This is a genomic window from Oxynema mangrovii CENA135 (genome assembly GCF_016632315.1).
Classification (GTDB): Bacteria; Cyanobacteriota; Cyanobacteriia; order Cyanobacteriales; family Laspinemataceae; genus Oxynema; species Oxynema aestuarii.
Genome location: NZ_JAEOXH010000001.1, coordinates 2,177,828 through 2,235,498 on the forward strand (window position 1 = coordinate 2,177,828; position 57,671 = coordinate 2,235,498).

General features: G+C 52.7%; 45 protein-coding genes and 1 tRNA gene (2 of these 46 running past the window's edge). 25 read left to right on the forward strand and 21 right to left on the reverse strand.

What is annotated here, in order from left to right:
- From clpX to tig, 3 genes are all read right to left on the reverse strand, one after another.
- Positions 1-583, reverse strand: the beginning of a protein-coding gene (gene clpX / locus JJD41_RS08605) for an ATP-dependent protease ATP-binding subunit ClpX (RefSeq protein WP_168570184.1). 758 nt of this gene lie to the left of the window's left edge; the window shows 583 of its 1,341 coding nt (coding positions 1-583); the start codon lies at positions 581-583; its stop codon lies off the left edge, out of view.
- A gap of 14 nt (positions 584-597) precedes the next feature.
- Complete coding sequence (gene clpP, locus JJD41_RS08610) at positions 598-1,281, reverse strand: ATP-dependent Clp endopeptidase proteolytic subunit ClpP (protein WP_200665561.1); 684 nt, start codon at positions 1,279-1,281, stop codon at positions 598-600.
- Between the two features lie 257 nt (positions 1,282-1,538).
- Positions 1,539-2,945, reverse strand: coding sequence for a trigger factor (gene tig / locus JJD41_RS08615; RefSeq protein ID WP_200667171.1), 1,407 nt, complete (start codon positions 2,943-2,945; stop codon positions 1,539-1,541).
- Positions 2,946-3,799: 854 nt separating this feature from the next.
- Between tig and JJD41_RS08620 the strand changes: the two genes are divergently transcribed.
- The 4 genes from JJD41_RS08620 to JJD41_RS08635 all read left to right on the forward strand — a co-directional run bounded on the left by JJD41_RS08620 (position 3,800) and on the right by JJD41_RS08635 (position 8,445).
- Complete coding sequence (locus JJD41_RS08620) at positions 3,800-4,843, forward strand: aspartate-semialdehyde dehydrogenase (protein WP_200665562.1); 1,044 nt, start codon at positions 3,800-3,802, stop codon at positions 4,841-4,843.
- A 199-nt stretch (positions 4,844-5,042) separates the two neighbouring features.
- Positions 5,043-5,927, forward strand: a complete 885-nt coding sequence (gene dapA, locus JJD41_RS08625; protein ID WP_200665563.1) for a 4-hydroxy-tetrahydrodipicolinate synthase — start codon at positions 5,043-5,045, stop codon at positions 5,925-5,927.
- 164 nt (positions 5,928-6,091) lie between these two features.
- Complete coding sequence (locus JJD41_RS08630) at positions 6,092-7,873, forward strand: ribonuclease J (protein WP_200665564.1); 1,782 nt, start codon at positions 6,092-6,094, stop codon at positions 7,871-7,873.
- A 131-nt stretch (positions 7,874-8,004) separates the two neighbouring features.
- Entirely contained in the window at positions 8,005-8,445 is a 441-nt protein-coding gene (locus tag JJD41_RS08635) for a GIY-YIG nuclease family protein (RefSeq protein ID WP_200665565.1), read from the forward strand.
- A 198-nt stretch (positions 8,446-8,643) separates the two neighbouring features.
- Here JJD41_RS08635 and JJD41_RS08640 read toward each other — a convergent pair whose 3' ends face one another.
- From JJD41_RS08640 to JJD41_RS08650, 3 genes are all read right to left on the reverse strand, one after another.
- A complete protein-coding gene (locus JJD41_RS08640; protein ID WP_200665566.1) occupies positions 8,644-10,020 on the reverse strand; it encodes an ATP-binding protein in 1,377 nt (458 codons plus the stop codon).
- 63 nt (positions 10,021-10,083) lie between these two features.
- Positions 10,084-11,013 (reverse strand): succinate--CoA ligase subunit alpha, encoded by a 930-nt coding sequence (locus JJD41_RS08645; RefSeq protein ID WP_200665567.1) that lies wholly within the window; start codon positions 11,011-11,013, stop codon positions 10,084-10,086.
- 53 nt (positions 11,014-11,066) lie between these two features.
- Positions 11,067-12,281 carry a succinate--CoA ligase subunit beta gene (locus JJD41_RS08650; protein ID WP_200665568.1) on the reverse strand — a complete coding sequence of 405 codons (1,215 nt, stop codon included), beginning with the start codon at positions 12,279-12,281 and terminating at the stop codon, positions 11,067-11,069.
- Between the two features lie 614 nt (positions 12,282-12,895).
- Between JJD41_RS08650 and JJD41_RS08655 the strand changes: the two genes are divergently transcribed.
- Positions 12,896-14,746 carry a hypothetical protein gene (locus JJD41_RS08655; RefSeq protein ID WP_200665569.1) on the forward strand — a complete coding sequence of 617 codons (1,851 nt, stop codon included), beginning with the start codon at positions 12,896-12,898 and terminating at the stop codon, positions 14,744-14,746.
- A 17-nt stretch (positions 14,747-14,763) separates the two neighbouring features.
- On the opposite strand, the gene JJD41_RS08660 is transcribed toward JJD41_RS08655, so the two are convergent.
- Entirely contained in the window at positions 14,764-15,543 is a 780-nt protein-coding gene (locus JJD41_RS08660; RefSeq protein WP_200665570.1) for an ABC transporter permease, read from the reverse strand.
- A 178-nt stretch (positions 15,544-15,721) separates the two neighbouring features.
- On the opposite strand from JJD41_RS08660, the gene JJD41_RS08665 reads away from it, so the two are divergent.
- Complete coding sequence (locus JJD41_RS08665) at positions 15,722-16,900, forward strand: DegT/DnrJ/EryC1/StrS family aminotransferase (protein ID WP_200665571.1); 1,179 nt, start codon at positions 15,722-15,724, stop codon at positions 16,898-16,900.
- A gap of 61 nt (positions 16,901-16,961) precedes the next feature.
- Here JJD41_RS08665 and JJD41_RS08670 read toward each other — a convergent pair whose 3' ends face one another.
- Positions 16,962-18,200, reverse strand: coding sequence for an RNA-guided endonuclease InsQ/TnpB family protein (locus JJD41_RS08670; RefSeq protein WP_200665572.1), 1,239 nt, complete (start codon positions 18,198-18,200; stop codon positions 16,962-16,964).
- 275 nt (positions 18,201-18,475) lie between these two features.
- Between JJD41_RS08670 and JJD41_RS08675 the strand changes: the two genes are divergently transcribed.
- Both JJD41_RS08675 and JJD41_RS08680 read left to right on the forward strand, forming a co-directional pair.
- Positions 18,476-20,185, forward strand: a complete 1,710-nt coding sequence (locus JJD41_RS08675; RefSeq protein ID WP_200665573.1) for an ABC1 kinase family protein — start codon at positions 18,476-18,478, stop codon at positions 20,183-20,185.
- 100 nt (positions 20,186-20,285) lie between these two features.
- Entirely contained in the window at positions 20,286-20,657 is a 372-nt protein-coding gene (locus JJD41_RS08680) for a hypothetical protein (protein WP_168570201.1), read from the forward strand.
- Positions 20,658-20,733: 76 nt separating this feature from the next.
- On the opposite strand, the gene JJD41_RS08685 is transcribed toward JJD41_RS08680, so the two are convergent.
- Together JJD41_RS08685 and JJD41_RS08690 are read right to left on the reverse strand one after the other, a co-directional pair.
- Positions 20,734-21,435: a hypothetical protein gene (locus tag JJD41_RS08685; RefSeq protein ID WP_200665574.1), complete on the reverse strand. Its 702-nt coding sequence runs from the start codon at positions 21,433-21,435 to the stop codon at positions 20,734-20,736.
- Positions 21,435-22,115, reverse strand: a complete 681-nt coding sequence (locus JJD41_RS08690) for a ParA family protein (protein WP_234488554.1) — start codon at positions 22,113-22,115, stop codon at positions 21,435-21,437. Before JJD41_RS08690 ends, JJD41_RS08685 begins: the two co-directional genes overlap by 1 nt.
- A gap of 132 nt (positions 22,116-22,247) precedes the next feature.
- Here JJD41_RS08690 and JJD41_RS08695 point away from each other — a divergent pair, with 132 nt between their 5' ends.
- Positions 22,248-23,165 (forward strand): alpha/beta fold hydrolase, encoded by a 918-nt coding sequence (locus JJD41_RS08695; RefSeq protein WP_200665575.1) that lies wholly within the window; start codon positions 22,248-22,250, stop codon positions 23,163-23,165.
- A 16-nt stretch (positions 23,166-23,181) separates the two neighbouring features.
- Here JJD41_RS08695 and JJD41_RS08700 read toward each other — a convergent pair whose 3' ends face one another.
- Positions 23,182-23,649 (reverse strand): hypothetical protein, encoded by a 468-nt coding sequence (locus tag JJD41_RS08700; protein WP_200665576.1) that lies wholly within the window; start codon positions 23,647-23,649, stop codon positions 23,182-23,184.
- Between the two features lie 65 nt (positions 23,650-23,714).
- Here JJD41_RS08700 and JJD41_RS08705 point away from each other — a divergent pair, with 65 nt between their 5' ends.
- From JJD41_RS08705 to JJD41_RS08725, 5 genes are all read left to right on the forward strand, one after another.
- Complete coding sequence (locus tag JJD41_RS08705; protein WP_200665577.1) at positions 23,715-25,658, forward strand: CapA family protein; 1,944 nt, start codon at positions 23,715-23,717, stop codon at positions 25,656-25,658.
- Between the two features lie 70 nt (positions 25,659-25,728).
- Positions 25,729-26,598 (forward strand): aldose epimerase family protein, encoded by an 870-nt coding sequence (locus tag JJD41_RS08710; protein ID WP_200665578.1) that lies wholly within the window; start codon positions 25,729-25,731, stop codon positions 26,596-26,598.
- A gap of 68 nt (positions 26,599-26,666) precedes the next feature.
- Positions 26,667-26,738, forward strand: a tRNA-Lys gene (locus tag JJD41_RS08715).
- 854 nt (positions 26,739-27,592) lie between these two features.
- On the forward strand, positions 27,593-28,675 hold the full coding sequence (fba, locus tag JJD41_RS08720; RefSeq protein ID WP_168570206.1) for a class II fructose-bisphosphate aldolase: 1,083 nt from the start codon (positions 27,593-27,595) through the stop codon (positions 28,673-28,675).
- Between the two features lie 725 nt (positions 28,676-29,400).
- The gene (locus JJD41_RS08725) at positions 29,401-30,237 is read left to right on the forward strand and encodes a cistern family PEP-CTERM protein (protein WP_200665579.1); all 837 of its coding nucleotides are present in this window, start codon (positions 29,401-29,403) and stop codon (positions 30,235-30,237) included.
- A gap of 217 nt (positions 30,238-30,454) precedes the next feature.
- On the opposite strand, the gene JJD41_RS08730 is transcribed toward JJD41_RS08725, so the two are convergent.
- Entirely contained in the window at positions 30,455-30,898 is a 444-nt protein-coding gene (locus tag JJD41_RS08730) for a hypothetical protein (protein ID WP_200665580.1), read from the reverse strand.
- Positions 30,899-31,154: 256 nt separating this feature from the next.
- Between JJD41_RS08730 and JJD41_RS08735 the strand changes: the two genes are divergently transcribed.
- From JJD41_RS08735 to JJD41_RS08785, 11 genes are all read left to right on the forward strand, one after another.
- Positions 31,155-31,967 carry a TlyA family RNA methyltransferase gene (locus tag JJD41_RS08735; protein WP_200667175.1) on the forward strand — a complete coding sequence of 271 codons (813 nt, stop codon included), beginning with the start codon at positions 31,155-31,157 and terminating at the stop codon, positions 31,965-31,967.
- Between the two features lie 87 nt (positions 31,968-32,054).
- Complete coding sequence (gene gatA, locus JJD41_RS08740) at positions 32,055-33,515, forward strand: Asp-tRNA(Asn)/Glu-tRNA(Gln) amidotransferase subunit GatA (protein ID WP_200665581.1); 1,461 nt, start codon at positions 32,055-32,057, stop codon at positions 33,513-33,515.
- A gap of 138 nt (positions 33,516-33,653) precedes the next feature.
- The gene (locus JJD41_RS08745) at positions 33,654-34,553 is read left to right on the forward strand and encodes an alpha/beta hydrolase (protein ID WP_200665582.1); all 900 of its coding nucleotides are present in this window, start codon (positions 33,654-33,656) and stop codon (positions 34,551-34,553) included.
- 162 nt (positions 34,554-34,715) lie between these two features.
- Entirely contained in the window at positions 34,716-37,370 is a 2,655-nt protein-coding gene (locus JJD41_RS08750; RefSeq protein WP_200665583.1) for a DNA polymerase III subunit alpha, read from the forward strand.
- Between the two features lie 162 nt (positions 37,371-37,532).
- Complete coding sequence (locus JJD41_RS08755; RefSeq protein ID WP_200665584.1) at positions 37,533-38,465, forward strand: hypothetical protein; 933 nt, start codon at positions 37,533-37,535, stop codon at positions 38,463-38,465.
- Positions 38,466-38,678: 213 nt separating this feature from the next.
- Positions 38,679-39,866 (forward strand): CHAT domain-containing protein, encoded by a 1,188-nt coding sequence (locus JJD41_RS08760; protein WP_200665585.1) that lies wholly within the window; start codon positions 38,679-38,681, stop codon positions 39,864-39,866.
- Positions 39,863-40,915 carry a hypothetical protein gene (locus JJD41_RS08765; RefSeq protein WP_200665586.1) on the forward strand — a complete coding sequence of 351 codons (1,053 nt, stop codon included), beginning with the start codon at positions 39,863-39,865 and terminating at the stop codon, positions 40,913-40,915. The genes JJD41_RS08760 and JJD41_RS08765 overlap by 4 nt, the downstream gene beginning before the upstream one ends.
- 30 nt (positions 40,916-40,945) lie before the next feature.
- The gene (locus JJD41_RS08770; RefSeq protein WP_234488555.1) at positions 40,946-41,995 is read left to right on the forward strand and encodes an AAA family ATPase; all 1,050 of its coding nucleotides are present in this window, start codon (positions 40,946-40,948) and stop codon (positions 41,993-41,995) included.
- A 1-nt stretch (position 41,996) separates the two neighbouring features.
- Complete coding sequence (locus JJD41_RS08775) at positions 41,997-43,067, forward strand: VWA containing CoxE family protein (protein ID WP_200665587.1); 1,071 nt, start codon at positions 41,997-41,999, stop codon at positions 43,065-43,067.
- A gap of 27 nt (positions 43,068-43,094) precedes the next feature.
- A complete protein-coding gene (locus JJD41_RS08780; protein ID WP_200665588.1) occupies positions 43,095-44,729 on the forward strand; it encodes a formylglycine-generating enzyme family protein in 1,635 nt (544 codons plus the stop codon).
- A gap of 498 nt (positions 44,730-45,227) precedes the next feature.
- Positions 45,228-46,580 (forward strand): helix-hairpin-helix domain-containing protein, encoded by a 1,353-nt coding sequence (locus JJD41_RS08785; RefSeq protein ID WP_200665589.1) that lies wholly within the window; start codon positions 45,228-45,230, stop codon positions 46,578-46,580.
- Positions 46,581-46,611: 31 nt separating this feature from the next.
- Here JJD41_RS08785 and JJD41_RS08790 read toward each other — a convergent pair whose 3' ends face one another.
- The 9 genes from JJD41_RS08790 to JJD41_RS08830 form a co-directional block, all read right to left on the reverse strand.
- The gene (locus tag JJD41_RS08790) at positions 46,612-48,519 is read right to left on the reverse strand and encodes a serine/threonine-protein kinase (protein ID WP_200665590.1); all 1,908 of its coding nucleotides are present in this window, start codon (positions 48,517-48,519) and stop codon (positions 46,612-46,614) included.
- A 22-nt stretch (positions 48,520-48,541) separates the two neighbouring features.
- Positions 48,542-48,676 carry a hypothetical protein gene (locus JJD41_RS25280; protein WP_255547257.1) on the reverse strand — a complete coding sequence of 45 codons (135 nt, stop codon included), beginning with the start codon at positions 48,674-48,676 and terminating at the stop codon, positions 48,542-48,544.
- Positions 48,677-48,727: 51 nt separating this feature from the next.
- Positions 48,728-50,578 carry a serine/threonine-protein kinase gene (locus tag JJD41_RS08800; protein WP_200665592.1) on the reverse strand — a complete coding sequence of 617 codons (1,851 nt, stop codon included), beginning with the start codon at positions 50,576-50,578 and terminating at the stop codon, positions 48,728-48,730.
- 104 nt (positions 50,579-50,682) lie between these two features.
- Positions 50,683-51,849: a serine/threonine-protein kinase gene (locus JJD41_RS08805; protein ID WP_200665593.1), complete on the reverse strand. Its 1,167-nt coding sequence runs from the start codon at positions 51,847-51,849 to the stop codon at positions 50,683-50,685.
- 105 nt (positions 51,850-51,954) lie between these two features.
- Complete coding sequence (locus JJD41_RS08810) at positions 51,955-54,033, reverse strand: WD40 repeat domain-containing serine/threonine-protein kinase (protein ID WP_200665594.1); 2,079 nt, start codon at positions 54,031-54,033, stop codon at positions 51,955-51,957.
- A gap of 398 nt (positions 54,034-54,431) precedes the next feature.
- Positions 54,432-54,839, reverse strand: a complete 408-nt coding sequence (locus tag JJD41_RS08815; protein WP_168570223.1) for a response regulator — start codon at positions 54,837-54,839, stop codon at positions 54,432-54,434.
- A 426-nt stretch (positions 54,840-55,265) separates the two neighbouring features.
- The gene (locus JJD41_RS08820) at positions 55,266-56,129 is read right to left on the reverse strand and encodes a DUF3153 domain-containing protein (protein WP_370583765.1); all 864 of its coding nucleotides are present in this window, start codon (positions 56,127-56,129) and stop codon (positions 55,266-55,268) included.
- 45 nt (positions 56,130-56,174) lie between these two features.
- Positions 56,175-57,479 carry a TldD/PmbA family protein gene (locus JJD41_RS08825; protein WP_200665595.1) on the reverse strand — a complete coding sequence of 435 codons (1,305 nt, stop codon included), beginning with the start codon at positions 57,477-57,479 and terminating at the stop codon, positions 56,175-56,177.
- Positions 57,480-57,555: 76 nt separating this feature from the next.
- Positions 57,556-57,671: the 3' portion of a hypothetical protein gene (locus JJD41_RS08830; protein WP_234488557.1), read on the reverse strand. Its footprint extends 505 nt past the window's final position; 116 of the gene's 621 nt are visible here — the last part of the coding sequence; its start codon lies off the right edge, out of view; the stop codon is at positions 57,556-57,558.

Genomic DNA, 57,671 nt, shown 5'->3' on the forward strand with positions numbered 1-57,671 from the left:
CGAGGTCGGCCACTTGCAGGAGGCGCAGCAAGATATTTTCCACATCTTCGCCGACGTAACCCGCTTCGGTGAGGGTCGTGGCGTCGGCGACGGCAAAGGGAACGTCGAGGATATCGGCGAGGGTTTGCGCTAACAGGGTTTTGCCGCATCCCGTCGGACCGATCAAGAGAATGTTGGATTTTTGCAGTTCTACCGGATCGTCAGCCGCCACTTTGCCCGACTGTTTTGCCTGAGTAAAGCTCAAGCGCTTGTAGTGGTTGTAAACGGCGACGGAGAGAACTTTTTTGGCTTCATCCTGACCGATGACGTGATCGTCGAGATATTTTTTAATCTCTTTCGGCTTGGGAATTTGATTTAAAGACAAGTTAGCCGAGCGGGCCCGCCGTTTGGGCGGTTGTTCCGTTCGGGGGACTGGTTGGGGTGCTGCGGTGCCCGACTCAAATAGCTCTTCGTCTAAAATTTCGTTACACAGGTCAACGCATTCGTCGCAGATATAGACTCCCGGACCAGCTATTAATTTTCGCACCTGCTCCTGAGACTTGCCGCAAAAGGAACATTTCAGATGGGAGTCGTACTTAGACATAGACAGCCTCTTACTTAGCGTGCGGTAACAGCCTCTCCCGATTTCGGAAGACCCGGCTTATCGATAACGTTGTCAATTAGACCGTACTCTTGTGCTTCTTGCGCGGACATGAAGAAGTCGCGATCGGTATCGAATTCGATCTTGTCAAACGGTTGACCCGTATGACGGGCTAGCAATTCATTTAAAGTCCGCTTGTGATAGAGAATTTCTTTGGCTTGAATTTCAATATCAATCGCTTGCCCCTGAGCCCCACCGAGGGGTTGGTGGATCATGATTCTAGAGCTCGGGAGGGACAAACGTTTTCCCGCCGTGCCTGCCGCGAGTAAGAATGCCCCCATACTAGCGGCTAAACCGTAGCAAATGGTCACGATCTCCGGACGAATTTGCTGCATGGTATCGTAAATCGCCATTCCGGCGGTAACCGAACCCCCGGGAGAGTTGATGTAAAGCTGGATCTCTTTTTCCGGATCTTCGGAATCGAGATAGAGCAGTTGGGCGACAATCGAATCGGCGACACTGTCGTCGATGGGGGTTCCTAAAAAGATAATCCGCTCGCGTAGGAGTCGGGAGTAAATATCAAAGCCCCGCTCGCCCATCCCGGATTGTTCTACCACCATCGGAATCACTCCCGTACTGGTGGAGTAAACCTCCAAGGAACTGAAACTGGCGATCGGACAATGGGACTGGGATACAAGCATAGAATCTGAGTAATTGCCTGTAGTCGAGCGATCGAATCTCAAGCCAAACTCCTATGGCTTACGCCAACATAGTACGTCTGATCTACCCCCATTATGCCCCAGCTCACCCGACAGTGGTGGAAAATTCAGGAAAAATGAAAAAATTGAGCGGCGGCGATACTTCTTCGGGGTTGCTTCGCGATCGCCTCGCCGGGCGCCGTGAGGGTTTCCAAAAGCGAGGGGACGCCTGCGCTATCCGTCGATCCCCTCCGCTTCGATTACGACTCGCTCGCGGTTTCCGATTCGGTTTTCACCGCTTCTTCTTCCCCGGGGGCGGACGTTTCGGGGGTTTCCTCTTCCCCTTCGGGAGTCGAGAGGGTTCCTTCGGGAACCAGTTCGATTTGAGCGCGTTCTAACAGCCAGTCCGTCGCTTTTTCTTTGAGCAGTTCTTCGCCGAGAAAGTCGCGCACGCGCTGGGGGTCGGCATTTTCCGGGATCTGTTCTTTAATCTCTTCGAGGCGGGCGTTGATTTCTTCTGCCGACACCTCGATCGATTCTCGCTGGGCGATTTCTTTTAAACCGAGGGACTGTTTCAGCTTTTCGATCGCCTCCGGACGGGATTGTTCGCGCAGTCGCGGCAGGTTCTCTTGAGTATAAAGCTGTTTGATATCGAGTCCGTAATTGCTTAACTGGATTGCCGTTTGCTGCAGCATCCGATCGATTTCGCGATCGATCGACGTTTCGGGAAGATCCACTTCGACATGGTTGACGAGTTCGGCCAACAAAGCTGCTTCTTTGTTCGATTTCGTCTTATCTTCTGCTTGTTTGGCGTAGCGCGAGGCGATCGATTCGCGCAGTTCGGCGAGGGTTTGAAACTCGCTGACCGCTTGGGCGAAATCGTCATCTAATTCCGGTAATTCTCTTTCTTTGAGATCCTTGAGCTCGACCTGAAATTTCGCTTCTTTTCCGGCTAATTCTTCACTCGCATAATCTTCCGGAAAGTTGACGACAATTTCGCGGGTGTCGCCGATATTCATGCCGACGATTCCTTGAATAAACCCGGGGATAAACCGCTCTTCTAACAGTTCCACTTGAAAGTCTTCTGCTTCGCCGCCGGGAATGGGAACCGATTCTCCCTCGCTGACAAATTCGCCGCGATAATCCACCACCGCAATATCGCCGAGTTGAGAGGGGCGATCTTCTACGGGGATTAAGGTTGCTTGTTCCTTGCGACGCTCTTCTAAAAAGTTATCGACTTGTTCCGGCGGCGATTTGACTTCTTCCGCTTGCAAAGACAATCCGACATAATCTTTGACCTCGACTTGCGGCGGGACGTCAACGGAAGCGGAAAACGTCAGGGGTTGACCGGGTTGGAATTGACCGAGTAGATCTTCAAAAGAACTCAACAGTTGGAAGTTGCCGAGGACTTCGATTTTCTCTTGTTCGATCGCCTTTTCCAACGAGCTTTGAATCAAATCTTCAATGGCGGCTGCTTTGATGCGACCGACGCCCAACCGTTGAACTAATACCTGGCGGGGGACTTTACCTTGGCGAAACCCAGGAATACGAGCGGAGCGACTGAATTCTCGAATCACCTGCTCGTAAGCGTTCTTGGACATTTCTGGGGAAACTTCAATTTCCAAACCAATTTTGCTGGCGGGGAGTTTTTCCTGGGTAACTTTCATCGAATCTCGTTCAGAAAATAGATAGGGTTGACATGGGTGCAAGTGATGTTGCTCCCGATCGCCGTTTCGCCAGACCTTCAAGACCGGGTTGGCCATGGCCGATTTCCCAGCCGGATTGCCGAGCCAGCAGGTTTGCTGCACAAACCCTGGCGACTGGTCCGGTCGTCAAGTCGGGGGCAAATAACGATCTTAGCCCATTGTGAGCCGATCGCCGACAATTCGACTTTCGACATACTCCCCGGCGCCATCGCCGTTGGGGACGCTCTCGCCCTGGCCAACCCCTCGAACAGTTACCCCTGGGAGTCTTCTCCCCAGTGGCGCGCGGCAGACTCCCTCGGCGTCGTTCCCTCCGGCGGGTCCGATTGGGCAAGCAGGTCCACTCCTTGTATGATAAGCTAAGTGACTTAAACGATCTAAAGCCTTCGGTGCAAGGGCGATCGGGTCGTGCCGACACGGGCAATCCCCTCCCTCGCCTCGCTTCCTTAGCGTTCGGGCGAAGTGCTAAGCGACGATCGCCGCTCTCGCCTCAAGCCAGTGCCCGATCTTGAGTTAAGATACACGTAATTCGGTTTTTTAATGGCCGATCGCCTCACTCAGGCGAGGCGATCGTAAAGAAAAACTTCTATTTAAAACCAACGCACTCAAGCCGATTGCCCCCTCCTCTCCTCAGCCCTCCCAACCCACCGCGCGCGTTCTGCCCCAGGGAGTCGCGGTCGAGCTGAAATTAGACTGAAATGGACTGACAGTAACCGATAACTATCCCCGAGGGAAGGGCAAACTACCGAACTCATTACAATCACCTTTATTGATACTCAAACGAACGAATCTCGACGTAAATACAGGAGGAAATTAATTTGTCGAAATCCTATCGAGTGGCTATTTTGGGCGCGACGGGAGCCGTCGGAACCGAGTTAATCGAACTGCTCGACCGTCGGAACTTTCCCCTAGCCGAATTAAAATTATTGGCTTCTCCCCGTTCAGCCGGAAAAACCCTGCCGTTCAAAGGGGAGCAGCTAGAAGTCGAAGCCGTCTCCGAGGAAGCCTTTAAAGGAATCGATCTCGTCTTGGCTTCGGCGGGAGGCTCCACCTCCAAAGCCTGGGCGGCGAAAGCGGTAGCAGCCGGAGCCGTGGTCATCGATAATTCCAGCGCCTTTCGCATGGATCCTGCGGTGCCGCTCGTCGTGCCGGAAGTCAATCCTAAAGCCGCCGCCGCCCACCGAGGCATCATTGCCAATCCCAACTGTACGACGATTTTAATGTCAGTGGCCGTATGGCCTTTGCACCAGGTCCAGCCCGTGCGACGGATCGTCGCGGCGACCTATCAATCGGCGAGTGGGGCGGGGGCACGGGCGATGGAAGAAGTCAAAGCCCAAGCCCGAGCTATTTTAGCCGGGGAAACCCCGACCGCCGAGGCGTTCCCCTATCCCCTGGCCTTTAATTTATTCCCGCATAACTCCGCCCTCGACGAGCGCGGCTACTGCGAGGAAGAAATGAAAATGGTCAACGAAACGCGCAAAATCTTCGACGCTCCCGAGATGCAAATCTCGGCGACCTGCGTCCGCGTTCCGGTGTTGCGCGCTCATTCGGAAAGCCTCAACTTGGAATTTAGCGAGCCGTTCGACCCCGACCGAGCCCGAGACATTCTCGCGCGATCGCCGGGAGTCCGATTGGTCGAAGATTGGCAAGCGAACTACTTCCCGATGCCGATGGAAGCGACGGGACGCGATGAAGTCCTCGTCGGACGCATCCGCAAAGATCTGTCCCATCCCTGCGGGTTAGAACTGTGGTTGAGTGGCGACCAAATTCGCAAGGGAGCGGCGTTAAATGCCGTGCAGATTGCCGAGTTGTTAGTCAAAGAAAGTTGGCTGCAGCCCGCCACGGCTGCAGTGTCGAGCTGAAAACCGGAAACGACCGCTCGGAGCGGATCCCAATGGGGTTGGCCGACGGCGAGACAGCCGCCCGCACGGTGGCGAGGCGCTCGCCGCGACAGGCGCGCGCGATCGCGCCCTCATCAACGGTCGTTACGCCCCCTCGGGGCCGCCAGTCTTTCCCCAAACCGGGAATCCTTTAACCAGAAAGAGTTTAGATTAGGAGAGTGTGGTGAATTTCGGACGAGTTCTCACCGCCATGATTACGCCGTTTAAAGAAGACGGCAGTGTCAATTACGAAGTCAGCGAAAAACTAGCCGCCCATTTGGCCGATCGCGGCACCGATACGATCGTCGTGTGCGGCACCACAGGCGAATCGCCAACCCTGACCTGGAGCGAAGAATACGAACTGTTCCAAGTTGTCAAAAAAGCCGTCGGTGGCAAAGCTAAAGTGATGGCAGGCACCGGATCTAATTCCACCCGCGAGGCGATCGAAGCGACCACCCAGGCCGCCAAATTGGGCCTCGACGGTTCCCTGCAAGTCGTTCCCTACTACAACAAACCGCCCCAAGAAGGACTCTATCGGCATTTTCAGGCGATCGCCCAAAGCTGTCCCGACTTGCCGATAATGCTCTACAACATCCCCGGTCGCACCGGGGTCAACCTCGAAAGCGAAACCGTGGCTCGCTTGGCGGAAATTCCCAATATCGTCGCCGTCAAAGAAGCCAGTGGCAGCGTCGATCGCGCCAGCGAGATCCGGCGACTCACCCCGCCGGAGTTTTGCATCTATTCCGGCGACGATTCCATGACCCTCCCCTTACTCTCCATCGGCGGATCGGGGGTCGTCAGCATCGCGTCCCATCTCGTCGGCGATCGATTGCAACAAATGATTCGCGCCTTTGAAAACGGCCAAACTCAAGAGGCGATCGCCATTCATTTAAAACTCTTTGGACTCTTCAAAGCTCTCTTTGCAACCACCAATCCCATCCCCTTAAAAGCCGCACTGCACCTGCAAGGATGGCCCGTCGGCTCTCCCCGCTTGCCCTTGTGCGAAGCTTCCGAGAGTGTCATTGCCACCCTCAAACCCGTTCTCGAAGACCTCGATCTGCTCTAGGCGATCGCCCAACTTCACTCAACTGCACTATTTTCAAGCGTTATCGGTCAGTTGTCATCGGTCGGGGCGTCCCGTCGCCGCCTGTGCCGGGTTCCCTCACTCGTGGGAACTGACCCTCGGTTGAATTCTAATCCTTGACAAGCTATCTATCTAAAAGCAAACTCATGAGTAAAAACGGATCCTCACCTGCCCTCAAAATCATTCCCCTAGGCGGATTGCATGAAATTGGTAAAAATACCTGCGTCTTTGAAATCAACGACGAAATTCTCCTGTTAGATGCAGGTCTGGCCTTCCCCACCGACGACATGCACGGGGTCAATATCGTCCTGCCAGATATGACCTACCTGCGGGAAAACCGCCACAAAATTAAGGGAATGATCGTCACCCACGGACACGAAGATCACATCGGCGGGATCCCGTTCCACCTCAAACAATTTGACATTCCCGTCATTTACGGCCCTCGCTTTGCCATGAGCTTGCTGCAAGGCAAACTCGAAGAAGCAGGGGTCAGCGATCGCACCGAACTGCGTAGCGTTCTCCCCCGCGAAATCGTCCGCATCGGCAAATCCTTTCTGATCGAATTCATCCGCAACACCCATTCGATCGTCGATAGCTTCACCGTCGCCTTACATACCCCCGTCGGCGTCGTCATTCACACCGGAGACTTCAAGATCGACCATACCCCCGTCGATGGCGAAACCTACGACTTGCAAAAGCTCGCCGAACACGGCGAAAAAGGCGTCCTCTGCCTGATCGCCGACTCCACCAATTCCGAAGTTCCCGGCTTTACCCCTTCGGAACGGTCGGTGTATCCCAACTTGGATCGCATTTTTTCCGAAGCCCCCGGTCGCCTCTTAGTCACGACCTTCGCTTCTTCCGTCCACCGCCTCAATATTCTCCTGCAACTGGCGAAAAAACACGATCGCACCGTCTCCGTCGTCGGTCGCTCCATGCTCAACGCGATCGCCCACGCGCGCAACTTGGGCTACATTCAGTGCGAAGATAACTTATTCCAACCCCTCCACGCCATCCGCCAGCTTCCCGACGAGAAAGTGCTGATCCTAACTACGGGATCCCAAGGCGAACCGATGGCTGCCCTCAGCCGCATTGCCAACGGCGAACATCGTAAAATTAAAATCCGTTCCGGAGATACGGTGGTCTTCTCCGCCAACCCGATTCCCGGCAATACGATCGCCGTCGTCAACACGATCGACAAGTTGATGAAACAAGGCGCCAACGTCATTTACGGTCGCCATCAAGGGATCCACGTCTCCGGTCACGGCTGTCAGGAAGACCAGAAACTGATGATCGCCTTGACCCGTCCCAAGTTCTTCTTACCCGTCCACGGCGAACACCGCATGTTGGTCAAACATTCCCAAACCGCTCAAAGTATGGGAATCCCGGCGGAAAATATGGTCATTATCGATAATGGGGATGTCGTTTCCCTCAGCCAAGAGAGTATTCGGGTCGTCGATCGCGTGCCGTCCGGCATCGAATTGGTCGATTCTTCGCGCACGGGGGTGGTTAAAGATGACGTACTCAAAGAACGCCAACGTCTCGCCGAAGATGGCGTCGTCACGATCGCCACGGCGATCGGCTGGAATGGCAAACTGGAAATGGAACCGTCCCTTCACTTGCGCGGGGTCGTCTCGACCATCGAACCCAATTTGTTGCAAAAATGGGTGGCGGAAACCTTAGAAGATACCCTCAGCGATCGTTGGTCGAATTTCGCCCAAACTAACGATGACGGTCAAGTCGATGTCGATTGGTCCGGTCTCAAAAATCATTTGGAACGGGAATTGCAACGGATGTTACGCCGCGAATTGCGTCAACAACCTTTACTGGTGTTCTTGATGCAAACCCCAAAGCAACCTCCGGTGAAATCAAACAACTCCCCAAAAACCGGACGCCGTCGCACGCGATCGACGGCTAAAGTCGCTTCTTAATCGCGTCGGGGTACGGCATTCATCTGTACCCCCATCCAGTCGATCCATTTACCGTTCGCTCTCTAGCTCGGTGCTGTCGGTCGTCCCGATCGGTGCGATCGCAGTCAATCCACCGCGATCGCCCCTTGATTATGTCCAAAAATCTCACCGATACGAATTCTTTAATTTCTTTATCTTCGACCCAGTTATTCGAGCAAATCAGCGAGCGCGAAATCTATGCTTGGGCTCGCTGTCACTTGCAATCGTTGGAGTTAAAACACTGGCTCGGTGAAGAAGAAATCCCTCTACCGGAATTTCCCGGTTTGTATTTTATCGATTGCATTGTCTACGATTGCGAAGGCAAATCTCAAGAAAACTTAGCCTATATCGGCGTCGCTAATACCAGCATCCGCCAGCGTTGGAAGTCTCATCACCAACTCCCTTTATTTACTCGCCTTCAGTCCATGGGAGTTGAAGTGATTATTCGCAGTTTTCCTGTTTTACCCGGTACGATTCCCCCGGAAATGTTGCAACAGTGGGAACGGGGATTAATTGAAAAATTACACCCGATTTTTAATGACGATTTGGTTTGAAAAGTTAATGTTTCTTAACAAAAACTGCCCCTTAAAAGGGGGGTTGACCGATTGACGGCGCGGCTGCTTTTTGGTATTATTTATATTATAATGGGGGCATTTGCAATTTTTTTAGTTATGCCCATACTCCCATTATGATATAAGCATATCACAAAAATGCTTTCCCCGAAGCAAAATCCTCCTTTTTTTAGCGCGCCGTCAAGAGAGTGCCGTAGAACCGGGGGTACGCCCCAGAGTCAATTCCGATTTAAGAAAATCGATAAAATGGCGAGCCGTGCGCCCCGATCGCCCGTTGCGACGAGTCGCCCACTGGAGTGCTTGAAAGACCAGAGCTTCATCGTCGATCGCGAGCTGTTCGCGATCGGCCAAATGGCGAACGATCTCTAGATACGCTTGCTGGTTCGCAGGCTCGAAAGTCAGGGTCAAGCCGAAGCGATCGCTAAACGAAAGCTTTTCCTGAACCGTATCCCAGGCGTGAACTTCATCCGCCGCACTAGGTCGCGGGCGTTCCTCGAAAAACTCGCGCACGAGATGGCGGCGGTTGGAGGTCGCGTAGACCACCACATTCGGGGGACGGGCAGTAATCGTGCCTTCGAGAACGACCTTAAGCGCCTTAAAAGCATCGTCATCCTCTTCAAACGAGAGGTCGTCCACGAAAATGACAAACTTTTGGGGAAGATCGCGCAACTGTTCCACGATCGCGGGTAAATCCGTCAACTCCGATTTAGCCACTTGAATCAACCGCAAGCCGCGATCGGCGTATGCGTTCGCCAACGCCTTCACCAGAGAAGATTTTCCCGTCCCGCGACTGCCGTAGAGCAACACATTTAACGCGGGCAATCCGGCGAGCAGAAACTCGGTATTCTTGAGTAACAATTCCCGAGGGCGTTCGTAACCGACCAATTCCGAGAGGGTGACCGGATCGGGATGGGCGATGCCGACCAAAGCGCCTGAGTACCAAGTAAAGGCGCGATATCGGGCAAACAGACCCGTTCCCGAGTGACGGTAAAAAGCCGCAACCTCGGGCAGCAGTTGACGCCACGAAGGCGCCTGTTGAAATTGGCGGATCGGGGATTGACCGATCGCCAGATCGGGAGCGTCCGCGTCGGAGACTTCGGAAAAAGCGGGAAGGGTAGAGAGTCCGGAAATTTCGCGAACCCAGTGACTGAGCCGATCTCCCGTACAAGAAGCCAAGTGCTGCAAAACGTCCAAATCGTACTTGACCGCTTCAATTAACGACGGCGAGAGGCGATCGAGATCCACCTGTTGCACCTGACGGCTGAAGGGGTTGTCATCGGCCAAGATTTGGGCGATTAAAAAATCCGACCAACTCTGACGGCGATCGGCCAACAGCTCGAACCATTTACCGTAGGCGTGCAGACAGGAGATCGCCGACCGATTGCCCGTTCCTTCGCCCAGATGGCGGGCGTTCGCGAAGCGACTCCAGAGGAGGAGCGCCTCCAGTAACTCGACAAAGGCTCGACCTTCTTGCCCGGCGAGTACCGAACGGTAAACCAACAAGGAAGCCGCTTCGACGGCGAGGGATTGAATGGTAGCGCTTGTGGGAGAATCCATCATCCGACCTCATTTCGGGGGGGCGATCGCTCGGCGAGTACAAAGGAGGATCGCCGCTTCCGGTTACTTTTTCTTACGACTGGGTTTGAGAGCCTTTTTGACCAAATCCGGAATTTCCGAGGGACTCTGAGCCACGGGGATATTCGCCGCTTTAAACGCCGCAATTTTACTTTGAGCCGTATCCGGATCGGCGCCGACGGGGCTGACCTGGTGAGTGCGACCGACACTGAGTTGAGCCGCCATGATATCTCCCGCGTGACCGAGGCGTTTGCCTTTGGGCGCGTGACGACCTGCCACGTAGGCGATCGTCGGTTTGTCGATCGCCTCGGCGATATAGTGCGCTGCCGTTTCTTCACTGCTGCCGCCAATTTCGCCGACGAGGACGATCGCCTCCGTCGCCTCATCTTCGTCTAAAATTTGCAACCACTGGGCGAAAGACGAACCGACGATCGCGTCGCTGCCGATCCCGATGGCGATCGACTGGCCCAACTTCGCCTGGGTCAACTGCCAGGCGATTTCGTAAGTGAGCGTCCCACTGCGACTGAGCAACCCCACCGAACCGGGGGTATAAAAATCACTTTTGTGGGTTCCGAGTAAGATTTTCCCGGGGACGATAATCCCGGGAGTATTCGGACCGACGATTAAAGTTTCCGTCGCCTCCGCTTGGCGGACCAAGTGAACCATATCCAGGGGGGGCATTCCTTCGGTGACGATAATAATTTGGCGAATGCCCGCCGCCATCGCTTCCAGGGCCGCGTCGAGTACGTCGTAAGGCGGCACGAAAATCACGCTCGTATCGATCGCGCCGAGGTTGCCGACCGCTTGCTCTACCATGTCGAAGATCTCGATCTCTTCGACCTGTTCGCCGCTGCGACCGGGACTGATCCCGGCAATGACATTCGTGCCGTAGTTTTTCATCAAAGCCGCGTAAGTGGCGCCAATCGGTTCGGTAATTCCTTGAATGAGAACTTTGCTTTCCGGTGTAAAATTCATTGCCGCTCCTATACTGGCGATTAATCACTCCATCGGGGGTGTCGCGATCGGGTTTAACCTTTGCGAGCTGCCGAGACCACCTGTTCCACGGCCCGGTCTAAGTTTTCGACGAGGGTCACCTCGACTTCATCCAAGATTTGCTGGGCGCGATCGAACTGTGTACCCATGAGGCGCACGATTAATTTGGGCAGGCGAATCGTACTCGTCGCCGTGGTATTTTGGCGGGAAATGCGTTTGAGGTAATTGGCGATCGCCTCGGCGACGAGATCGCAGGTGCCAATCCCCCCGAGTAAGTTGACTAAAACCGCTTTGACGGTTTTATCTTGACAAACTAACGCCAAGCCTTTTTCGACGCGAGCGGCAATTTGTTCGGGAGTCGCTTCCGAGCGGGACTCTCCGCCCAAATTTAAGAAATTAGCAGGTTTGCCCCCCGCCTCGCAGACTAAATCGAGGGTTGCCATCGTCAACCCGGCTCCATTACACAAAATGCCGATATTGCCGTCGAGGGGAATTAAGTTTAGATCGTCCCAAGGTGGGGAAGGTTGGCGATCTCCGGGGATCCCCGTCGCGAAGCTTCTCGAAGGGGTGCCATTTTCCGGCGTCCGACAGGAACTATAAATCAAGCGAGCCAGATCGTGATGGCGACTCAAGGCGCGATCGTTGGCGGTTACTTTGCCGTCGAGAGCCATCACCTCCCCGCTCGGACTGATTCCGAGGGGGTTGATTTCGACTAAATCCAAATCTTTCTCGACAAAGAGATAGTACATTTTCTCGACGATCTCGCTCACCGACTGAATGAGCGGTCCGGAACAACCCATTTTGAGGGTGAGACGGCGAGCGTAAAAAGGTGAGAATTCGCGATCGACCACGACTTGCTGCATGTCTTCCATCGCCGATTCCGTACTCGTCCCGCCTTGACGGGAGCCTAAGAGGACGGGACGGCGCGCCTCGCGGTCTAAAACCACGGCGAGATAAAGTTCGCGGTCCGTATTGTATTTGGCTTCAGCCAGCAAGACTTCTGGATATTCGCCCGTAATCGGCAGGTGAAAGATAGTGTGAGCGGCGGCGACGGCATCGATAGTATTGGCGACGAACTTGATGCCTCCGACTCTACCGCGTCCCCCGGCACGGACTTGGGACTTGAGTACGACCGGATAGGGAATTTTTAAACCTTTGAGGTCTTGGGGGCGATCGATTCTCTGTCCGGGCAATACGGGAATGCCGATTTCACGAAATAATTCCTTAGCTTGGTACTCCAGTAAGTCCATAGGTGTGGGGAACGTTGAGTTTGACTATCAGTTGAGGACGACGGCTCGCTCGAAGACTCCGAGGGAGTGCCTGGGGGAGCCGCCGGGCGATCGCCTCTGAGGGTTGTCCACCTGCGATCGCCCGCTCGAATCGAGAGGCCATCCCAGGTGGAAATGGCCTAAGTTTAATAATCTTAACTTTTTCAGGGGTTTGGGGAAAAATAAGTCCCCCTCAACTTTTTTCAATTGAGCGTTGGGATACATCGACTCCCCAAACTGGTAAAATCCTACTACCTGAGCGAGTTCAAAAGAGCGAAAACCAAGCTAGCTCCATACAAATTTTTTGTACAACCTGTGCTTTTTATCAATCTTAGGAACTAGGATAGCGCCGATCGCCTAAATCTTAAGAGCTATAAGTTCCCGTGGCGACCCTCTATCGGGTTGTTGCCCGAGCTGTATTGTTTTCATTCAGGGTGGGTCGTTGACTATAGTACGAGATTGCGGGGGAATCTCGCGGCGATCGAGGATTCTTGCGGATTTTGCTAAACTAATCGGATTGCCGGGTTCTCGCACGCACCGCGTCCGCTAGAGGATCCGGATCGAGCGTTCAACCGAGTCGATGGGGAGATGGGCCAATGATTCAAACCCGTACACGTCAGGAAACCTTAAAGCGAGATGGTTTAAAGCAGGAAAACTTAAAAGTTATTGCCCGGTTGTTGCAAGAACGCCTGCATTTAGAACTGCCCCAGCGTTTACCCGTGCGAATTCAATGTGCGCTTCACCACGGACAACTGCTGGTTCTCGCCGAACATCGACCCGGGGTAAGCGCCCAAGTTGGCGAAATCTTTGACGCTCTCACCCAGGCGATCGCCGCCTTGATTCCCGATCTGGCCGAAGATCTCAAACTCTACTTGAGAGTCGCAGGTCACGAGCGCCCCTATGCCTTTGAAGCTTTGCGATCGACCTCGGGGGAACCCGCCGCCGAGACGACTCCGGACGAGGATACGGCGTTGGAGTCGCCCAACGAAGGCCCGTTGGCAGACGGATCCGATGAAAGCGAAGACGAAGAGAAGGCGATCGCCCTCGCCGTCAGCGCCTTTCCACCGAATCCGTTCGACGAACTCGCCCTCGACCCTCAAGATCTCGAGCAGATCGCCGTCAACCCGAAACAGAAACGGGCGAGAAAGCCCGCCCCGCCGTGGCTGTTGCCGTTGTCCGCCACGATCGCCACGGCCCTCGTGGCGGGCGGCAGTGCCTTTTACGCCCTCAGCCGGCCCTGCGCGATCGGACGATGCGAACTCATCGATAAAGCCGAACAGTTGAGCCAAGTGTCCGCCGCCGAACTGCAGGCGGTCGAGTACAAACACCAATTACTCGACATCCACGAAAAACTCGACAAAGCCACGACGATGCTCGGACGGATTCCCTCGTGGTCCGGGGCGAGCGATCGCGCCGCCACCCTGATTAGAAGCAACTGCGTCCAACTCGACGGCATTACCGAAGTCGTCGCCGCCCTCGATCGCGGCTTGGCGACTGCCGAACGCGCCAAAAATCCGCCTCATTCCGTCGAGATCTGGCAGGAAGTCGCCGCCGGGTGGGACGAGGCGATCGCCCAACTCGAAGCAGTTTCCCCGGACAGTCCGGTGTACCCGTTCGCCCGGGAAAAATTGCAAGAATATCGCCAAAACCGCACGGCGATCGACCGCCGCATCGACAACGAACGACAAGCTCAAGCGCAACTTCAATCGGCGCAATCGGCGGGTCAAGTCATTAAAGCCCGTCAAGGGGTCGCCCAGACGACGGAAAGTTGGGAACGAATTATCGCCAGTTGGGATGAAGCGATCGCCCAATTGGAACGGATTCCCGACGGTACCACGGCGGTTCGGCAAGCCCGCCAATTGACTGCTGCCTACCAAGCCGAAGCGACCCGCGCCCGCGATCGCCTCTACGAAGAACAACTCGCCCAAAATGCCTACGATCGCGCCGTGCTCGAAGTCGATCGCGCCGAAGGCTTCCAACAGCAAAATCAATGGACCCTCGCCGTAGAAGCCTGGACGAATGCCAACACTTACCTCGAACAAATTCCCCTGGGAACCTACCCTTACGCGAAAGCGGCCAAATTAGGCAAAACCGTCAAACCCGCCCTCGCCGACGCCCGGGAAATCCTCGCACAGGCGATCGCCCGCCAAGACGCCGATGCGGCCCTCAAGAAAACCTGCTCGGGGTCGGTGAACGTTTGCGCTTACAGCGTCTCCGATCGCGTCTTGCGCGTCCAATTGCAGCCCGATTACCTCAGCGAAGTTCGCAAAACCGCCACCACTGCCGATCGCACGGGCAATCCTAAAGTCCGAGCCGACTTGACCGAACACGTGCAAACCCTGCAAAACGCCCTAGAAACTATTAGCGACAATACCCAGATTCCTTTAGAACTCTACGATCCTTACGGCGCGCTCCTCGGACGCCATACCCCGCGCTCAACCAACTAAAACTGTCTAAAAAGCGCCTAAAACTGTTGCAACTGGGCCTCGGCGTTGAAAAATTTCCCGGCAATTCCCCGGGTCACTAACAACGCCGTCAGCAGGTTGACACAAGCCAACATGAACATAATCAAAATCTGATAAGCTGCCGCATTGAGCGGCTTGACGCCACTGAGCAACTGTCCGGTAATAATCCCCGGTAAAGTCACGATTCCCACGACCATCATCGCGTTGAGGGTCGGGATCAATCCGGCGCGGATCGCTTCGCGACGATAGGAGGCGATCGCCTGTTGGGGCGTCGCGCCCAAAGATAAATGGGTTTCGATTTCAATTTGGGTATTGTTGAGTGTCGTCGCCAGTCGTTCTCCGGCGATCGCCGCCGCATTGGTCGCATTACCCAAAACAATCCCAGTCAAGGGAATAATATAGTGAGGATCGCTCCAGACTTGCGGCTCGCGCAAGACGACCAGATTGACATACGTCATCGTCAGCGCACTGCTGAAACAAATCGAACCCCACACCATCGGCAAGACGTTGGGGAGTTTATTGCCGATCCGATTTTTGGCAACAATCGAGGCGATCGTCAACATGACCGCCAACACCGCCAAAATGGCCCAAGGATTTTTCCACTCGAACACCGCCTCTAAAAAAGTACCGACGACGAGCAACTGAACCACGGTCCGCGCCGCCGCTAAAGCGAGTTGTCCTTGCAAACCCAATTGCTGCCAAATTGACAGGGCGATCGCCACGGCAATCAAGCCTACAGATAATCCTAAATCGAGCAAATCGAGTTCGATGCGTTCCATAGGGGGAAAGGTTAGAAGGGACTAGGGAGCAGGCAACAGGCAACAGGCAAGAGGGGAAAGCCGGGAAAAGAAACATTCCCAAGCCTGTGGTGCGCTCGAGTTGAGCGCGCCCTCGAATACGATGCGGCAATTTCGCGAGACAATCGAAACAGGCAGTCACGCTGGATGGGAGTTAGGAATGAGTAAAATACCCCCGATCGACTTAGCACGAGAATACCAAACGATCCGCCACGAGATCGAAGCCGCCGTCGGAGATGTTTTAGTCTCCGGACAGTATATCGGCGGTCCACAAGTGGCAGCGTTTGAGGCAGAATTTGGGACTTACGTGGGAACGTCGGAATGCGTGGCGTGCAATTCCGGGACGGACGCCCTTTATTTGGCTTTGAGGGCCCTCGATATCGGCCCGGGGGATGAAGTGATTACCTCCCCGTTTACCTTTTTCGCTACGGCGGAAACGATTTCCTTAACCGGGGCCACTCCCGTATTTGTGGATATTGACGAAACGTTTAATCTCGACGCGCAACAGGTGGAAGTGGCGATTTCTGAGAAAACGCGGGCGATCGTTCCGGTGCATCTATTCGGTCAACCTGCGGATATGAGCCGCTTGGGGGCGATCGCCGCGTCCCATCAATTAGCCATTGTCGAGGACTGCGCCCAAGCGACGGGGGCGCGCTGGCAGGGTCGGCCCGTGGGCAGTCTCGGAACGGTGGGCTGTTTTAGTTTCTTTCCGACCAAAAACTTAGGAGCCTTTGGCGATGGCGGTGCGGTGACGACGAACGATCCGGCGATCGCGCGGCGCATTCGGCGCTTAAAAGACCACGGAGCCAGTGCGCGCTACTATCACGAAGAATTGGGGGCTAACAGTCGTTTAGACGCCTTGCAAGCGGCAATTTTACGGGTGAAATTACGCTATCTCGACGGTTGGAATGCCCGACGACAGGCGATCGCCGCCACTTACAGCCAATGCCTCGCGGCGGTGGAGGCGATCGTCGCTCCTTCGGTGCGCGCCGGGGCGCTCTCGGTCTGGAATCAGTACACCATCCGAGTTCCCCAGTCCCGACCTTCCCAAAATACCGACAACGGGGGAGCGATTTCGACGCGCGATCGTCTCCAAGAATCCCTGCAAGAATCCGGGATTGCCACGAGCATTTATTACCCCTTTCCCTTACACCTACAACCCGTTTATCGGCATTTAGGGTATCGAAGCGGCCAACTGCCTCTCGTCGAGCGTATCTGCACGGAAGTCCTATCCCTGCCGATGTTTCCGGAACTCTCCCATGCCGAACAAGATCGAATTATCACTGTAGTGAAAGACGCGCTCTCTCAACGGGGCGAGCCTCAAACCCTGCCCTCGTGACGTTCTCCCGACGCTGACCTATGCGCTTCGCGCAGGCTTCGCCAACGGTACAGCGCGGGCTTCACCGGATCGCTCCAGCGACTACCTGCTTCGTTCGGTCTTGTCTAGGCAATGCCCCCGACAGAACCCGTCCACAGGCGATTTCATCAGCCGTGAGACCCACGACTGAGAGGCCACGATTGCGAATAACTTGAGCGCTGGCAACATCTCTGGGCTTGATGGAACCGCATTCACCGCAATGGTGAATACGGTCTTTTAATTCCTTGCGGACTTGAGCCCCACACTCAGGGCATTCCTGGCTAGTGCCTCTAGGGTTGACCTTGCCGTAGTAGACACCACGTTTCCAGCACACCCACGGCAGCACAATGTTGACGAACTGACCCAAGCCAGCATCAATCATGTGTTTACCAAGGAAGCCCTTAGCGAGTGTCCTGAAGTCCAAGTCTTCAACAAATATTATCCCGGCTCGATCGCAGAGATGGTGAGCCAGCTTGAACTGCCAGTCCAGACGGTAATTCGCAATATTTTCGTGAACTCGACCGATCCGCTCGATTAACTTGAGCCAGTTTTTCGACCCCTTCTGCTTCCCTTTTAGCCTACGTTGCAGCGATTTCAGCTTGCGGTGCAGCTTATTGAAGAAACGAGGACGAGAAACCTGCTCGCCATCAGAGGTGGATAGAAAATACTCCAGTCCAACATCCAGCCCCAGGGCATGGCCTTCTGGCGGGATGTCGGGTACATCAACGTCAGCTTTTAGCGTCAGCATGGCGTACCAGCCTGAATGCTTCCGCACGACCCGAACAGCTTTCAGATCGAAGCCTTCAGGCATGGGGCGATGCAAGTTAATAGGCACCTGCCCGATCTTTGGCAGCTTAATGCTGTTGCCATCAATCGCCTCACCTTTTATCTGCGGAAACAGAAATGACCGCATCCGACCAAATTTCTTGAACCGAGGAAACCCAGTTCGCTTTTGGTGGAATGCGACGAAAGCAGCATCAACCCTCCCAATGACATCCTGAAGCACCTGAGAATGAACCGCTTTGAGTTCAGGATTGGTTTTCTTAGCTTCAGTTAACGCCTTCTTCTGACGGTAGTAATCGGGATAGGGGGTGTCGGCTGGAATGATGTACTCCTTCTGAAGACTGCAAGCATTGACCGAGCACTTCCGACTGTCGATCCAGTCCTTGCGCTCCCCGACCACATAGTTGTAGACCTGGCGGCAAGTCTCCAGCCAATTAAGCATCTGGAGTTCTTGTTCGAGATCTGGGTAAATCCGGTATGAGTAGGTCAATACAAGCATGTAGCTATTACAACTTAGTAGAAACAGCAATGCTCCCTAGAAATTAGCGAAAGAGTATGGCGACTCCGTTCCACTCCATCGCCTCGGCTTTCATCCCGACACCTTCGCGTAGAGTGCGGGGCTTCCCGCCGATTAAGCTAAAGGTCGCCGGGGCGTTGTCGATCGTGTATAGTTTTATCTCATTGAGTTAAGAAAATGATACAATCAAAGACAGAAGAATCCCGATAATAATTGCAAATTAAATCCACTCCTACAATTTAGAGGCGAAAAAAGGCGTGAGTTCTCATCCACTTGCTCGACTCAGACGCTACGATCCCGAAGCGATCGCGAGCTATTACCGCTATCGTCCCTGGAAAGTCATTTGGCGAACCCTCGTTGCCTTCTGGTATTTTGCCAGTTTTGTTTTAGGCTTGAAATGGGATGAATGGGGCGATCGCGTCGAGAACAACAAGGGCAAACGGGCCAGACAACTGCGAGACATCCTCACCCATCTCGGACCGACCTTTATCAAAGTCGGACAAGCCCTTTCCACCCGACCGGATCTCGTTCGCAAAGACTTCTTAGAAGAACTGGTCAAACTCCAAGATAAACTCCCTCCCTTCGATACCCCTCTGGCGCGATCGATTATCGAACGGGAACTCGATCGCGAAATCGAAGACATCTACGCCGAATTCTCCGAAAACCCCGTCGCCGCAGCCAGTTTGGGACAAGTTTACAAAGCCCGACTCCACGGCGGCGAAGCGGTGGCGGTCAAAGTCCAACGCCCCAACCTCAAACCCACCCTCGCCCTCGACCTCTATATCTTGCGTTTGGCGGCCCAGTTACTGCGGCCCTGGCTGCCCCTCAATTTAGGTCACGATCTCGCCACGATCGTAGACGAATTCGGGATCAAACTGTTTGAAGAGATCGACTATCTCAACGAAGCGCGCAACGCCGAAAAATTTGCCGCCAATTTTAGCGAAAATCCCCAAGTCAAAGTCCCGCAAATTTATTGGCGCTATACCAGCAGCCGCGTCTTGACCCTCGAATGGATCGACGGGTTTAAACTGACAGGAATGCAAGAAATCGAAGACGCGGGCATCGATCGCAACGCCGTCATCGAAATTGGCGTCACCAGTGGCTTGCAACAGCTCTTAGAATTCGGTTTTTTCCATGCGGACCCGCACCCGGGTAACTTATTCGCCACCCGGGATGGCAGTATGGCCTACATCGATTTCGGGATGATGGACCAACTCGACGAACAAACGAAAGAAAACCTCGTCAATGCGGTGGTTCATTTAATCAATAAAGACTATCTGGATCTGGCGCAAGATTTTGTCAAATTGGGTTTTTTAACCCCAGAAACCGACATTTGGCCGATCGTTCCGGCCTTAGAAGAAGTGTTGGGGGACATTGTCGGTCAAAGCGTCCGGGAGTTTAATTTTAAAACCGTCACCGATCGCTTCTCCGAATTGATGTACGATTACCCGTTTCGGGTTCCGGCGAAATTCGCCTTAATCATTCGTTCCGTGGTCACCCAGGAAGGGCTGGCCTTGAGCATCGATCCGGAGTTCAAAATTGTCGATATTGCCTATCCTTACGTGGCGCGGCGCTTGTTGCAAGGGGAATCGCCCCAACTGCGACGGCGCTTGTTAGAAGTGCTGTTTAAAAACGGTAAATTCCAATGGCATCGCCTGGAAAACATGATCGCGATCGCCCGTTCCGACGGCAACTTCGACTTGTTACCCACCGCCGGACTCGGCTTGCAATATTTACTCTCGGAAGAAGGGGCCTTCTTGCGGCGCCAACTGTTACTGGCTCTCACCGAAGACGATCGCCTGCATACCGAAGAAGTTCAAAGCTTGTGGAACTTAGTGAAAGACGACCTCAAACCCGCACGCTTGTTCGATGCGGCCCTCGGGGCGATCGCCCACTTGTCCGGGGAAAGTGCGGCAGCTTTACTGCCTTCGGTGGCGACCCTAGCGGCGTTTAAGAGCGAATCTTAGCTCGGCGATCGCCCCCCGACGGCCATAACGCGCTACACTGCTCGATCGTCGGGCCCCGAGGGTTTGACCGTAACTGTTAAAGCTAAAAAAAGGAGTCTTCGTGTCTATTTTTCCCGAACCGCCCTACTTTCTCCTCCTGGCCAGTCTGCTGGCGGGAATCGCTTCCGGGGTGGCGTTCAAAGCTGCTCTGGAACAGTTTGTCAGACAGTGGTCGCGCGATCGCTCTAACTTAACCCTTTCGCGAGATAAAGGCTGGGAACTGCAACTGCCGTTTTTAGGAATGGCGGGGGGAATTTGCGTCTTCCTCGCCTCGGGGTTGCAAATTTTTGGTTTTCCGACCAATTTCTCCTATATTGCTTCTTTACCGCTCACGGTTCTCACCGCTTGGTTGGTCTGGTGGCAACTCGGCAAGTTGTTAGTGGAACTCGAACGCGGCGGCTCTAAAGCCCTCGACCTCGACGGTTTCGTGTAGGGAAAAGGGGAGCGAACGGCGGGCGCGATCGCGGTCGAGGACTTGCCGAGTCGCCCGCCTGCCGCGATTTGCGGCTTTAGTCGAGCCAATTAATATCGTTTTTCGCCAACGGATCCGGCAGCACTTTGTCCGACGGCCCCGGGCGCCGGGGAATCAGGGCGATCGCCCCTTGCGAGGGAGCGGGCGATCGGTCGTTCACTTCGTCGAGTTCGTGCTTTAACTGTTCGTTTTCTTCAGCTAAATGTAGGGCGTCCGCTTTCGTTTGTTCTAAATCTCGATTCAGTCTTTCCGCATGTTTTAAATCGGCTTTGAGTTGTTTGACCAACTCTTTTTGTTCCGCCAGATCGCTTTTGAGTTTGTCCCGTTCTTTTTCTAATTTAGAATAACTTTTCTCGGCAGTTTTAAGGTCGCCTTGCAGCTTTTGAATTAAGTTTTCTTGTTCTTCCAATCCGGCTTTGAATTCGCTTTCCGCTTGTTCCCAACGTTCGCGAGCGAGGCGATCGCCTTGTCGTCCATCCTCTTCTAATTGTTGGGCGCGCTGTTGTTCGTCTTTCAGTTTGCCTTCGAGATCGGCGATCGCGCGATCGTAAACTTTTTCATTTTCCAGAGCTTCTTGTAACGCCGTTTTCAATTCGGTTACGGCAGCTTTCAAGGCTTCGGGATGGTCGCCGATCGCTTCAACCGACGCCGTCGCCTCCGAGGAAGCTGCCGTCTCTCCGGATTGCGGCGATCGCCCGGCTTCTTCTCGAATTAAATCGGTCAAACGCTTCTTAGCCATCAATTCCTCCAGTCTCGCTGTAATTCATTGGCCACCCGGCGGTAATCCGCCTCCGCTTCTTTGGCATTTTTGCCCCGCCACCGACCGATGGGTAATCCTTCGAGGGCCGCTCGTTCGTGAGCTTTATACGATCGCACGAACGCATGACACGCAGGAATGCCCAACTCCAATAACGTATTCTGCGCTTCCAGTGCTTCCTTGAGACTGCGCGAATCGACGCGGGTCAACAGAACCCGATGGGCCACCCCGACAGGCATGACGGCTTCGCGAACCGTATCGATCAGCGCCGCTAAATCCATCGGCGCCGGAGGGGTCGGCAACAGTAAATAATCGGCACAAGCGACGACGGCGGCTAATGCTTCCGAACGTAATGCGGGGGGGGTATCTACTACAATCAGATCGTAGCCTTCAACCTGGCGCAAGCGCCCCAAGAGCTTCGGATCGCTTTCTTGAGCGATATCGAAGTCCAAATCGCGATCGCCGCGCTGCACCCACCAGGTCGCGGATCCTTGAGGGTCGGAATCGACCAGTAACACCCTATACTTAGGGGCTAAAGCCGCCGCTAGGTTGACAGCAGTCGTGGTTTTGCCGACGCCGCCTTTACCGTTGGCGATCGCCACCACTCTCGACGGCTGTGGTTTTGGACGGGCAGAGGGTTGGGCTGTAGATGTTCTGGGCAAGGCTACAAATCCTTCAATGCATGGGAGGCGATCGCTTTAAATATACCGCTTTATCGGGGCGTTTCCCCGGTGGATCTGGCAAGCGATCGTCTCGGCGCCTGCGTTTTGAGATCTAACCATTCACCGAAGATGATGCGATCGCGACCTCCTTCCGTTTCCGCCCAAGAGTACCCCCTCGGCGTCCGCCGGGATTGGATCTGGCGGGGCTATCAAATCCGTTATACCTATCTTCGAGCGCGCCAACGGCGATCGCACAGCCTGCCGATCCTGCTCCTGCACGGGTTCGGTTCGGCCCTGGGTCAGTGGCGCGCCAACTTGCACCCCTTAAGCGAACACCACAGTGTCTACGCCCTCGACTTCCTCGGATTCGGCGCTTCCGAAAAAGCCTCGACCCATTACCGAGTCGGACTGTGGGCCGATTTAGTTTACGATTTTTGGCACAACTTCATCGGACGCGAGGCGATCGTCGTCGGTCACTCCCTCGGATCCTTAGTCGCCTTAACCGCCGTCGCCACTTATCCCGAAATGGCACGAGGGCTAGCCTTGCTGACCTTACCCGACCCGAAACCGCGCCAACCCCCGGCGTGGGCGCGCGCCTTAGAGCGCTTTTTCTCGTCGCCGATCTTGCTGTGGCCCTTGTTTCAACTGGTCCGCCAGCCCGGATTTTTACGCAAAGTTTTGCGAAGTCTCTACACCCGGGACGAATTGGTCGATGGCGAATTGGTCGAGCTGTTTGCAGCGCCAGCGCGCGATCGCGGCGCCTTGGAAGTCTTTTACCGCCTGTCTTTATCGCGCAACGATCCGGACTACAGCCCCGACGTGGCGGAATTACTCTCGCCCTTAACGTTGCCGATCTTGCTAATTTGGGGGGAAGGCGATCGGGTGATTCCTTTCGCGGGAGCCAGTCGGATCCTACCGTTAAACCCCCGGATACAATTGGTGTCGGTTCCCGACACCGGGCACGTCCTTTACGACGAACGACCCGAAGCGGTCAACGACGCTATTTTAGACTGGATCGACGGGGAAATGAGATCGGCGCATTCTCATTGACCTACTCCCCGGCCCGCTAGGGAAGCCATGCCGTAGACGCGAAGGGGCTTACCGTAGGGTAGGCTATACCCACGGGGATTCTAAGGGGGAAAAACGGGCGATCGCACTGCCGTTTGACGCCAATTTTCGGAACAATTGCGTTAAAAGGTGTTGCGTTCGCGCCGTCAACGGAGACAATCGCGCGGATCTCGGCTATCAATAGATCTATATTCCCCGATCTAAGTTTTGTCGTCCGATCGCCGGAACCCCGGCGGCGAAGGGCGAACGCATCTACCCCATTCGCCTCGGAAAACCCGTCGATCGCGGCGACCTCAGAAAAAGCCGCGCGTCCTCTGGGATTGTACTGCGGGTTAGAGTAAACTACCTTTGAACTCGAACGCAGCCGAGGGGCAGCGCGATCGCGCTCGCCGGGCCAACCCATCGACACCCAACGCAACACCCCCGAGAGCGGGGAGCAGGTCGAACCCAGCGCGTTGCCATCCATCAAACGAAAAACCTCATTTAAAATCTAAAATCGGGCTTGAGGAGTACCTAGGAGGAGTCAAGAGAATGATCGGCTACAGCACCACAGCGCAACCGTCGATGCTCAATCTGGCGAGGGAGGGAAATTTTCGGGCGATCGCCTATTTAATCAACAGTTATTTAGCTCCTCAAGGCATTTACGCCCGAGTCCAGCCCGTACATGGCGGCTGTCTGCCCATTCGCTTGGAATTTCAAACCCTCCCCGACCGCCAGGATCTGTACGTGCAACTGCGCGAAAGCCTGATTAAATTTATCTGCCATCACATCTGGCGGCTCAACTCCGAGGCGATCGAAGGGGTTCGGATCGTGGCCACCTGGGCCAATCCCTTAGCCCGAGAACAGCCCAATATTTTATGGAATCAATCGATTCGGATCGTCACCCCCGCCAACCAGCAACGACGGCTTAAATATCTCAAATATTTGCAAGCCGGAGTCAAAAAAGCCGCCGAATGGTTGAATTTCAAGCTCTTGCGGGTCTGCTTGCTCGCCGGAGGGGTGGCGGTGGCGTCCTTCGCGATCGGGTTTGCCCTCAGTTACGCCGACCTCCGCCACCAAGCCTTAGACCATTCTTCCTCCGGCGATCGTTCCGCCAGCAACTCGGGTCGCCCGATGACGGTGAGCGCCGCGTTAGAAACCATTCCGGTCACCCGACACGATGCGGTACTCGACCCGACCGATCCGACGGTGACCCTGATGTTTGGCGGGGACGTGACCCTCAGCGACGGGTTTGAAGATCTGATCGGGAACGATTATGCCTGGGGCTTCGACCAAATGCCCGAATACCGCGATGCGGATGTGGCGATGGTGAATTTAGAAGGAACGTTGACGAAAGCGGACACGATCCGCCCGAAAGCGTTCAATTTTAAAAGCGATCCGGCAATGGTGGAGGTGCTCGAGCACGGCGGCGTCGATCTGGTCAATTTGGCGAACAACCACGCGATGGACTACAACGGGCCCGGATTGCAAGAAACGCTAGAGACCTTGGCGGGGGCGGGCATTCACGCGATCGGTGCGGGGATGAACTTGACCGAAGCGCGACGACCGGAGATCGTGGAAGTTAAGGGTCAGCGTATTGCTTATTTCGGCTACTATACCGGAGATTTTCACGAGGCAGTGGGGGAAACGCCGGGGACGAATCGGGGATTGAAAGAACGGATTGCCGAAGATTTGCAGGCGGTCCGCGATGAGGTGGAATGGATTGTGGTGAATTTCCATTGGGGGGTGGAGTTGGCAAATTATCCCGATGTCTGGCAAACTCAGCTTGCCCGTTACACGATCGACCGAGGGGCCGACGCGATCGTCGGACACCATCCCCACGTGTTGCAAGGGGCGGAGATTTACAAGGATCGTCCGATCGCCTATTCGTTAGGGAATTTTATTTTTGGGGGCAATGCGCGCAGCGATTACGATACGGCGGTGTTGAAGATTGCCCTGCGCGAGGGTCAAATGAAGGTGGAATTTTTGCCCGTGGAGGTTCAGAAGTACCAACCCCGGGTCGTGACTGGGGAACGCGGCGATCGCATTCTCCAACAGATCGAAATGCTCTCGGGCAGTTTCGAGCAACCGATGGTTTCGCCGACGATCCTCGAAGGGCGCCCCGGCACCCCGACGGCGGCGGCGACTCCGGTGCAGGAGTCGGCAGCAGCGAAGTCAGAAGAGGAGGTCGCGGGCGAAGCCTCGGGCGATCGTGCAGCGTCTTTGAAGGAGAATCGCCCGTCGGAAGCCGGACGGGCCGAGGGGGAAAGCTTCGACGTGTCGCCGTTTACGGCGGCAAGTGAGGCTGAGGAACTGGCGACGGCGGGCGATCGCGACTCCGATCGCAAAGCCGCAGGCGCCTCCGGACGCGGCTCTCAAGCTGGGTTGGTCGTCGCTACGGCTTTGGCGGTGGGCGCCCTCGGCGTGACCACCACTGCGATTCGGCAGAAAAAAATCGAACCGCCTGCTTTCGCGAAAACCAACGGCGGAAGTTAGTAGCGTTACCGGACGCAAGGGCTACGGTCTACGGGTTAGGGACATACCGAACGAGGACAAAGGACAAAAAGTGTTTGCGATCGCAGTTGAAGAACAACAATACAAAACCTACATTCTCTCCGACCAAGCCACCCCGTCTCGGCTTGAAGTCGTTCCCGAACGCGGCGGGATGATTACGCGCTGGCAATATTGCGGTCACGACCTGCTCTATTTAGATGCCGGACGCTTTGCCAATCCCAACCTCAGCGTTCGCGGCGGTATTCCCATTTTGTTTCCCATCTGCGGCAATCTTCCCAACGATCTCTATACCTATCGGGGTCGAGAATACAAACTCAAACAACACGGCTTCGCCCGCGATTTGCCCTGGCGGGTGAGCGATCGCAACACCCAAGAAGGGGTCAGCATTACCCTCATTCTCGAAAGTAACGACTTTACCCGCAGCCTGTACCCGTTTGACTTCGAGTTGGCCTTTACCTACACCCTCAAAGGCAACATCCTCGAAATCGACCAGCGCTATACCAATCACTCTCAGGAAAATATGCCCTTTGCTACGGGCTTACATCCTTATTTTTGGACGGCGGACAAAAGCCAGCTCCAATTTAAAATTCCGGCGGTTCAATTCTACGACCAAACCACCCATCGCAAACATCCGTTTACCGGAACGTTCGATTTCGATCGCCCGGAAATCGATGCGGCGTTTACAAAAGTCACCGGACTGGCGGCGACGGTACGCGACCACCAGCGCCAACTGCAAGTCAGGATGTTGTACAAAGCCAGTTACTCGAATTTGGTGTTTTGGACGATCGAGGGTAAAGAGTTCTACTGTCTCGAACCGTGGAGTTCCCCCCGCAACGCCCTCAATACGGGTCAGCACCTCATCCGTTTGGCTCCGGGAGACAAGTGGGAGACCCAAGTTCGTTTGAGTGTCGATTTTTTTTGAAAAAGGTATTGCGTTCTCAAAAAGCTCGTGCTAACCTAGCTAAGGTGCGTCGGAAACGAGAAACGCGCGGGTCGCTAACTCAACGGTAGAGTACTCGGCTTTTAACCGATTAGTTCCGGGTTCGAATCCCGGGCGACCCATTTATTACTGGAAGGTCACTATTTGCCCCCGAGTTCGGGGAGTTTTGATAAAGATCTTCCGTTCTCCTTTAGGGAGTGAGAGGGATAACCTTCCATCGATTTTGTAGTTAGCCAACCTCAAATCCATTCCAGATTTTCAATATTTGACGGACTAATTGAACGTCCCGATCGATCGCGAAAGGCGATCGCCCGATGATTTTTGTTTCCCTCGTTTCGTTGATTTCTCCAGTGGAATGAACGACAACTCGCCGTTACGATCGCCCTCATTTACCCCAGTCGCGATCGCGCCGTCCGTTAGAATTTCGACAACCGATCGGGTATGGAGATCGCTCTCAAAACCGTAAAACCTTGAGATTTCCGATTTTTAGAGATCGTTCGCCATCAAGTGAAATTTGTCGAAAATTTGGGGTCTAGAACTCCGTCGTCCTACGACGGCTTTCTAGTATAATCAAATGAAGTCGAAAATCCGATGTGTAGTCGTGACCTGCAAACTGACTGTTGTCAAAACGCTAGTGTCACCAACTCTATAGGAGTTGCCCCACTACCTCAGTGCCCTCTAAGAAAGAATACGGCATAGGTGGGAGATCGAAAAAAGAATTGAGTAGGGTAGGGCATACCCGAATTTACGCTTGGGGAGTAGTCCATCAGAGTGCTTGCTGTAAAAGGTGTAGTCGGACTAGACATGAAACTGTAAGACCTAGACTGGCATGGCTAGTAGAGGCAAGATTCAGCCCAAGAATCCCCGCGACTTTAGTCCGGGGAGTGTCAGAGCGTCAGACTTAAAATTGTCTGTAACGATTAAGATTGACTGAAAGCGAATCCCTCGCAAAATAAAAAGTTAGGAGGAAAATTCTATGGCTCTCGTTCCAATGCGGCTTCTGCTCGATCACGCAGCAGAAAACGGTTATGGCATCCCCGCTTATAACGTCAACAACATGGAGCAGATCCTCGCGATCATGCGTGCGGCTGACGAAACCAACAGCCCCGTGATCCTGCAAGCGTCTCGCGGCGCTCGCTCCTACGCTGGGGAACACTTCCTGCGTCACTTGGTTCAAGCTGCAGTGGAAAGCTATCCCCACCTGCCGATCGCCTTACACCAAGACCACGGTAATGCTCCCTCCACCTGCTATTCCGCCATCCGTCACGGCTTCACCAGCGTGATGATGGACGGTTCCCTCGAAGCCGACGCCAAAACTCCCGCCAGCTTCGACTACAACGTTGCGGTAACCGCCGAAGTCGTTAAAGTGGCCCATGCCGTCGGCGCCAGTGTCGAAGGCGAACTCGGCTGCTTGGGTTCTCTCGAAACCGGAAAAGGCGATAAAGAAGACGGTCACGGGTTTGAAGGAACGCTCAGCAAAGAGCAGTTGTTAACCGACCCCGACGAAGCCGTTCAATTCGTCGAAGCGACTCAGGTCGATGCCCTCGCCGTCGCGATCGGAACCAGCCACGGCGCTTACAAATTCACCCGCAAACCGACGGGCGAAATCCTCGCCATCAGCCGGATCGAAGAAATTCACAACCGCCTGCCCAACACCCACTTGGTCATGCACGGTTCTTCCTCCGTGCCTCAAGATCTGCTCGAGATGATCAACCAGTACGGCGGTAGCATTCCCGAGACCTACGGCGTGCCGATCGAAGAAATTCAAAAAGGCATCAAGAGCGGCGTTCGCAAGGTCAACATCGACACCGACAACCGCTTGGCGATCACGGCGGCGATTCGCGAAGCGGCGGCTAAAGATCCGTCGAACTTCGACCCCCGCCACTTCATGAAACCGTCGATGAAGTACATGCAAAAAGTGTGCGCCGAGCGTTACGAAGCCTTTGGCTGCTCGGGTAACGGCACCAAAGTCAAGCAAGTTGGCTTGGATGAGTTTGCCGCCAAATATGCGAAAGGCGAATTGACTGCGGTGACTAAAGAGACCGCCGCCGCCAAATAAGCGAATTGTAGTTCGAGGGACGCGAACTGAGCGAATCGTCGAACTCTTCTCTAAAAGTGTTTTGACTTTGGGTAGCTTAACCGCTACCCGATTTTTTTTGCGGGGTGGCAGTGGATCCGATCGCCCCCAGCCGCGATCGGTTTTTAAAAAATTTACAAGTCTTTACTGAGATCGATTGACAAATGCGATCGCCCTGCTCCTTTGGTGTCAGTAAAAATACACAATTGACGGGCGGCAGCTCCGCGTACAACCAGACCGTAATTCTACTCCAATCGTCCTTGAAAGGCGATCGCGTTCGAGTCACATCACAGCACGCCGAACGATACTGCATCATCTCAACTGCACAAATCTATTTCGGTTTGAGGGCGATCGCGCCATTTCCGTAAAACTTCGGAATCGAGTTTCTTGCCCTGTTAAAACTTAATCAATCTTACTCTCTAGATGAAGATTTCAAAAAGCTTTAGCTCGAACGTGGACAGCTTGCCGACAGGATTAATAGAGTAGATTAGAGGACTTCTATAAAACAGTAAGTACATTTTTCATCATTAAGGAGGTGTTCGCCCAATTGCAACGCAATGTTTACATTTACCATTGACGAGTTCGCTGGCCCTGCACGCCAGCCAACACTATCTCAAGGTGACAGCTCGATCTCAATGGAGTGCAACGACAATGACACATTTGTTTGATGTTATCCAGCGTGCCGATAGGGTTGACTCAAAAAAATCATGTTCAGACCTCTAAAACAAGTCGCTCTAGCCATTTCGGCACTTGGATGCTTTAGCATCTACACCGCAAGTGCCGCACCTGCTGCTTCTGCATTTACTTTTTTTGAAGACGGCAGCATCGGTATCGACCAGAGCGACCAATCAAAAAGCTTTACCGTCAATTTTGACGGGAATTGGGAAGGGCAGGATGTTGCAGGTCTGTCTTCGGAGGCTGTCTTTACGTTTCTCGGCTTTTCTAGCGTCGAGAACGACAGTAAGACAATTACGGAGGCCAGATTTGAAATTCTGCTCGACAATACCTCCAGTGACAGTCTGAATTCTCGCAGTTCTGCCTTGGGTTTTGACGTCACCGACTTTCTGGGAGAGTCTTTAGACTTGCTGTTTGCCAGCAGTTCGGGAAGCTCTTCTTTTAATGTGGGTGTTACCCGATCGAGTGGGTTATTCAGTGAGGCTACAAGCGGATCGTTCCCCAATCAATTCGGTGCGGTTGACGTTTGTTTCACTGACGGAAATACCTGTCAGGGGGGGAAAAATGGGGGCGTTTACCGGGATGACGAACCGGAGACTTTCGAGGCGACCCTCGCTTTGTCCGGTGAAGTCGAAAGTTTCGTGATGAGCAATTTCGGTATTCGCTATCAAAGTATTACTGGAGAAGATGGCGATCGCTCCTTCGTCGGGGCGAGTGGAACCGGAACGGGAACGGTGATGCCACCGAGTTCGGACAATCCGAAAAAGGTTCCCGAACCGACGATGACCTTCGCTTTACTCTTATTAGGAGGCAATCTTCTGCGACAAAGTAGAAAAAGACAACCCGAACTTGTGGGTAAGGGTGGCTAGACCGGGCCCGTGCTGGAGAAAGATCGTGTTTCTTCTGGCATTGAGCTGTTAGCCCCCCACAGACGGGGGGTTTTTTGCGTGGGAGGGGAGTGCGATCGCAAAACCGCCGCCTTCGATGAGTTGAGAAGGGGCGGTTTTTGGGTAGAGATCGCCATCAGCGAGAGAAGGGAGCGAAAAAAGAAGGAGAAATGCACTAAAGGACTAAAACTGAAAAGGGCTAATCGGCGATTTTCTCGGACAAGACGGCCCAGGGGGTCGGGGAAAGAGGAGAGCCGAGGTTAGCTTGGGAAAGGTGGAAAGCGAACAGCAGGGGAAATAAGCCGAACGCGAAAGCGGTGAGGACGCTGGTAAAGACGAGTAGCACGGGATTGGGTCGATCGCCGCGTTCGATCGAGACCGGGTTGGGGAGGGGTTCGCGATCGCGAGGATCCGCTAATAGATCGAGAGTGACTTGAGTTTTGCGAACTTTGACGAATTGATGTGCTTTAATTTCGCGCAGGGCGTCGAGAACTTCGCGATCGCCGTAGGGTTTCTCCCGATATTCGGCGGTCCAGGCTTGAAAATCTTGTAAATCCAGGGTTACCCTGCCGTCATGGTGAGGGCGCGATCGAATCCAATGATAGAGTAGGGCGGCACGGGGGCTGAGTTTCGTCTCTAACATGGCTGATTCTCCTCCGTTCGATCGACACGAGGACGGCGATCGCTCGCGGTCTTGCTCCTCCCAGGGGGCCAGCCCGACAATCCTCGATATTTCAGGATGATTGTAACACCAGTTACAATTCCCTCTTATTTTTTGTGCATATTGTCTTTAGCTTCGACCGCTCGATAAGATAGAAGATCGCAAAATCCCCCAGTTTTGCTTTGGGTTGCTTGCAGGAGCGATCGTGGCGGCGGGGACAGTCGTGGGAACCAATGACGTGGCCAAACAAAGACTCGATACATTATTAGTCGAACTCAACCTATGTTCGTCGCGGCAATTGGCCCAGCGATCGATCCGCGCGGGAGAAGTGATGGTCGATCGCCAAATCGTAGACAAACCGGGGACGCCGATCGCCGCCGGAGCCAAGATCGAAGTCAAGGCCCGAGCGCGTTTCGTCTCGCGGGGGGGCGAAAAACTCGCCAAAGCCTTAGAATACTTTGCGATCGACGTCGGCGATCGCGTCTGTCTCGACGGGGGCATCTCCACGGGAGGATTTACCGACTGCCTGCTGCAAGCGGGGGCAAAGTGCGTCTACGGCATCGATGTCGGTTACGGACAACTCGACTGGGGGCTGAGAACCGATCCTCGGGTCGTCGTCAAAGAACGAACCAACCTGCGCTACCTTACCCCCGCCGATCTCTACACAGACGACGCCGAGCGCGCCGATTTTGGGGTAGCCGACCTCAACCACATCTCCTTAACCAAAGTCCTCAGCGCGCTGTGGGATTTGCTCGTAGCGCCCCGCGAGCTGGTTTTACTCGTCAAACCGCAGTTTGAAGTGGGGCGATCGCGCGTCGGTAAAAAAGGGGTCGTGCGCGATCCCGACGCCCAAGCCGACGCCATCTGTCAAGTCGCCGAAGCCGCGCGGGAATTGGGATGGCGCGATCTCGGGCTCACCTGGTCGCCGATTACGGGAGCGGCGGGCAATATCGAATACTTGCTGTGGCTCAGTACCGAGGGGGACGCCCCCGCCCGCGATCGCGCCACCGTCGGCGAGCTCGCCGCCCAAGCCCACCGAGAACTGCAATAAGGCGATCGCCCCCGATCCCTGCGACTCTTGACGGAGAACCGTACAATAAAGTCTGGTTAACCTGGAATTCACACAGAAGGTAGAAGTATGGCATCCATCCGGGAGATACACAAACAACTTATTAAAAAAGAGCGTTCCGCCGTCGAAATTACCAAAGAAACCCTCGAACGGATCGAAGCTTTAGAACCCAAACTGCACAGTTTCCTGACCATCACCGCCGATGGAGCCTTGGAACAAGCTCGCCAGGTGGATGCCAAAATTGCTGCCGGAGAAGACATCGGACTGCTCGAAGGCATTCCGATCGCCGTCAAAGACAACCTCTGCACCGAAGGCATTCGCACCACTTGCGGCTCTAAAATCCTCGAAAACTACATTCCCCCTTACGAATCCACCGTCACCCAAAAACTGCGCGACGCCGGGGCCGTGGTCGTCGGCAAAACCAACCTCGACGAATTCGCGATGGGCAGTTCCACCGAAAACTCCGCCTTCGGACTGACCGCCAACCCTTGGGACCTCGATCGCGTGCCCGGAGGCTCCTCCGGAGGCTCCGCCGCCGCCGTCGCCGCCGAAGAATGCACCGTCGCCCTCGGTTCCGATACCGGGGGTTCCATTCGCCAACCCGCCTCCTTCTGTGGCGTCGTCGGGATGAAACCGACCTACGGACTCGTCTCCCGTTACGGCTTGGTCGCCTACGCCTCTTCCCTCGACCAAATCGGGCCGTTCGGTCGCACCGTCGAAGATGCGGCCACCTTACTCCAACATATCGCCGGATACGATCCCAAAGACGCCACCAGCTTAAAAGTCTCGATTCCGGACTATCTCAAATCGGTCAAACCGAACTTAAAACCGAAGGGACAACGACGGATCGGCATTATTAAAGAAACCTTCGGCGAAGGCTTAGATCCCCAAGTCGAACGGGCCGTGACCGCTTCGATGGAATTGCTGCAAGAATTGGGCGCCGAAATTCAAGTGGTTTCCTGTCCCCGTTTCCGCTACGGCTTGCCGACTTACTACATCCTCGCCCCGTCGGAAGCGTCGGCGAACTTGGCGAGATACGATGGGGTGAAATACGGATTTCGGGCGGAAAATGCCGAAAATCTCGGCGAAATGTACGCCAAAACCCGCGCCCAAGGCTTTGGGGCAGAGGTCAAACGCCGGATCGCGATCGGCACCTACGCCCTGTCTGCGGGTTATTACGATGCTTACTATCTCAAAGCGCAGAAAGTCCGCACCTTAATTAAAGAAGACTTCGATCGCGCCTTCGCGCAAGTGGACGTGTTGGTTTGTCCCACCGCCCCGACTACGGCAATTAAAGCGGGAGAAAAGACCGACGATCCTTTGAGCATGTACCTGTTAGACTTGATGACGATTCCGGTGAACCTGGCGGGACTGCCCGCGATTAGCTTGCCCTGCGGCTTCGACGATAAGGGTTTGCCGATCGGAATGCAGTTGATCGGCAATGTCTTGCGCGAGGATTTGCTGTTTGAAGTGGCGTATGCTTACGAACAAGCAACCGAGTGGCACTTACGCAAACCGACTCAAGTTTGAGGAACCTGTTTGCCCGGAGGGGGATAACGAGACCCCGGGGGACGGGAGAGAGGGTTGAGGGAGTGTCTGTTGCGTGGGCGAACCGGACTCCCGCGTCCCGATTCTCGATCCCCGATCGCCGATCGCAAGGAGTGGGAGATGAAGAGTTTGGCTTGGCTGGCGAGTAGTTGGAAGTGGCCGATCGCGATCGCGCTGATGGGGGCGATCGCCTACGGTGGGATCTGTCTGTATTTGTTCGCCCGACAGAATCGCTTTATTTTCTTTCCGACGAGGGCAATCCATACCTCTCCCGCCGATTACGATGTCGCTTACGAAGACGTTTGGCTCGACGTTCCGGATAACGGCAAAGGCGAACGAATCCACGGTTGGTGGCTTCCCGGTCCCGAGGGAGAACGCCCGGCGGGAGTGCTACTGTATTTACACGGCAATGGGAGTAATGTCGGCGCCAATTTAGAAGCGGCTTTGCGCTTTCGTCAATTTGGGTTTTCGGTATTGCTGGTGGACTATCGCGGTTACGGGCGATCGCAGGGAGATTTCCCCACGGAGACCAGCGTTTACCGCGACGCCGAACGGGCGTGGGATTACTTGACCCGGGAACGGGGGATCGAACCGGGAGAGATCTTTATTTACGGACATTCCCTCGGTGGGGCCGTGGCGATCGATTTAGCGGCTCGAAACCCCGAGGCTGCGGGGGCGATCGTCGAAGCCAGCTTTACCTCGATGCGGGATATGGTCGATTATCAATATCCTTTCTTCCAAGTGTTCCCCGTCGATTTCCTCCTCACCCACGAATTCGACTCCCTGAGCAAGGTTTCCACGCTGAACGTGCCGATTTTGTTCGTTCACGGCGCCCGAGATGCGGTCGTCCCCGCCTCGATGAGCGCGCGACTGTACGATGCGGCCCCCGAACCCAAACGGCTGTTGATGATTCCCGAAGCCGATCACCACAACATCGGCGCGATCGCCCGAGAACGCTATTTTAAGGCGATGGAAGAATTAGTCGCCATCACGAATCAGTTAGAAGCCAAAAATCCCTAGGGCAGGTCTCTTTTAGTTTTGCTCGGCAACAATTTTTCCCGTCCAAAAGCTTATGGGGCGGGCAACACGAGCGCTACAATCCAATCTCAACTCCCGATTTCCTCAATGGAAAATCGAACGTCGAAAATCTAAAATTTGAAGTCTAAAATCCCAACAACTCCTATGTCTTTTGTCGGACTCCACATCCATACCGATTACAGCTTGCTCGACGGTGCCAGTCAAATTCCCCAAATGATCGATCGCGCCGTCGAATTGGGAATGCCCGCGATCGCCCTCACCGACCACGGCGTGATGTACGGGGCGATCGAACTGATTAAAACCTGCCGAACCAAAGGGATCAAACCCATTATCGGCAACGAAATGTATGTCATTAACGAACCTCTCAACACCACCAAACGCCCGCGCAAATATCATCAAGTCGTTCTCGCCAAAAATACCCAAGGCTATAAAAATCTCGTCAAGCTTACAAGTATTTCACACTTAGAAGGCGTTCACGGTAACGGTATTTTTGCCCGCCCTTGTATCAATAAAGAACTTCTCAAACAATATCACGAAGGATTGATCGTCACCAGTGCCTGTTTGGGGGGTGAAATTCCGCAAGCAATCTTACAAGGTAAACCCGAAGTCGCCCGTAAAGTCGCCCAATGGTACAAAGATTTATTCGGCGACGATTACTATTTAGAAATTCAAGATCACGGGTCCCCCGAAGACCGGATCGTTAACGTCGAAATCGTTCAAATTGCGCGAGAACTCGATATTAAAATCGTCGCGACCAACGACTCCCATTTTATTTCTTGTAAAGATGTCGAAGCCCACGATGCTTTATTGTGCATTCAAACGGGCAAGCAAATTATCGAAGAAAAACGCATGAGATATTCGGGGACGGAATATCTCAAATCCGCCGAAGAAATGGCGAAATTATTTAGAGATCATTTACCCGACGATATCATCCAGGAGGCGATCGCCACCACCTTAGAAGTCGCCGATAAAGTCGAACCCTACAAAGACATTTTACGCGAACCGCGCAGCCCTAACTTTCCGATTCCCAACGGTGAAACCGCCGAGACTTATGTAGAAAAACTCGCCTGGGAAGGATTGGAAGAGCGCTTAAATCTGCGAACCCGCGAAGAAATTCCCCAAGAGTATCAAGAACGGCTGAAATACGAGCTAAAAATGCTCCAACAGATGGGATTTTCCATGTATTTTCTCGTCGTTTGGGACTATATTAAATTCGCGCGCGATCGTCACATTCCCGTCGGACCCGGTCGCGGTTCCGCCGCCGGGTCTCTCGTCGCCTATTGCTTGCAAATTACCAACATCGATCCCGTCCATCACGGTTTACTCTTCGAGCGATTTTTAAATCCCGAACGTAAATCCATGCCCGATATCGATACGGACTTTTGTATCAAACGCCGGGATGAAGTCATCGAATACGTCACCGAACGCTACGGAAAAGATCGGGTCGCGCAAATTATTACCTTCAACCGCATGACCTCCAAAGCGGTCTTAAAAGACGTGGCGCGGGTATTGGGAATTACCTACAAACAAGCCGATGAAATGGCCAAAATGATTCCCGTTTCCCGTGGAAAACCGACCAAACTCGCCGTCATGATTTCCGACGAAACCCCGGAACCCGCCTTTAAAGAAGCATATGAAAACGACGAAATCGTGCGTCGTTGGGTCAACATGGCCATCCGCATCGAAGGAACGAATAAAACCTTTGGCGTTCACGCGGCGGGAGTTGTGATTTCAGCCGACCCCCTCGATGAAATTGTTCCCTTACAACGCAATAATGACAGGGCAGTGATTACCCAATATTCGATGGAAGATTTAGAATCCTTGGGTCTGCTAAAAATGGACTTTTTAGGATTAAAAAATCTGACCACCATTCAGCAAACTTTAGAATATATTTACCAAACCAATAAAATTCACATCGATCCTTACGATTTGCCCGCCCAAGAACGGAAAGCGCAAGCGGTTTTAAAGCGCAGCGAAGTTAAAAAATTACCGCAAGATGTTTATAAAACTTACCGCGTTCTCGAACGGGGAGATTTAGAAGGGATCTTTCAGTTAGAATCGTCGGGAATGCGCCAAGTGGTACGCGATTTGAAACCGTCGAGTATTGAGGATATTTCCTCAATTTTGGCACTGTACCGACCCGGACCGTTAGACGCGGGTCTGATTCCCAAGTTTATCAATCGCAAACACGGGAAAGAAGAGATTCAATACGACCATCAAGCGTTAGAACCGATTTTGAATGAGACTTATGGGGTTCTCGTTTATCAAGAGCAGATCATGAAAATGGCTCAAGATTTGGCGGGATATTCTTTGGGTCAAGCGGACTTGCTGCGGCGCGCGATGGGGAAAAAGAAACTCTCGGAAATGCAGAAGCACCGCGAAACGTTTATCGACGGGGCGACGAAGAACGGAATTTCGCAAAAGATTGCGGAAAATTTATTCGAGCAAATGGTCAAATTTGCAGAATATTGTTTGACCTACGAGACGGAAATTCTCACTGTAGAATACGGACCGATACCGATTGGTAAAATTGTCGAAGAACGGATCGATTGTACGATTTATACTGTCGATCGCAACGGATATATTTACACTCAGGCGATCGCCCAATGGCACGATCGCGGCACCCAGGAAGTGTACGAGTACGTGTTAGAAACAGGTGACGTTATTCGCGCGACTCCCGACCATAAGTTTATGACTGAAGACGGTCAAATGCTGCCTATTGACGAGATTTTCGAGAAGAATCTGGATTTGAAGCGGGTAGAAAATACCAGTCAGTGGGATGTTCCTCTGGTGAGTTAATCGAGTTAAAATAAAGCGATAAATAAAGCGATCGCCTTATAAGTGATAGCGCTTTTGCAGAGATTGAGGATAGGGATACGGCATTGCCGTGTCCCTAAAGGTCGTGCATTTCCCTTGAGGGTGTAAGAAAATAGTATAAACAGCAAAAATTACACGTTAAAAATGATCGTCAATCGCAACTCAATCCCGCCTAATCTCGAAGAAACACAGCAGTTGTTAACTGACTTACTCGAAGAGGTCACGCGACAGAGTGCCGATTTAGCAGGGGGTCAAGCGGAAGAACTCGCGAGAGGAAAAACTGCCGTTCAATGCCTCAAAGAAACGACAGTGACCTTTGGAGACCCGCGCAGTCGCTTAATTCCACTCACTACAGAAGGATTTGAAAGCCAAGGAGTCGAGTTAAATTATCAAACTCGGCAATTAATGAATCAGTTTGACTTTTACTCTTTGGTATTGAGCGTCAATCCTCGACCTCAAGAGAATGTAATTATTTCTCGTTTAGAATGCCAAATAAATTTTCATTCCGAAGGGAACGAAGCGCCAATCGTACACCGTCTTTGTCCCGATAGTGAGTGGCAGTGGATTGTTAAATCTGGGGTCGAAATTAGCTTGGGTTTAGATGCAAATTTAGATATTCAAGTGGGGGTCGATGCTGCCGACCTTTCTAAGCTGGTGAATCTTCCTCAATACAATGAGTTTAAAGCGAATGTAGGAACGAAAGATCGCTTCAATGCATTTACGGTTTTAGAAGGGTTAAAGTATCAACTCGGTACATTTGAATTATTCGCTCAAGGGAAAGATTGTTCCGAATGCTTTTGGCGGATCGAGAAACCGAAACTTTTAGGGCGATCGCAAATTGAATTGAATCTGATTCTCAAGGTTCCTAAAGGATGGGAGGCGATCGCCTTCACAGGTGAAGTTTGGATCGAACCCGATGTAGATTGGTGGAACCGCGAACTCGGTGATGCGATCGATGCGCTTCCTGGGTATTTAAAAGATAAATTTGGAAGTGAAAGAAGCATTGCGAGAAGCTTTGCCGTAGGTCAAAAAGAAGAGTGGGTCGGTCAGCATAAGATCGTCTTACCTCGTGGATAAATAGACCGAGGGGAAGGACACGGCAATGCCGTGTCCCTACGGGTTAAAAGGTAAAATAAAACAAAATGAAACTTAAAAATGAACTACCGATATCATCTTTGTATTCCGAATAAAGATTCGGTTCGAGTCCAATTTTGGAATCCGGAATCCCAAAGTCCGAATGAATCGAGTGGAACGTTGAATCGCGATCGCCTAAACGATCGCATTCAATCGATGCTGACCGATTCTTCCCAGTTAGTAGGAAATGCCATTCGGACAGTAGGGGAAGCTTTATTTGATTGTTTGTTTGACAGTCAATTAAGAGAGCATTTCCTAACTTATTATCGAGAACTTGTTCTAGATAAACAACAAAATTTAGAAATTATTCTGGCCATTAACGAAACAGCCTTGCCAGAACTAGTGGCTTATCCCTGGGAATTTATTTGTTTGCCCAAACGATATCAACAGGGTGAAATTCGATGGGCAACCGATCCGAAATTGAGCTTTTTTCGGACTCGATATAATCTGCAAGACAGCGATCGGCGATCGCTCCAGATTGAGCCAGAAAAGCGCCTTAAAATTGCTTTAGTTGTTGCCAGACCGATCGCCGATTCTCAATTGAAAAATGTTGAATATCGGCAAGTTGAAAGCCATTTAAGCCATTTTGCCACGCAACACACAAATATTGATTTTTTACCTGTCATCAATCCGGCGACCCCCCGGAAAGTTTCCGTACAACTCAGAGACGGTCAACCCGATATTTTTCATTTCATCGGTCACGGTCAATTGGGACAAGTTGCCTTGGTCGCCGAATCCGGCGAACCCGATTGGAAAACAGCAAGCTTTTTTAGTAACCTATTCAATCAGCATCGTCCTAAAATTGTTATCTTGCAAGCTTGTGAAACAGCGCAAGAGTCAGAGTTGGCAGCATTTAGTAGCGTCGCCGCTCATTTAATGCTGCAAGGAATTGCGATCGTGATTGCAATGCAGTATAAAATAGCCAATCAGACCGCTAGCCGTTTTGTCGGGGATTTTTATGATGAAATCATTAAAGGTCATCCCGTTGATGTCGCCGTACAACAAGCTCGGTTTAATCTGTCACTCGATAAGGGGTACGAGCAGAAAGATTTTGCTACCCCTATCCTCTACATGAACAGTAGAGATGGTTATTTATTTTCACGAGCTGAGACCCCGGATGATGACATTATCTTCAAAGAAGACGAGTTACTGGATATTTTAGAGCAGATGATTCCCGTTCAATTTAATCGGTTACTGTTTAAATTGAAAGTTCCTAAATCTTTGATGCCCTCTCCAGATAAGCCACAAACAGAGAGAGCTATTGCTCTGCTCGAATGGGCAACTGCACCGGGTGGATGCGGGCTAGAAAATATAAATAATGCTGTCAATGAGTTGTTGAAATGAACCGCCGCAGAGAATACAACGAAGACGAGCTACTGGATATCTTAGAACAAATGATTCCAGCTCAATTCAAAAAGTTATGCTTTAAACTCAAAGTTCCTAAAAATCTCCTCCCTTCCGAAGATAAAGACCAAACAAGTAAAGCGATTGCCTTACTTGAGTGGGCAACTGCACCGGGGGGCTGTGGTTTGGAGAGTATTAACTCTGGTTTAGAAAAAATGAACCTATGTTTGTCAACACCAGACGATATTTATAAAAATCCTAATGATATTCATAAAATTGCCGAAACTAGATTATTGAACTTCGATCACAAACTCACTTTAAAAACCTTTGAAGATATATTAGAACAGCTAGAATACAGGGAAAATGCAGGAATTTTTATTTTGCAAGATTGCTGGAATCGAGGAGGCAAGTATTGTCATAAAAGGTTGATTCATTATTTATCAAAAAATACGGCGGAAGGTAAGTTTCACATTAAAAGAGTTGGTTATTTAGGGGGAGATCTAAGTTGTCAGAGTTTGTTATTGCAACTTGCCAATGAATTAAATATTAGGCAAAATTGGGAGAACTTAAATGAACGAGGCATGATAGATGCGATCGCCGATCGCTTCTACGATCTAGTTCCCAAGCAAGACTCCGGTCATACTTATTTATTTCACATCAAAGGGTATGACTCTCTCTTGGAAAATGAGAGTTTCTGGGATTGGTTTATCAGGAAATTTTGGAATCATTTGATCGAGCGTATAACTCTGTTAGCGAGCCAACATCGACTACTCAAGGTTATTTTTTTATTTGAAGTTGAAATATATGTTAAAATTACAGCAGATTATATATGCGAATCTTCCAAAAACTTCGATCGCAGTAAAATAATTGAATTGCCTTTAAAGCCATGCGAAATCAAAGAAATAGAGGATTGGTTGTACAAATTCTCCTGTCTCCCTTCAGAGATTGTCGAACAATCTCTTTCGATTGTTCGCTCTACGGATAGAAGACCCGAGCGCGTTTACGATTTTTTTCGAGACAGATTAATCGAGTATTTACAAAAAGCATAGCCAAACCCTTAAAACACCTGTAATTTCCTCATGAGTCGAGTAACAGAGCGTTTTTATATCGATCCTAAATACCAGTTAGAAACCATCGCCAAAGAAATTCAAAATGATATCCCCCAAGAGCCAGAACCCTATTATTGCGATCCTCAATCGGGCTTAATTAAAGCCGTTAATTTGGCAATTTATTTGCGGCGACCTTTACTTTTAGAAGGTGAAGCAGGCTGCGGTAAAACGCGCTTGGCGAGAGCGGTGGCGCATCAATTGAGATTGCCTTACTATCGCTGGGATGTTCGTTCTAACAGTAAAGCTCAGGATGGACTGTACACTTACGATGCCATTTTACGCTTGCACGACGTTCAAATTCAGCAATTCACTTGGCAATACAGTCAACCTCCAGCCGGGTCAACCGATAAATTGCCAGCCAATCCTATCGAAGACGAACAACCCACCCAAAGACGCAATCCCAGCAATCCTCAAGATTATCGAACATTAGGAGCTTTAGGCAAAGCTTTTGATTTTAAAAGTTGCCCCTCAGTTGTTTTAATTGACGAGATTGATAAAGCGAGCATCGATTTTCCCAATGATTTATTAACGGTGTTGGATGAGCCGTGGAAATTCGAGATTCCCGAAACAGGAGAAGTGATTGAGGCGACCGAACATAACCGACCGATTGTGATAATTACCAGCAATCGCGAAAAAGGGAACCTTCCCGCTCCTTTTTTACGGCGTTGTATTTATTTTTATATTGAATTTCCAAAAGATCGACTGAAAGAAATTGTCCGAACTCACGACGAGCAAGGAAATCAACAGAAGCAACTAGAGGGAACTACAACCCCCCATCCCAGTGAGGAAGGAGAAATTATAGACCGCAGTATTGAATGTTTTCTCAAAATTCGGGAAGATGAAAGCCTAGTTAAAAAACCGGGAACCAGTGAATTTTTAGATTGGCTGGAAGCATTGAGAAATTTTGACAACGAACTGGTCAATCCAGCCAAACAGCTCACTAAATATTACCCACTTCCTCATCGGGAACTGCTATTCAAGCATTCCGAAGATTGGCTGAAAGACTGGAAGGTTTCATAATATGGAGAACTTCGATGGTAGGCAAATCCTCGATGAAATATTTAAGCGGGTGCGAACCGATTTTAACCTGGGGATTAGCGAATATTTAGCCGCCTTAAAAGCCCTCAACGGTGGATGGTGCAGTAATGAAGAAGACTGTAAAGAAACCCTGCAACTTTTATGGTGTCAGTCTCCCTCTCAACAAGAACAATTTTTAGGAATTTGGGATGTCGCTAAGGTCACTTTGGCAACCCCACCGCGCCAAGCCAGTGAGGAATTCAAACAGCCCTCTAAATCGCAACCGCCGCTCAATTCCCCCTCAACATTGGCTGAAATAAAAACAACTATCCCTCAAACCACCGAAGTCTGGGAAGCGCCATCTACCCCTCGTTTTACGACCCTACCTACTCGCGCTCCTTTTGTGGCTACAGATACAGAAACGCCGACGGCCTTTCCGGCAGATTTTCCCTTATCTCGGCGGGCTATGGTTTACCATTGGCAATATGTCAATCGTCCGGTCAAAGATGGTTGTCAAGATATCCTCGATGTCGATGAAACCGTCAAAATCGTCGCCAGTCAGGGCTTTTTTCTCTCTCCAGTTTATACCCGCCAAGAAACGAATCACGCTCATTTGCTATTATTGGTAGACCGCAATGGGTCAATGACTCCTTTTCACTACGTGATGCGTGAATTAGTAGAAACAGCTAATGATGAAAGTAGCTTACAAAAGTTAGATGTTTATTATTTTCATAATGTTCCAGCGACGAGCATTTATCGAGACCCCTATTTAACAGAATCGATTTTGCTTTCTAACCTGCTCAAAACGTGCAACACTAATACGAGTGTCTTAATTGTTAGCGATGGGGGAGCGGCTCGGGGATATCGCCGCTTCGAGCGATTTGAAGCAACCACTCGATTTTTAGACCTTCTCCGGCAAAAAACAAACCAGGTAGCCTGGTTAAATCCCATGCCTCAACAACGCTGGTACAGAACTTCTGCCCAACTGATTGCCTATCGAGTGCCGATGTATCCGATGACTCCCCAAGGGATGAGTCGTGCCATCGATACGATTATGGGAAAAAAACTGTCTTAATATTGCTGTTAATTTTGGGAACGCATCATGACTGCAGCTAATAGTTTAGTTGCCGAAGACTCTGTTGGTGAATCGGCTAAAAAAATTGTAGATCGTTTCGTTAGCCGTTTTGATGAATCTTATCGGCTGCTGGTCTATCATGCGGCGATTCCCTTAATTGTTACCCCCGAACTGCTCAATTACTTGCGCCATCAATTTCTCCGGGGACAAGTGCCTTGGGTTGCCCAAGTCGATTTACTGCTGTCCGATTTATTTACTCCAGTGGCTAGCGAACTGTATGCAATGGATTCGGCAGTTCGAGGATATCTTCTGGGAAATATCGACGTGTTTTTCCAGGAACGCGGATTCGGTGAAGGACACTTACAAAAAGTTGCTCTGATTTTATTGAGTTACATCAAATACTTGGCGCGTACCCATTCTTTCTTGCAGGCGAGTGAGTTGCAAGCCCAACAATGGGCGGCGATGGTCTGTTTGGAAGATGGAAAGCAACAAGTCGTGCGAGAACTCGAAGATGCCTTTGCCAAATGTATGAGCCAAACGGAATTAGCTCGACTGACAAGAATTACCCTCGAACTCAGCTCTCAGTTAAACCAATATCCCACTTTAATTCAATTTGCTAAGTCCGTTAGGGATTGGTGGGTCGAGGGGTCAGATGCATCGGAGTCTACCGAACGGGTGAGAGAAATTGCTCGTCTCGGTCAATCTTTAGGCATCAATTCCTCCATCTTCTTACCCCAGTTCGAGTTTGAAACAGTAACTGTCAACCGTCGCGGCGAAATTATCAAGCGGGAACGCCATCGCGCCGCTTATTTCACGGAACGGATTGCCCTCGTGTTCGATAGGGGCAATCCAAAAATGAACGAGTCCTCCTCGACGGCGCAGCAAGGGGAAAGCGAGCTGGCGGTTCCTCTGGAAATGGTAGCGATACCGGGGGGCAAATTTATGATGGGTTCGCCAGATGGGGAAGGGTATGACAGAGAAACACCCCAACATGAAGTGACCGTACCACCGTTCTTTATGGGGAAATATCCGGTGACTCAAGCTCAGTGGAGGGCCATCGCCGCCCGAACTGACTTGAAAGTGGAACGGGACCTCGACCTCAATCCTGCCCGTTTCAAAGACCGTGAAGATAGTGACGAGCGCCCGGTGGAACAAGTCAGTTGGTACGATGCGGTGGAATTCTGTAGGAGACTGTCGAAATTGACCGGGAAGGAATACCGACTGCCGAGTGAGGCGGAGTGGGAGTATGCCTGTCGGGCGGGGACGACGACCCCTTTTTATTTTGGGGAAACGATGACGGGGGAGTTAGCGAATTACTGTGCGAGGACAACTTACGCTGAGGAACCCAAAGGGCAATTTCGAGAGCAAACGACCCCGGTGGGACAGTTTCCGCCGAATGCTTTCGGTTTATATGATATGCACGGCAATGTTTGGGAATGGTGTGCGGATAGTTGGCATCGAAACTACGAAGGCGCCCCTAGGGATGGGAGTGCTTGGGTAGGTGAAAAAAACGATAGTTGTTCTTTACTTCGAGGCGGCTCGTGGTACAACGATCCTCACAACTGCTATTCTACTTACCGCGATGGCTACATCGTCGCGCGCGATGATATTGATGTCAACTTTGGTTTTCGTGTGGCGTGCAGTTCGGGAAGGGCTTTTTAACTCTTTTTTTCTTTTTAATTCTGTTTTCACTTTTTGACTATTTCTGTGTTTATTTCCCGCCGTTAGGGGAGTATTTTTTTGACTTGCGGGAAATGTTGATGGTTGATAAGAGAATAGTGAAATAGTGAAATGGTTCATTCCTGTTTTTTGGAGAGGATCCCCCTAAATCCCCCTTTAAAAGGGGGACTTGTGTTTTTGATTTTTGTAAAGCAAGATGACAGGATTTTTAAGTGTCCATAAGTATTATTCTTTGGTGAAGTGGTATGCTCTTTGTGTTTGGAGAGAATTCCCTTGAATCTCTATTGGAAAGGGGACGTGACTGTCATCGACTAGAGAAATCGATCGCGTGATGACACTTCTTGCATAATCTTCAAAAGCCCCCCTTTTTAAGGGGGGTTGGGGGGATCGTTCCCGAAGGATGGAAGAGATCTGTTCGGCAAAGCGCTATAAAATCATTAAAATCATTAAAATAGAAGTTCGGTTTAGGGAGTAATCATCGTGGTTAAAATTGTTTCGCGTCGCCGCGTCGGGACGGAGCGGGTTTACGATATTGGAGTGGTTCGCGATCATAATTTCTTATTGTTAAATGGGTTGGTGGCGTCGAATTGCTTCAATAAATCCCATTCGACGGCTTACGGTTACGTCACTTATCAAACGGCGTATTTAAAAGCGAATTATCCCGTCGAATATATGGCGGCGTTACTGACGGCGAACAGTGGCGATAAAGATAAGGTGAATAAATATATCGCCAACTGTGGAAGTATGGCGATTGAGGTGGAGCAGCCGGATATCAATCGCTCGGGGGTGGATTTTACTCCGGTAGAGGGTAAAATTTTATTCGGACTGTCGGCGGTGCGCAATGTGGGGGATGCAGCGATCGCCGCCATTTTACAGGCACGAGAGAAGGACGGACCGTTTAAATCCTTGGAAGATTTATGCGATCGCGTGGACTTGCGGACGGTCAACCGTCGGGGGTTGGAATCCCTGATTCAATGCGGGGCTTTGGACTGCCTCAATTCCAATCGCAGACAGGCGATCGAGCATTTAGAAGCGGTGATTAAATGGGCCGGAGAACGGGCCCGCGATCGCGATTCCGGTCAGGGCAACCTGTTCGACCTGCTCGGCAATAGCAATAATAACAATGGGGCCAAGGCAGACAACGGCCAGTTTGAAGGGGCGCCGAAACCGCCACAAGTACCGGATTACCCGCAACAAGAAAAATTGCGCTTGGAAAAAGAATTACTCGGCTTCTACGTTTCCGACCATCCCCTCAAAGATATTCAAAAATCGGCCAAAGTTTTAGCGCCTGTGGAGTTGGGACAGTTAGAAGACCAGCGCCAGGACGCCTATATCAGCGCGGTGGTGATGCTGACGGAGGTCAAACCGATCGTCACGAAGAAAGGCGATCGCATGGCGATCGTGCAGATGGAGGACTTGACCGGATCGGCGGAAGGGGTAGTCTTTCCCAAGTCTTACGAACGGATTGCGGCGCATATCCAACCGGACACGCGCCTGATTATTTGGGGGAAATGCGATCGCCGCGACGACAAAATCCAAATTATCGTCAACGATGTCGAACCCGTGGAACAGGTTCGCATGGTCATGGTGGAACTGACCCCAGACCAGGCGGGAGATATGCAACAAAGCCACAACCTGCGGACGATCCTGCAAGAACAAGTCGGCGACAAAGAAAAAGCGAAAATTCCGGTGATCGCGATCGTTCAGGGGGGCGGACGGCGGCAACTCGTGCGCTTCGGCGCCAGTTTCCGGGTGCAAGATAGCGAAGGCGCGGTAGAAGCCCTGTGTAACGCAGGGTTCCCGGCGCGTGCTTCTTCGCTTACCGAGTATTGACGACGCCCTCGGCGATCGCCCCCCGATCCAGTTACGGCTTTTGCCAAATAATAATCTTATTCTCTTCCTTGCCGGATGCAGTGGCGAGCTTGTGACCGTCGGGACTGAAGGCCAGGGTGAGGACGCGCCCTCGATGTCCTTTGAGGATATCGACGATCGTGCGTTGTCGGACATCCCAGAGGACGACCGTATTCTCGAAATGGGCGCTCGCCATCGTCATCCCGTCGGGACTGAACGCCAAAGCGTTCACCCGTCCCCAATGTCCGGTAAACGTATGGATACGGCTGCCCGTTTCCACGTCCCACAGGCCGATGGTTTGGTCGAAATGACCGCTCGCCAGCAGTTTGCCGTCGGGGGAAAAGGTGACCGTATTGACGAGCAGACCGTTGCTATTGAGGGTGCAGCGCTCTTTTCCGGTACGGACGTTCCACAGGACGATCGTCCCGTCGCGGCTGCCACTGGCGAGGAGTAAGCCGTCGGGAGAAAAGGCGACGGAGTAGACCCAACTTTTATGACCTTTTAAGGTCCGCAGGCGCTGACCGTTGCGCCAGTTCCAGAGAATGATTTTGCCGTCCCAACTGCCACTGGCGAGTAGTTTACCTTCGACGGAGAAGGTGACGGCGTTGACGAGCAAGGAGTGACCGCCGAACAGGGACTGACCGAGGGTGCGAATCGATTCCCCGGTTTCGCTATTCCAGAGTACGATCGTTTTATCTTGGCTGCCACTGGCGAGTACGAGTCCGTCGGGGGAAAAAGCGACGGAGTAGACGCCATCGGAATGACCTTTTAAGGTTCGCCGTCGTTGTCCGGTTTCGGGATCCCAGAAGATGATGGTGCGATCGGAACTGCCACTGGCGAGGAGCTGACTGTCGGGAGAGAAGGCGACAGACCACACCCAGCCCTCGTGAGCGTCGATCTGGTGCAGGGGTTGCCAGGTTTTGGGAGCGATCGCCTCCTCTGGATTGGATCCTGGCGTGGAGGGAGTGGATGAGGCGGTCTCGGCTCGGGAACTGGCGATTTCCGCAGTCGGGATCGTCGCGGCTTCGAGCTGCTGGAGGTCTTCTAAGACCTCTTGAGCGGATTGATAGCGTTTGTTAATGCTGTGGTTGACGAGTTTGTTGAGGATGTGGGCGAGGCGATCGCTCACGTCGGTACGTTTCTGCTGTAAGTATTCCCGCCACATCCAGCGTCCTTGCAGGGGGTCGTAGAGGTGATCGGTGCGCTCTTGGGTCAGCAGGACGAGGCAGGTGACGCCCAAGCTAAACAAGTCGCTGGCGGGATAGACTTGCCGAAAGCGCATTTCTGGCGCGGCGTAGCCTTCATCGACGAACAGTCCGGTCTGACTGAGGCGATCGGCGAGGTCGCGGGAAATGCCAAAATCAATCAGGAGCAGATCGCCGTCGGGTTTTTGTAGCAGGTTGTTGGGTTTGATGTCGCGGTGGATGACCCCGGAATCGTGGATGTATTTGAGGACGGGGAGGATGTTGGCGAGGAATTGGCGAATTTGTGCTTCGGTATAGGGGTGTGGTTGGTCGAGGTGGTGGAGGGTGTGGCCTTCGACGTATTCTTGAATTAAATATAAGGCGCGTTCGTCGCAGAAGTAAGCGCGGACGGTAGGGATTTGAGGGTGTTGACCGACGATCTGCCAGCGTCTGGCTTCTTTCTCGAACAGGTTGCGGATGCGATCGAGTTCGTCGCGATCGCCGAGGTCTTCTCCTAATGATGAAAAGTCTACGAGTAAGTATTGTTTGATCGCTACGCGATCGCCCGGTCGTTCGCGATCGATCCCCTCAAAGGTGCGGCAGCATCCCGCTTCTCCGAGCAGTTTGACGGCTTGGTAGCGTTGTTTGAGCAGTAATGGCGACTCGCACGCCGCACAGGTGAATGCGTCGGGGGCGTTGACCGGATGCGGACAAGCTGGATTGAGGCAATAACTCATAATTTTGTATACACCAATGAATTTATTGTAAGTGAGTTAATGTTGGAGGCGATCGCCGAATCGAACGATCGCGGGCTGGATCGAGAACGGTCTGGCTGGAGGAAGGAAGAGTCAAGGGTTCGTCCTGGCCGAACACGACGGCGCCGACGACGACCACCAAGGTGAAGCCCTTTTTCCCCGTCAGGGGTCGGACTCGAAGGCGATCGATTTAAAATATAGCCTGCCATATCTTGACGGTCTTGTCCCAACTGGCACTGGCCAATCGCAACCCATCGGGACTGAAGGTGAGGGAGGTGACGGGTTCGGAATGCCATTTGAGAGTATAGAGGAGTTGGCAGGTGTCCAGATGCCAAATTTTAATGGTACTATCGCGGCTACCCGTGGCGATCGCCCGTCCGTCCGGGGAAATGGCGATCGCCTGTATCCACCCCGAGGGATGGCTGAGGTCGTGCAGAATTTTGCCCGTCGCCAGATCCCAAATTTTGAGGGTGCGATCCTCACTGCCACTCGCCAACCGCGTTCCGTCCGGCGTAAAGGCTAAAGCGCGAACCGAGGCGCGGTGTCCGGCGAGGCTTTGTTTTAACTCGGCGCCGGACAACTCCCACAGTTTAATCGTGCGATCTTCATAACCGCCGCCACTGGCTAAGGTGCGACTGTCTGGAGAAATCGCTACCGATTCTACCGACCCCGCGTGTCCGCCCAATTGAGCGAGCAACGATCGCGTGTTCCAGTCCCAGACCGCGATCGTGCCGTCGAAACACCCTGCTACTAAATATTGGCCGTCCGCACTGCTCGTTAGAGCGATCGGGTAACTGCTGTGTCCCGTTAGGGTTTCTTTCAAGGTCCCCGTTCCCAGATCCCAGTAGAGAAGGCGATTGTCCAAAGAACCACTGACGAGGGAACGACCGTCGGGACCGATGCTCAGACAACTGACCCACCCTCGGTGTCCGGTGAGGGTTCCGAGTAAATGGCCCGTGTCGAGATGCCACACCTTAATGGTTTTATCGTAACTGCAACTGACCAGGGTTTGATTGTCCGAGGCGATCGCCACGGCGATAACATAATTCTGATGGGCTTCGAGGGTGTGAATGCATTTCCACCCTTGAGGCAGTCGCGAACGGGCGATCGCCCCCGGACGTGCCGCCGCAGGTGCGATCGCGCCGGAATTCCAGGCCAGATCGGCGATCGCCTCCCGGGCCGATGGATAGCGATCGCTGACCCACTCCTGCAACATTTTATTTAACACTTTTTCGAGGCGATCGCGGATCGTGCGCCCCTGTTTTTCCAACTGCTCGCGCCACAACCACCGCCCGTTCGTCGGATCGTACAATTCATCCGGGGTTTTATCCGTGAGCAAGTGAACGCAGGTCACCCCCAAACTATACAGGTCGCTCGCCGGATACGCCTTACCGCCGCGCAATTGCTCGATCGGGGCGTAGCCTTCGGTGCCGATTTTCGTCCCGGTTTTGACTAAAACCGTTCCCGTTAAATGCTTCGCCACCCCGAAATCAATTAACACTAACTTGCCATCTTCTCGCCGCCGCATGATGTTTTCCGGCTTGATATCTCGATGGATCACTTGGGCTTCGTGAATGTATTCTAAAACTGGAAGTAAATCGAATAAAATATCTTCGATATCTTCAGACGAAAACGGCCCGTTTTCTTCTAGTTCTTCAAATAAACTTTTCCCGTCGATAAACTGTTGAATCAAATACAGCCGACCGTCTTGTTCAAAATCGGCGTATAACGTCGGAATTTCCGGGCGATCGCCCAACTCTAACAACCGCTTCGCCTCTTGAGTAAATAACTTCGTCGCCGTTTCCAACTGTTGCGGGTCTTGTCGGACTTGCGGCAACGGTAAAAATTGCTTGATCGCACAAGGCGCATCGAGGCGATCGCGATCTTCGGCAAAAAACGTCCGCCCAAATCCCCCTTCTCCGAGCAGTTTAATCGGTCGGTAACGATTTCTCAACCACAATGGCGCACCACAACTCTGACAGAATTGCAAGTTGTCCGGATTTTCCGGCTGTTGGCACTGCGGATTCAGGCAATAAGTCATTAGAGTTTAGCGTTTAGAGTTTAGCGTTTAGATTGAGTCTTGCTCCTTTTAGAGTTTAGATTTTAGAGGGAGAAATTTATGCGGCTCGTCCCCATCCTCACGCTTCACTCCTGCTCGCCAAACTCCGATCGCAATGCCTCCAAATCCGCTTGAATCGGATCGAAGCGATCGCCCTTCTCTTGCGTTTTCTGGCCAGACGCCGGACTCGGCGGCGATGGCGGCGAACTCCGACCCGTCGCTTGGCTGAAATGGGTGCGAATTTCTTCCAATTCGGCGCTAATGGGATCCGAACTCGACGGAGCCACCGCACCCCGGGAGGCGATCGGTTGCGGCGGACTCGGCGGTGGGGGCGGCGCGATCGCCTGCACTCGCGTCGATTTTTGTGAGAGCAATTGTAGATCTTGCAGGACGTCGATCGCCTGTCGATAGCGATCGCGCAGCAACTCGCGCAACAGTTTGTCTAAAATCGCGGCGAACGGCTCCTCTACCGCTCTCCCTTGCTTCGCGAGTTGCGATCGCCACACCCACTCGCCGTTCGTGGCATCGTATAAATCCTCCGGCATTTTGCCGACCAACAGTTGGATCGCCGTTACCCCCAAACTGTACAGGTCGCTCGCCGGGTACGCCTGACCGCCGCGCAATTGTTCCATCGGCGCATAACCTTGCGTTCCCGCCCGGGTTCCCGTTTGTGCCATTGCCGTAGCGCTGCCTTGTTTGGCAATCCCAAAATCCACTAACACCACCTTGCCATCCCCTCGCCGTCGCAGCAGATTGTCCGGTTTGAGATCTCGGTGAACCACGCCGCGTTCGTGAATGAATTGCAACAGGGGCAACAAGTCCCACAATAATGCTTTCACCTCACTTTCACTCCACGGACCGCGATCGCGCAGTTCTTGCAACAACGTCGGCCCGTCGATCCACTCTTGAACCAAGTAGAGCCGCCGATCTTGTTCTAAATACGCATAAAGGGTGGGAATTTGTGGATGTTCCCCCAAGCTATAGAGTTGGCGCGCCTCGCGCTCGAATAATTCCGTCGCTTTGGCGATCGCGCTTGTAGACTGGTTTTGTGGGAAAAACTGCTTGATAACGCACGGCGCATCGAGCCGATCTTCATCCCGTCCCAAAAACGTGCGCCCCATCCCTCCGGCGGCGATCGCCCGGATCGCCCGATAGCGCTCTTTGAGCCGCAACTGCGTCCCGCAAGCAATGCAAAATTGCGTATTGGCCGGATTTTCCGGTTGAGGACAACTCGGGTTCAGGCAATAAGTCATGGGATTTTAGAAGTTAGAATTTTGATTTTAGATTTTAGATGGAGAGATTGACGCCTGTCCTCCCACTCCCGTCTCACTTTTGCCTTCTCCGTGTTTTCTCCTCCCTTACGGACGCTGCCAAAATTTAATCGTTTTATCCCAACTCCCACTGACGATCGTTTTCCCGTCGGGAGTGAAAGCGACGGCGTTGACGGCGCCGAGATGACCGTCGAAGGTCGCTTGCAGCACGGCGAGTTCCCCGGATTTGGTTTTGGAAAGACGCCATAACTTCAGGGTTTTGTCGCTACTCCCACTCAGCAAGCTGGTTCCGTCGGGACTGAAGGTCAGGGAATTGACCATGCTGCTGTGACCGGACAGGGTAGACAAGAGTTCGCCCGTGGAGAGATTCCAAAGTTTGATGGTTTTATCTTTAGAACCACTGGCGAGGATGGGAATGCGCGGGTGAATGGCGAGGGCGTTGATCGAGTTGAAATGACCGGAGAGACTGTAGATCGGGCGATTGGCGGGCAGATCCCAGACGTGAATGATGTTGTCCATGCCGCCACTGGCGAGTAGTTTGGTATTCGGGGCGATCGCCAGAGATTTAATCATCCCCTGGCGTCCGACGAGGGTGCGAATCGGAACCGCATCGATCGCCCCTTTGTCATTCCAGGCGAGTCGCCACAAAATAATCCGGCGATCTTCGCTCCCACTGGCGAGCAGATACCCTTGAGGGGCAAAAACGACGGCGTTGACGTCGCGCAGGTGTTCGCCGAGGGTCGCGAGTAATTTACCGTTGGTCAAATTCCAGAGTTTGACGCGATCGTCGTCGCTACAACTGGCCAAGATTTTACTGTCGGACGAGATCGCCAAGTCGTTGATCGATTTGGCGTGACCGCAGAGGGTTCGCAAGGGTTGGCCCGAGTGAAAGTCCCAGATTTTGATTTTGTCGTCGATGCTGCCACTGGCGAGCAGGTGTCCGTCGGGCGAAATTGCCAAACAGGTGACCCAGGAGGTGTGACCGATCGCCGTTCGCACACAGGCGCTTTTACCGTTGTGGATCCCGGTCGATCTCCGCATGGGAATGGGATTGTCCGATGCGGGAACCACGGGAGGGGTGGCGACTTTCGGCAGGGCGGCGGCGGACCCGCGAGAGGAAAAGGACGCCGGGGTGGGAATCGGCGTGTGTGGGGTACTCGTCGGTCTCGGGGGAGGAGGGGTCACCGGGGCCGACGGCGGCGGTTTGGCGATCGCGTCGAGGGCCGCGAGCATTTCGTTCGCCGATTGATAGCGATCGCCGACCATATCTTCGATGGTTCGATCCAGTATGCCCGCCAGTCCCTCATCGATCGAGCGACCGTCGCGGGCGAGGTAATCCCGCCAAATCCAGCCTTTAATCGGGTCGAAGAGGCGATCGGGACTGACCCGAGTCAACAGGGTAATGCAGGTCACCCCAAAACTATATAAATCGCTGGCGGGATAGACTTTACCGCTTCGCATTTGCTCGATCGGGGCGTAGCCTTCGGTGCCGATTTTCGTCCCGGTTTGCAATAGCGAAGTATGGGTCAGTTGTTTGGCGACCCCAAAATCGATCAACACCAGTTCGCCCCCTCTAGGGGCTTGGGAATCCTCCCGAAATTTCTCCGGTGGCGATCCGCCGTTGGCATTGCCTTGGCTGCGTCGCAGGATGTTGACCGGAGTAATATCCCGGTGGATCACCCCCGCATCGTGGATGAATTGCAAAACGGGCAAGATCGAGTAAAGAACTTCTAAAATTTGGGCTTCGCTAAACGGTCCGTAGCGGTTTAATTCTTGCCATAAGGTATCCCCGGGAATGTATTCCTGTACCAGGTAAAGCCGTTTGTCTTGCTCGAAAGAGGCCAGCAAAGCGGGAATTTGCGGGTGTTCTCCGAGTTCGTAAAGGCGAACGGCTTCTTTATTAAATAGGTCGATGGCTTTTTCGAGCGCTGCTTGTTTCGACTGCACGGAGCCTTGTAATTGGGGTAAAAGTTGTTTGATGACGCAGCGACTGTTGAGGCGATCTTCATCTAAAGCCAGGTAGGTTCTGGCAAATCCCCCACGTCCCAAGGGATCGGTGGCGCGATACCGTTCTTTGAGTAGTAATTTGGCGCCACAACTTTGACAAATTTTCGTTCCCGGTGGATTTCGGGGATGCCCGCACTTTGGATTGAGGCAGTAACTCATGCTGACAGCTCAGGGGGAAATTCGTTCTACACAGTCTTAATTTTCCCGTTCGTGACATAAGGATTGTCAATTCTACGGAGGATCGAGTCGGGGGACAACGAAAACTCGGCGATCGCCCTTCTCGACCGCTTCGAGGGAAATCGCTACGCCCAGGAACACGACTCGATCTCCTCTAAAATGTCATAGTTATCCCCGGGATCGCCCTAAATCTTACGTTTTTTAAATTGTTATTACGTTTTATTGAAGGCTTGCCGTTTGCCGATGTTCTCTTACTTTAACTTCCCATACGGCTCCCGTCACGAAACCCACCCATTCTAGCGCTTTTCCTCGCCGATCGGCGATCGCCCGAAGGAACAAACCCCAACCAATTGTGCAATCAAAAGTTTCTAAAGAGTCGCCTAAGTATTTGATTCTTGACCGACATTCGAGCCGACAAAATTCTTAACCACTTCCCGTAACTTTTGGGCATCAAACGGTTTCGTCAAATACTCAGTAGCTCCCGCCAGACGACCTTGGACCTTATCAAACAGTCCGTCGCGAGCCGTCAGCATAATAATTGGCAAATCTTGAAACTGAGGGATATTGCGTACCGTTCGACACAATTCTAACCCATCAATTCCCGGCATCGAGACATCGAGAAGGAGCACGGAAATATTTTCGTGATAAATCACGGATAAAGCATCGACCGCATTATCTGCCACTAAGACGCGATAGTCTTGATTTAAAGCTTTCTTAACTAAATCCTGCATGACGACACTGTCGTCCACTGCCAGGACGGTCAACATTGAGTTATTATTTTCGGACATTTTTCTCCCCCCTACTTAATATGGATCGGTTCAAAGTGGGATAGACTGTTTGAATGCAAGGGGTGAGCCAGTCTATCGCCGCCGTCAGTTTAGATTTCAAACTCCCTGTTGTCTGAGAGCGACGCCATCTCTACTACAACTTTAACGTATGTTTGCCTTTCGATACAGGCTTTTCTCTGCGTTACAAATTGTGTTTTTTTCCGTTGCAAATCCCCAGGGAGCCGATTGGCTTTTTCCGCATTTATCGAGTTCGGGGTAAAGGCGGACGCTGGGGGGATCGAGCCGGGGAGAATCAAGTCGTCCGTGCCATTTTTTAAACAATAGATTGAAATAATTTTGTAGAAAAATAAATTTTTTCAAAGCAGGGGGAGCGATCGCCGATCGCCCCTCCCCAACCTACCCCAACCCCTGCCGAGGTGGGAATTCTTATCCGTTGACGACGGTTTCCGCTTCGGGTTTCGCGGGTTTGTTCGTCGGTCGGCGACGGCGATCGAATCCTAACGCCGGGAACAAACGGTATTTAACAAAATGTCCCAAGGCGACCAAGGCGGCGATCGCCAGCGCCCCGATCCCGATCGGACTCGGAACCCAGAACGTCGCCTCTAGATGGTTCGCCTCCCCGGGTTGCAAGGTCCAAACCACCTGGCGCCCGTCGTCGGTGATGTCCGGCGCGATCGCCCCTTCCGGCGCCGACACCTTCGCCCCCCACGGCGTTGTCAAGCGAAAGTGCAGGTCCAACAACGCCCCCGGACCGACGAGTAACTTACCCTCCTGGGAGGACAAGCCGAGCGATCGCAAATCCAGATCGTAACTGAGGCGGTTGTGAATCGCCAGCAAAAAATTGCGCTGCACGATCGCCATGTGCGATTCCAACTGGGGCAGTTCGGCACTTTCCAAAGTCTCCTCCGCTTGAGGGCGATCTCTGGGATTGAAAAACTCGTTAAACTTGCGCGCCAACTCGTCCCCATTATTAAACGGAATCTCCACTCGCACCTCGCGATCGTTCAGTCGCCGACTCTTTCCGCCCAATTGGCGCGATCTGCGCTCGATACTCTGCAACCACGATTGCGCCGTCGCCCCGCTAAACGCACTCAAGCGCTCCCCCAACTCGATCTGCTGCACGATCGTCCCGTGGGTTTGACTGTCAAACTCGATCCCGACGTCGTAATCTACACAACCGCCCAACACCAAAGGAACCAACAACAGCAGGGCCAACTGTCGCCCCCGCCGCGCCAGCATCGACCCACCTTTCCCTACAACCCGCTCGATCCACAACCACGCTGATTCCACGACTTCCTCCAACCAACACAACAGTTTCCCGGTCGTTCCCGACCCTTACTGACGGGCGGCGACCCCGAGTTCGGCGAACAGCATATTCGGAAGATAAGCGCCACCGCCAATCCATTGTGGCGTATCGCCCAAATCTACCAAATTGTTAAAGGCTTCAAAAATACTACCCGCTACCATCGTATTTTTCAGCCGCCCGACAATCTGACCCTTCTCGACTTTATAACCGAGGTCTAAATTGACGGAAAATTCCCCCGCCAGTTGGTTCGACTGTCCGGCGCCGAGCACTTGCTCCACGATAATCCCTTCCTCCATCGAGGCGATCGCCGCTTCCGTGGACAAGCCCCCGGGAGCCACGCATAAATTGGTCAAATCCGGTCCCGGACGCGACAATCCCCCTCGAAAGCCATTTCCGGTGGAAACGCAGCCCGCACGGGACGCCCAGCGCCGATCCCAGTAAAATCCATTCACCACTCCCTTATCGATCAACACCTTGGTTTGGGTCGGCGTCCCCTCGTCGTCGAACTCGCACGCCGACGGACCGAGGGTCGGATCTTCAAATAAGGTGAACCGTTCGTCAAAGACCCGTTCGCCGACTTTATCGATTAACGGCGAGGCGTTCTGCACCACCGCCTGTCCCGAGAGAATCGTATCGAACAACCCCCCGAGGGTGCTCGCGGCGGCCCGGGGGACGAACAAGACGGGGAAACTGCCACTCTTGACTTGGGCCCGACGTTCGGCCCACTGGTATTTTTGAATCAGTTCGGCTAAGAGGCGATCGGTATCGACGGGGCGATCGCGCGCCACGTCGTAGGTGTAAATTTGCAGGAAGTCCTCGCCTTTAACTAAATTCCCCCCCAAACTGGCGGTGACGATCTGATTCGATCGCCGCGCGCGCACGTCGTGGGTCGTGGCGATTTCCACCGTTCCCCGGCGCACGTGGAAACTCACGTCTACTAAAATATCCGGATTGTACTCGTGGATCCGTTCGATGCGATCGCGCCCCAGGTCTACTAAGGCTTGGGTCGTCGGCGGGACGTACTGACTTTGGGGAGATTCGACGTGCAGGTCCCGGGCGAACTCGAACTCGACCGCATCGCCAATTTCCGACGTTTGCACCGCCGCGTCCACCAACTCTTCCAAGCGGGTCAGATCCGTGGAACTGGCAAAACCGAGCTTTCCATTACAAATCACCCGCAGGGCGACCCCTTCCAAGGCTTTGGTTTGTAAGGATTTGAGACGGTTGTTTTCAAAGGCGATCGGGGTATCTTGACTCGATAAATAATAAACTTCTGCCGAGTCGGCTTTCTCGCCCGCTAGTTTGAGTAATTTTTCGACGGTAGGCTCGCTCACGATAGCTGCTTCTCTCGCTGATTTCCTCAACGATCTTAGGCCGGATCGTGCCTTTGGTGCTACTCTTCCCCATGGTCTAAGAACTCGGCGGCTCCGATGGCTGTTCTTCTGCGTCGTTATGAATGTCGTTATAAATATAGTCTCGATCGAACATCAGAACCTTTGATAAATTACCCAGATGAATGATGCGAT

Coding starts and splice junctions, on each gene's coding strand:
- clpP (WP_200665561.1), bottom strand. CDS start 1,281: ATGCTTGTATCCCAGTCCCATTGTCCGATCGCCAGTTTCAGTTCCTTG.
- tig (WP_200667171.1), bottom strand. CDS start 2,945: ATGAAAGTTACCCAGGAAAAACTCCCCGCCAGCAAAATTGGTTTGGAA.
- JJD41_RS08630 (WP_200665564.1), top strand. CDS start 6,092: ATGAGTAAAAACGGATCCTCACCTGCCCTCAAAATCATTCCCCTAGGC.
- JJD41_RS08635 (WP_200665565.1), top strand. CDS start 8,005: ATGTCCAAAAATCTCACCGATACGAATTCTTTAATTTCTTTATCTTCG.
- JJD41_RS08640 (WP_200665566.1), bottom strand. CDS start 10,020: ATGGATTCTCCCACAAGCGCTACCATTCAATCCCTCGCCGTCGAAGCG.
- JJD41_RS08645 (WP_200665567.1), bottom strand. CDS start 11,013: ATGAATTTTACACCGGAAAGCAAAGTTCTCATTCAAGGAATTACCGAA.
- JJD41_RS08650 (WP_200665568.1), bottom strand. CDS start 12,281: ATGGACTTACTGGAGTACCAAGCTAAGGAATTATTTCGTGAAATCGGC.
- JJD41_RS08655 (WP_200665569.1), top strand. CDS start 12,896: ATGATTCAAACCCGTACACGTCAGGAAACCTTAAAGCGAGATGGTTTA.
- JJD41_RS08660 (WP_200665570.1), bottom strand. CDS start 15,543: ATGGAACGCATCGAACTCGATTTGCTCGATTTAGGATTATCTGTAGGC.
- JJD41_RS08665 (WP_200665571.1), top strand. CDS start 15,722: ATGAGTAAAATACCCCCGATCGACTTAGCACGAGAATACCAAACGATC.
- JJD41_RS08670 (WP_200665572.1), bottom strand. CDS start 18,200: ATGCTTGTATTGACCTACTCATACCGGATTTACCCAGATCTCGAACAA.
- JJD41_RS08685 (WP_200665574.1), bottom strand. CDS start 21,435: ATGGCTAAGAAGCGTTTGACCGATTTAATTCGAGAAGAAGCCGGGCGA.
- JJD41_RS08695 (WP_200665575.1), top strand. CDS start 22,248: ATGCGATCGCGACCTCCTTCCGTTTCCGCCCAAGAGTACCCCCTCGGC.
- JJD41_RS08700 (WP_200665576.1), bottom strand. CDS start 23,649: ATGGATGGCAACGCGCTGGGTTCGACCTGCTCCCCGCTCTCGGGGGTG.
- JJD41_RS08705 (WP_200665577.1), top strand. CDS start 23,715: ATGATCGGCTACAGCACCACAGCGCAACCGTCGATGCTCAATCTGGCG.
- fba (WP_168570206.1), top strand. CDS start 27,593: ATGGCTCTCGTTCCAATGCGGCTTCTGCTCGATCACGCAGCAGAAAAC.
- JJD41_RS08725 (WP_200665579.1), top strand. CDS start 29,401: ATGTTCAGACCTCTAAAACAAGTCGCTCTAGCCATTTCGGCACTTGGA.
- JJD41_RS08730 (WP_200665580.1), bottom strand. CDS start 30,898: ATGTTAGAGACGAAACTCAGCCCCCGTGCCGCCCTACTCTATCATTGG.
- gatA (WP_200665581.1), top strand. CDS start 32,055: ATGGCATCCATCCGGGAGATACACAAACAACTTATTAAAAAAGAGCGT.
- JJD41_RS08745 (WP_200665582.1), top strand. CDS start 33,654: ATGAAGAGTTTGGCTTGGCTGGCGAGTAGTTGGAAGTGGCCGATCGCG.
- JJD41_RS08750 (WP_200665583.1), top strand. CDS start 34,716: ATGTCTTTTGTCGGACTCCACATCCATACCGATTACAGCTTGCTCGAC.
- JJD41_RS08755 (WP_200665584.1), top strand. CDS start 37,533: ATGATCGTCAATCGCAACTCAATCCCGCCTAATCTCGAAGAAACACAG.
- JJD41_RS08760 (WP_200665585.1), top strand. CDS start 38,679: ATGCTGACCGATTCTTCCCAGTTAGTAGGAAATGCCATTCGGACAGTA.
- JJD41_RS08765 (WP_200665586.1), top strand. CDS start 39,863: ATGAACCGCCGCAGAGAATACAACGAAGACGAGCTACTGGATATCTTA.
- JJD41_RS08770 (WP_234488555.1), top strand. CDS start 40,946: ATGAGTCGAGTAACAGAGCGTTTTTATATCGATCCTAAATACCAGTTA.
- JJD41_RS08775 (WP_200665587.1), top strand. CDS start 41,997: ATGGAGAACTTCGATGGTAGGCAAATCCTCGATGAAATATTTAAGCGG.
- JJD41_RS08780 (WP_200665588.1), top strand. CDS start 43,095: ATGACTGCAGCTAATAGTTTAGTTGCCGAAGACTCTGTTGGTGAATCG.
- JJD41_RS08790 (WP_200665590.1), bottom strand. CDS start 48,519: ATGAGTTATTGCCTCAATCCAGCTTGTCCGCATCCGGTCAACGCCCCC.
- JJD41_RS08800 (WP_200665592.1), bottom strand. CDS start 50,578: ATGACTTATTGCCTGAATCCGCAGTGCCAACAGCCGGAAAATCCGGAC.
- JJD41_RS08805 (WP_200665593.1), bottom strand. CDS start 51,849: ATGACTTATTGCCTGAACCCGAGTTGTCCTCAACCGGAAAATCCGGCC.
- JJD41_RS08810 (WP_200665594.1), bottom strand. CDS start 54,033: ATGAGTTACTGCCTCAATCCAAAGTGCGGGCATCCCCGAAATCCACCG.
- JJD41_RS08815 (WP_168570223.1), bottom strand. CDS start 54,839: ATGTCCGAAAATAATAACTCAATGTTGACCGTCCTGGCAGTGGACGAC.